This is a genomic window from Mycoplasma sp. AC157, assembly GCF_054343415.1.
Genome location: NZ_JBTGVE010000004.1, coordinates 1 through 56,347, shown reverse-complemented (window position 1 = coordinate 56,347; position 56,347 = coordinate 1). Strand labels below are relative to the sequence as shown.

The 56,347-nt window shown below is 24.6% G+C and carries 37 protein-coding genes; 10 read left to right on the top strand and 27 right to left on the bottom strand.

Annotated features, from left to right (window positions below):
- The 19 genes from ACXX84_RS01205 to ACXX84_RS01115 form a co-directional block, all read right to left on the bottom strand.
- Positions 1-406 (bottom strand): glycosyltransferase family 4 protein (locus tag ACXX84_RS01205; protein ID WP_458561190.1); only part of this gene is annotated, 406 nt, incomplete at its 3' end.
- Between the two features lie 8 nt (positions 407-414).
- Complete coding sequence (gene galE / locus ACXX84_RS01200) at positions 415-1,401, bottom strand: UDP-glucose 4-epimerase GalE (RefSeq protein ID WP_458561191.1); 987 nt, start codon at positions 1,399-1,401, stop codon at positions 415-417.
- A 1-nt stretch (position 1,402) separates the two neighbouring features.
- Positions 1,403-2,296 carry a UTP--glucose-1-phosphate uridylyltransferase gene (locus ACXX84_RS01195; RefSeq protein WP_458561192.1) on the bottom strand — a complete coding sequence of 298 codons (894 nt, stop codon included), beginning with the start codon at positions 2,294-2,296 and terminating at the stop codon, positions 1,403-1,405.
- Positions 2,297-2,363: 67 nt separating this feature from the next.
- Complete coding sequence (locus ACXX84_RS01190; RefSeq protein ID WP_458572754.1) at positions 2,364-10,001, bottom strand: hypothetical protein; 7,638 nt, start codon at positions 9,999-10,001, stop codon at positions 2,364-2,366.
- 95 nt (positions 10,002-10,096) lie between these two features.
- Positions 10,097-10,783: a winged helix-turn-helix domain-containing protein gene (locus tag ACXX84_RS01185; RefSeq protein WP_436358789.1), complete on the bottom strand. Its 687-nt coding sequence runs from the start codon at positions 10,781-10,783 to the stop codon at positions 10,097-10,099.
- A gap of 86 nt (positions 10,784-10,869) precedes the next feature.
- Positions 10,870-11,031 (bottom strand): hypothetical protein, encoded by a 162-nt coding sequence (locus tag ACXX84_RS01180; RefSeq protein WP_436358788.1) that lies wholly within the window; start codon positions 11,029-11,031, stop codon positions 10,870-10,872.
- 6 nt (positions 11,032-11,037) lie between these two features.
- Positions 11,038-11,991: a carbohydrate ABC transporter permease gene (locus tag ACXX84_RS01175; RefSeq protein ID WP_458559289.1), complete on the bottom strand. Its 954-nt coding sequence runs from the start codon at positions 11,989-11,991 to the stop codon at positions 11,038-11,040.
- The gene (locus ACXX84_RS01170) at positions 11,957-12,970 is read right to left on the bottom strand and encodes a carbohydrate ABC transporter permease (protein WP_436358786.1); all 1,014 of its coding nucleotides are present in this window, start codon (positions 12,968-12,970) and stop codon (positions 11,957-11,959) included. The genes ACXX84_RS01175 and ACXX84_RS01170 overlap by 35 nt, the downstream gene beginning before the upstream one ends.
- On the bottom strand, positions 12,970-14,703 hold the full coding sequence (locus ACXX84_RS01165) for an ATP-binding cassette domain-containing protein (protein ID WP_458572753.1): 1,734 nt from the start codon (positions 14,701-14,703) through the stop codon (positions 12,970-12,972). The genes ACXX84_RS01170 and ACXX84_RS01165 overlap by 1 nt, the downstream gene beginning before the upstream one ends.
- Positions 14,684-15,442, bottom strand: a complete 759-nt coding sequence (locus ACXX84_RS01160) for a thermonuclease family protein (RefSeq protein ID WP_458560412.1) — start codon at positions 15,440-15,442, stop codon at positions 14,684-14,686. Before ACXX84_RS01160 ends, ACXX84_RS01165 begins: the two co-directional genes overlap by 20 nt.
- Complete coding sequence (locus ACXX84_RS01155) at positions 15,442-17,652, bottom strand: P68 family surface lipoprotein (protein WP_458560413.1); 2,211 nt, start codon at positions 17,650-17,652, stop codon at positions 15,442-15,444. Before ACXX84_RS01155 ends, ACXX84_RS01160 begins: the two co-directional genes overlap by 1 nt.
- A 120-nt stretch (positions 17,653-17,772) precedes the next feature.
- Positions 17,773-19,593: an alpha-amylase family glycosyl hydrolase gene (locus tag ACXX84_RS01150; RefSeq protein ID WP_458561021.1), complete on the bottom strand. Its 1,821-nt coding sequence runs from the start codon at positions 19,591-19,593 to the stop codon at positions 17,773-17,775.
- A complete protein-coding gene (locus ACXX84_RS01145) occupies positions 19,559-20,098 on the bottom strand; it encodes a hypothetical protein (RefSeq protein ID WP_458561020.1) in 540 nt (179 codons plus the stop codon). The genes ACXX84_RS01150 and ACXX84_RS01145 overlap by 35 nt, the downstream gene beginning before the upstream one ends.
- 1 nt (position 20,099) lies before the next feature.
- Positions 20,100-21,302, bottom strand: coding sequence for an ABC transporter ATP-binding protein (locus ACXX84_RS01140; RefSeq protein WP_458572752.1), 1,203 nt, complete (start codon positions 21,300-21,302; stop codon positions 20,100-20,102).
- A gap of 1 nt (position 21,303) precedes the next feature.
- Complete coding sequence (locus ACXX84_RS01135) at positions 21,304-22,254, bottom strand: sugar ABC transporter permease (protein ID WP_458560596.1); 951 nt, start codon at positions 22,252-22,254, stop codon at positions 21,304-21,306.
- A 1-nt stretch (position 22,255) separates the two neighbouring features.
- Positions 22,256-25,390, bottom strand: a complete 3,135-nt coding sequence (locus ACXX84_RS01130; protein ID WP_458572751.1) for an ABC transporter permease subunit — start codon at positions 25,388-25,390, stop codon at positions 22,256-22,258.
- A complete protein-coding gene (locus tag ACXX84_RS01125; protein ID WP_458561017.1) occupies positions 25,390-25,878 on the bottom strand; it encodes a hypothetical protein in 489 nt (162 codons plus the stop codon). The genes ACXX84_RS01130 and ACXX84_RS01125 overlap by 1 nt, the downstream gene beginning before the upstream one ends.
- Before the next feature lie 2 nt (positions 25,879-25,880).
- The gene (locus ACXX84_RS01120) at positions 25,881-28,220 is read right to left on the bottom strand and encodes a hypothetical protein (RefSeq protein ID WP_458572750.1); all 2,340 of its coding nucleotides are present in this window, start codon (positions 28,218-28,220) and stop codon (positions 25,881-25,883) included.
- A 23-nt stretch (positions 28,221-28,243) separates the two neighbouring features.
- Complete coding sequence (locus ACXX84_RS01115; protein ID WP_458560592.1) at positions 28,244-28,639, bottom strand: hypothetical protein; 396 nt, start codon at positions 28,637-28,639, stop codon at positions 28,244-28,246.
- A 338-nt stretch (positions 28,640-28,977) separates the two neighbouring features.
- Between ACXX84_RS01115 and ACXX84_RS01110 the strand changes: the two genes are divergently transcribed.
- From ACXX84_RS01110 to ACXX84_RS01080, 7 genes are all read left to right on the top strand, one after another.
- A complete protein-coding gene (locus ACXX84_RS01110; RefSeq protein ID WP_436358774.1) occupies positions 28,978-29,967 on the top strand; it encodes a DHH family phosphoesterase in 990 nt (329 codons plus the stop codon).
- Positions 29,954-30,925 (top strand): DHH family phosphoesterase, encoded by a 972-nt coding sequence (locus ACXX84_RS01105; RefSeq protein WP_458572749.1) that lies wholly within the window; start codon positions 29,954-29,956, stop codon positions 30,923-30,925. The genes ACXX84_RS01110 and ACXX84_RS01105 overlap by 14 nt, the downstream gene beginning before the upstream one ends.
- Positions 30,926-30,970: 45 nt before the next feature.
- On the top strand, positions 30,971-31,375 hold the full coding sequence (locus tag ACXX84_RS01100; protein WP_436358772.1) for a hypothetical protein: 405 nt from the start codon (positions 30,971-30,973) through the stop codon (positions 31,373-31,375).
- A 1-nt stretch (position 31,376) separates the two neighbouring features.
- The gene (locus ACXX84_RS01095; RefSeq protein WP_436358771.1) at positions 31,377-31,988 is read left to right on the top strand and encodes a 3'-5' exonuclease; all 612 of its coding nucleotides are present in this window, start codon (positions 31,377-31,379) and stop codon (positions 31,986-31,988) included.
- A 254-nt stretch (positions 31,989-32,242) separates the two neighbouring features.
- Positions 32,243-33,622: an FAD-dependent oxidoreductase gene (locus tag ACXX84_RS01090; RefSeq protein WP_458560588.1), complete on the top strand. Its 1,380-nt coding sequence runs from the start codon at positions 32,243-32,245 to the stop codon at positions 33,620-33,622.
- 72 nt (positions 33,623-33,694) lie between these two features.
- A complete protein-coding gene (locus ACXX84_RS01085; RefSeq protein WP_436358769.1) occupies positions 33,695-34,015 on the top strand; it encodes a hypothetical protein in 321 nt (106 codons plus the stop codon).
- A gap of 5 nt (positions 34,016-34,020) precedes the next feature.
- Complete coding sequence (locus ACXX84_RS01080; protein ID WP_436358768.1) at positions 34,021-35,004, top strand: lipoate--protein ligase; 984 nt, start codon at positions 34,021-34,023, stop codon at positions 35,002-35,004.
- Positions 35,005-35,048: 44 nt separating this feature from the next.
- Here the strand turns inward: ACXX84_RS01080 and ACXX84_RS01075 are convergent, their stop codons facing one another.
- The 4 genes from ACXX84_RS01075 to ACXX84_RS01060 form a co-directional block, all read right to left on the bottom strand.
- On the bottom strand, positions 35,049-41,027 hold the full coding sequence (locus tag ACXX84_RS01075; protein ID WP_458572748.1) for a beta-N-acetylglucosaminidase domain-containing protein: 5,979 nt from the start codon (positions 41,025-41,027) through the stop codon (positions 35,049-35,051).
- A gap of 1 nt (position 41,028) precedes the next feature.
- The gene (locus tag ACXX84_RS01070; protein ID WP_458572747.1) at positions 41,029-45,801 is read right to left on the bottom strand and encodes an MGA_1079 family surface serine endopeptidase; all 4,773 of its coding nucleotides are present in this window, start codon (positions 45,799-45,801) and stop codon (positions 41,029-41,031) included.
- Between the two features lie 32 nt (positions 45,802-45,833).
- On the bottom strand, positions 45,834-46,253 hold the full coding sequence (locus tag ACXX84_RS01065) for a hypothetical protein (protein WP_458572746.1): 420 nt from the start codon (positions 46,251-46,253) through the stop codon (positions 45,834-45,836).
- Between the two features lie 142 nt (positions 46,254-46,395).
- Positions 46,396-47,001 (bottom strand): hypothetical protein, encoded by a 606-nt coding sequence (locus tag ACXX84_RS01060; protein ID WP_436358765.1) that lies wholly within the window; start codon positions 46,999-47,001, stop codon positions 46,396-46,398.
- Between the two features lie 139 nt (positions 47,002-47,140).
- On the opposite strand from ACXX84_RS01060, the gene ACXX84_RS01055 reads away from it, so the two are divergent.
- Entirely contained in the window at positions 47,141-47,965 is an 825-nt protein-coding gene (locus tag ACXX84_RS01055) for an alpha/beta fold hydrolase (RefSeq protein ID WP_436358764.1), read from the top strand.
- A gap of 29 nt (positions 47,966-47,994) precedes the next feature.
- Here the strand turns inward: ACXX84_RS01055 and leuS are convergent, their stop codons facing one another.
- From leuS to ACXX84_RS01040, 3 genes are read right to left on the bottom strand one after another with little or no spacing between them, the layout of a single operon-like run.
- Complete coding sequence (leuS, locus tag ACXX84_RS01050; RefSeq protein ID WP_458560535.1) at positions 47,995-50,373, bottom strand: leucine--tRNA ligase; 2,379 nt, start codon at positions 50,371-50,373, stop codon at positions 47,995-47,997.
- A gap of 39 nt (positions 50,374-50,412) precedes the next feature.
- Positions 50,413-51,558, bottom strand: coding sequence for a tRNA uracil 4-sulfurtransferase ThiI (gene thiI, locus ACXX84_RS01045; protein WP_436358762.1), 1,146 nt, complete (start codon positions 51,556-51,558; stop codon positions 50,413-50,415).
- Between the two features lies 1 nt (position 51,559).
- Complete coding sequence (locus ACXX84_RS01040; protein ID WP_458572745.1) at positions 51,560-53,164, bottom strand: hypothetical protein; 1,605 nt, start codon at positions 53,162-53,164, stop codon at positions 51,560-51,562.
- Positions 53,165-53,348: 184 nt separating this feature from the next.
- On the opposite strand from ACXX84_RS01040, the gene rpsD reads away from it, so the two are divergent.
- Together rpsD and ACXX84_RS01030 are read left to right on the top strand one after the other, a co-directional pair.
- Positions 53,349-53,948 carry a 30S ribosomal protein S4 gene (gene rpsD, locus ACXX84_RS01035; protein WP_436358760.1) on the top strand — a complete coding sequence of 200 codons (600 nt, stop codon included), beginning with the start codon at positions 53,349-53,351 and terminating at the stop codon, positions 53,946-53,948.
- A gap of 331 nt (positions 53,949-54,279) precedes the next feature.
- On the top strand, positions 54,280-55,314 hold the full coding sequence (locus tag ACXX84_RS01030; RefSeq protein ID WP_436358759.1) for an Mbov_0400 family ICE element protein: 1,035 nt from the start codon (positions 54,280-54,282) through the stop codon (positions 55,312-55,314).
- On the opposite strand, the gene ACXX84_RS01025 is transcribed toward ACXX84_RS01030, so the two are convergent.
- Entirely contained in the window at positions 55,311-56,102 is a 792-nt protein-coding gene (locus tag ACXX84_RS01025) for a hypothetical protein (protein ID WP_458560533.1), read from the bottom strand. The genes ACXX84_RS01030 and ACXX84_RS01025 overlap by 4 nt on opposite strands.
- Positions 56,103-56,347: the final 245 nt, after the last annotated feature.

Here is a 56,347-nt window from a genome sequence, read left to right as displayed (position 1 = left end):
ATAATTTACTTTTAAACATTTCATTATAAACTAATCTATTTTTTGTGTGCATAGTGGTTGTTAAAGGTTTATCTATAATTTGAGCCAATTTACTAGATAAAGAAAATGAAGTGCAGGAACCATGACAATTAATTATATCAGGATTAAATTTTTTTATTTCTTCTATAATTTCATCATAAACTTTTAATTTACTAAAAACAACATTTTTGGAAGGAAAAAATATTTTTTTAGTTTCTACTACTTCAAAAGGAAATTTAGAATAATCAACTTTTAAAAAATCAACTTTTGGAGTAAAAACTTTTACATTATGTCCTTTACTATGTAGGGCTAATGCTAAATTTTCAACAGCTTTTTCTGTACCACCTATAAAAGGTCAGAAATAACAAACAAATATTGCTATTTTCATAATTTCTCTTATTTTTTATTTTTTTTATTTTTTCTTCATTGAATTTCATGAGTAATCATATCTTCTAAATTATATTTTAGTTTAAATATTAATTTTTGCTGAATTTTATTTGAATCTGAAACTAGAAAATCAGGGTCACCATCTCTTCTTGGTGCGAATTTAAAATTAATTTTTTGATTTAAAATTTTAGAAAACATATCCACAACTTCTTTATTAGAATAACCTTTATTACTTCCTACATTAAAAGTTTCACTTTTATGTTTATCTAAATATTTATCTAATAATAAGTGTGCTTCTGCTAAATCTTTTACATGAATATAATCTCTTATACATGTGCCATCAGGTGTATTGTAATCATTACCAAAAATTTCAAATTCTTCTTCTTTTAAAACTTTATTTGCAATAACAGGTATTAATAAAGAATATTTGCTAGTTTTAGAAAAAAGACCTGTTCTCATTTGTGGATCTGCTCCAGCAACATTAAAATATCTTAAAATTCCATATTTAAATTTTTCATTGGTTTTAGAATAGTCTTTAATAATTTGTTCACAAAAAAGTTTAGAATTACCATAGGGATTTATAGGTTTCTTTGCATTATTTTCCTTGAAAGATAAACCTTTTCCCTTTCCATAAACAGCAGCAGTGGATGAAAATAGCAATTTGTTTATAGAAAATTTATTCATTAAAGTTAAAACATTAATAATACCATTTATATTATTTTTGTAATAATCAAGTGGTTTAGTAACTGATTCTCCAACTTTTATAAAAGCAGAAAACATAACCACTGTATCAATTTGATGATTGACAAAAACTTTTTCCATTTCATTAATATTGTTATGATCGATATTATAAAAAATCATATTTTTATCTAAAAATTCTTTATTTCCAGAACTTAAATTATCAATAATTATAACTTTGTGATTGTTGTCTAAAAGATGATAAGCAAATACTGAACCAATGTAACCTGCACCACCGATTAATAAAAAAGTTTTCATATTATTTTATCTCTTCTTTTTCTTTTATAAAGGATTTTATGCTATCTTTTAAACTATCTTCTCTTAAAGCATAATCAATATTAGCTTTAACAAAACCTTCTACTGAACCTAAATCATATCTAATTCCATCAAGTTCACAAGCATAAATTTTTTGAGTTTCCATTAATTTAGGAAAAGCATCCACCAGTTGAATTTCACCACCAAAACCAGGTTCCAAGTTTTTTAATATTGGCATAATTTCTGGTGTAAAAATATATCTTCCAATAATTGCCTTGTTACTTGGTGCTTCTGAACGCTTAGGTTTTTCTATTGCATCCATTATTTCAAAAACTTTTCCATGTCCTTGGTTAATATGTTTAGGTACCACAATACCATATTTATGTACTTCACTTCATTCAACAGCAGATACTCCTAAAATAGAACATTTATATTTTTCATATTGTTCCATAAGTTGCTTAATTGCTGGTTTTTTACTACTATAAATTAAATCGTCACCCAAAATAACAGCAAATGGTTCATTCTTAATTTTTTTGGCAGCAACTCAAATAGCATGACCTAGTCCCAGTTGTTCATCTTGATGTATTTGCTTAATTTTAATATTAGGTTTTTTAATAAAATTGGTTCTTTGTAAATCATTTAATAAATCAGTTTTATTTTTTTCTGCTAATTCTTCTTCTAAATCATAATTAACTCTAAAATAATCCATCATCCATTCTTTTCTTGCAGAAATGATAAATCAAATTTCTTCTATTCCAGATTCAATAGCTTCTTCTACTAAATAATCAATAGTTGGTCTATTTAAAACTGGCAATAACTCTTTATGAACTGTTTTAGTAAAAGGTAAAAATCTAGTTCCTCACCCAGCAGCTGGTATAATTAATTTTTTTATTTTCATATAAAAATTATATATATAATTTGCATTTTTTGATTAAAATTAAAAAAATAACCGACATAATTGTCAGTTATTTAATTCTATTCATTTTAATAACTTGCTGCACAAGTGCATCTCCTGGAAAATCCATAATTGTAATTCCAGAGATAAATCTATGATCTCTTTCATAGGTTTTTAGAAGATTTAAAACTTTTGGATTAGCCTGTTCAGCTAATCTAAAAATTGTGGTAGGTAAATTAGTGTGTGATGTAAAGTTTAAAAATAACACTCCTTGACCTTTGTACTTGGTACTAATGTCATATTGCCCTTTGATAGAATCATATTTATCATTTGGAGTAGCTTCAAAGTTATCTTGTGTGTAGAAAATATAAGGTTTTGCCGCTTGTCCACCTGAGTTATATTTTGGACCTCAAGAAGTATCGGTTGTAATTTTAGGATCTAGATCATTGAATATCATCATTTTTCCTCTTAAATCAGCAACTGTTGGTCATAAAGTTCCTTTGTATGATTCTCTTTGATATAAATAATCATAATGTTTTAAAAGAGCATTTTCAAATTTTTGTCTATATTGTTGTCTAAATTGTGCACTTTGACCTGGTTTATAATCTTCACTCTTTATTCTTAATAATAAGAATTCACTTGGGTGTCTTTGTAAGAAATAAGCAAAATCTCTTAGAGCATTACTTAAGTTTGTTGTAGCATAAGTTACACCATGTCTTAAATTCATATTCTCATCAATTCTTAAGTCAAAAAATCTAATTCCTTGTTTTAGTTGTGTATCATAGTCATTAGCTTGTGTTTTTGCATAATCCTTACCAAAAAAGTAATAGAAACCTGTTCCTGAAAACATCGCACTATCATGAGTTCCTGGAATACTTAAATCTGAAATTCTAGCAGAGTCATCTAAGGATTTCATTCAATCTAAATTGTTTAAACTTGTTCCACTATAGTATCTAGTGTGCTCACTTTGATTATGTGGTTGATCATAGTTATAGTTTGGTTTTGGTTTTGGAGCAGGAGTTGGTTCAGGATTTGGTGTTGATGGTTGATTGTTTGAAGGTTCTTCAGTTGTTGGTTCTGGATCATCTGGTTCAGGCGGTGTTCCGTCTGAAATTAAAGGTTTTGCCCGTTTAAATGGTTTAAAATCATCTACATTTGGAAACTTAATTGATACATTGTCAAATAAAACATCAGTTATTCTAAAAATTCCATTGTTAACTAAAGAATTAGTTGAAAGAGATATTTTATTATCAAAATCAAGAGCTATATCTTTGGATTTAGCATAAACCGTTCTTCTAGCCTCATTAACATCTTGAATTTTGATTTTGAGTTCTTTTTTGCCTGTAAATAAATCTTGATTTTTAAATCTTAAAACAAAATCAGCACTTACTCCATAATCAGATTCAAGGTTTTTAACTTGAATTGATGCAATTTCTAATTTTCTAGCTTCTGTTCTAAAGTTTTTAACTACTTCTGGTTTGATTTCCAAACTTCTGCCATCATAAACAATGTTTTGTAAGACATATTCTGTATTATCGTGTAAGTTGTCAAGACTTAAACTTATATTATTGTTAAGTAAAACGATATTTGTAAATCTTTTGGAATAGTTGTTATTAAAATTTAAAACCAATTCTTTTGTTTTGTCAAATTGAGAAGCATTTTCAAAAGAAATTATCATATTAGCGCTTGAAGTTGTAATATGTTCTGTAGAAATATTTGAAACTTTAATTCTTTGTGGATTGTCTTTAGTTATGAAAGAAATAAAACTAAAAGATGAATCTTTTTCCATTGACTGATTGTTGTATTTAATATTGTTTACTGTATAGTGTGTATTAAAATCTAAATTATTTAGCATTAAATCAATTGTTGTACTATCGACTATTGTAAAGTTATCGATATTTTTCTCGCGATTATTTAATACAACAGTTAATCTATCGCTAGTTGAAATATCTTTTGTAGATCTTAATTTTAAAGTTAATTTAGCAGAAGTAATTTGAACATCACTGTTTTGCATTGTTTTTAATAAAATATCCTTTTTAGTGCTAAATTCCCGTGTATTAGTGTTTATTTGAAGATCAATATTCTTGTGATTAATTCTGCTTATTCTATAAGTAGAATTGCTATCTAAATTATTTAAATTTAGTGTTATATTACTATTATTAGAACTTAAAGATACTTCTTTACGAATTTCTGTATTAGTATTATTTTTAATTAAATAAATAACTAAATTTTGATTCGGTTCTAGTCAATCAGTATTAGATAAATTTATGTTTAAGTTTGCTGAATTATGAGTTATATTACTAAAGTTTAATCCGCTAACTACTGTAACGCTTTTTGTTGTAGTAAAACTTGTATAAACTCCAGAATGATTTAAAATTCTATTACCTAATTTTATATTTTTAAGTGTGTAAGTTGTATTTTGATTTAATCCTGAAATGATTTGTGATAAAGAGTTGTTAGATATTAAATTGTGTGCAAAAGTTTTCACCAATCCGTTAGAAAACTCTAAAGTTATATTTTCGTTTGAATTTAAATATTTAGGATTATTAAATACAACATTTATACTTGCTGAATGTTCATTAACATTAGCCACTGAATAATTATTAATTGATACAAAATCATCTGTTCTAAAATTAATTGAGTTTTCAATTAAATTTTTATTTTCATGTTTAATTTGAGTTATAGAGTAATTTTGTGATTCAACTAAATTACTTAAATTTATTGTTACTATATTGTTGTTTATAGAATAATTAGAAATTGTTTTAGTTTCCCCGCCTTGAAATTCGATTATAAAGGAATTATGCGTATTAATGTCTTTAATAGTTCTAAAATTTAAATGTAAATTTGCTGAATTTAAAGTAATGTTATCTATTGAAGTGCTTATTATTTTAACATCTTTATTAGTTGTAAAATAATAAGAAGAGTTTTCTGGTAAAAGATTAATTTCTTGGTGTTTTACATTTTTAACTTTATATGTTGTATTGCTAATTAAATTGTCAAAAACAAAGGGAATTTGGTTATTTTCAACACTAAATGCATTAAAAGTTTTACTTATGATTTGATTGTTTGAAGTATTTTGTAACTCTATTACAAAAGGTTGGTGAACATCTATTCATTCTTTATTTGAAAAAGTAAAGTTTAATTTTAAACTATTATAACTAGTTAATAAATTATTGATACCTAATAAAGAAGAAATTCTTTGTTTTGTTTTAAAATTGATTGTTTCATAATTATTTAATAAACGAATATTTCCATAATTAATAGATGTTATTTGATAATCTGTAAATGCAAATAAATTATCTAATTGAAAAGAAACTTCATTATTATTTAAAACATAATGAGTAAAATTTTTGCTTGTGCCATTAGATAATACTACAGTTATAGGTTCCAAATTATTTAAATCTTTATTATTCTCAAATGTTAAATTTAAAGTTGCAGCATCTGTTGTAACATTATCAACTGACTTACTTAGTAAATGAATGTGTTTTGTAGTTGCAAAAACATAATGTGAATTACTATTTAAAATATTTTGTTGCTTATGTTCAACTTTTGTTATTTGATAATTTGAATTGCTTTCTAAATTTTGAAAACTAAATTTAGCTAAATTATTTTCAATATTAAAATGGGCAAATTCTTGTCTTACCACTTTATTATTAGATAAATTTTTTAATTCAAATCTTATTGGAGAACTTAAATTCATTCATTCTTTGTTTGAAAACTCAAATGCTAAGTTTAAAGAGTTATAACTTTTGTTTTCTTCTGTAACATTAACTACAGAAGAAGCGGTTTGTTCTGTTCTAAAAGAATTTACACTTAAGTTATTTAAAATGTTTTTTCTATTGTATTTTATGGCAAAAACAGAATAATTTGTATAAGGAACTAAATTATTTAAATGAAGCGAAATAAGATTTCCTTGTTTTTCATAGTTTGTGAATTCCAAAGTTGTACCATTTGAAAATTCAACAGCAATAGGAACTGTATTATCTATGTCTTTTAATGAGTTAAAAGTTAAATTTAAAACTGCAGAATTTGTTGTTACAAAGTGAATAATTGCATTTTCTAAATTAATATTTTTGATTGTTTGAAGCATAAAAGAATTTGTTGTAGTTAAAAGTTCTGTATTTTTATGCATTATGCTTTTTATTTTATAAATTGTATTACTTTCCAAATTATTAAATGTAAATTTAGAAGCTTTGTTTGCTAAATTAAAAGGATTAAAAGTTTTAGAAATTTCTTCTTTTGTGTCATTTCTCTCTAAAACTATGGTTATTGGTTTATTTGTTTCTATTCACTCTGGATTTCTAAAATTTAAAGTAAAGTCTATGGAATTATAAGTACTTGAATTTTGGGTTACATAAGAAAGAGAACTCGGAATTAATAATGTTCTAAAATCAATTTGCTCATTAATAATTAAATTTTGGTTATTATGTCTTATTGATAATATTTTATAAGCAGTGTTTGCTGATAAACTCTCTAAACTTAATGAAATACTATCATTTTCCTTTTGATAATCATTAAAAGTGTATGAATCGCCATTATTTAATTCTACAATTATAGGTTGTCTAGAATCTACATCATTTATATTTTCAAAAGTTAATACTAAAAGAGCAGAATTATGAGTAATGTTAGTTATTGTCTTATTACTTAAATTTAAATTAGCAAGAGTTTTGAATGAAAAATCTCTTTCTTTTTCTACATTATTATTATCTAGTGTTATTTGTTCTAAAGTATATAAAGAGTTTGAATGTAAATTATTTAAGTGTAAATTTAAACTATTATTTAAAATTTTAGAAGATAAAATTGAAATTGATTCTAAGTTTGAGAATTTTATATTGAATATAGAATTGGAATTGTAAATTAAATTTTCGAAATTTAAAGTTAAATCCACTGAATCAGAAGTTATAGAATTTACAGTAAAATCCCGTATTTTTGGATTTTTTAGAGTTTTAAATTGAGTATTTAAATTACTAATATTAATCTCTTCATTATCAATCATTATTGAATTAATAGAATAATTTCTATTAGGTTGTAAATTATCAAAACTAATTTCTAATTGATTAGAATCATTCAATATAAAAGAAGTTTGAAAATATCTCTCATTATTATCAAGTGTTATATTTAAATGTTTATTAACGTTTTTATCTATTACATTTGTAAAAGTTAAAATTACAGTTGCAGATTTTTGACTTATGTCTTTATATGAAATATTTTCAATTTGCAAACTGTTTTTTGTTTGAATTGTTGGAAAACTATGATCTAAAACCACCGTTTCTTCATCATATTTAAAATTAACAACGTTATAAGTTGTATTTTTGTTTAAATTATCAATTGTGAAATAAATATCATTTCCATTTACTTCATAGTTTTTTGCTTCTTTTTCTTCTTGCTGTCCTGAGTTGGATAAAATTAATTTTATTCTATTTCCTTTATCAAAAAGACTAATGTTATTTAAAGAAACTTTTATTTTAGCACTATTTTCTGTTGTATTAATAACTTCAAAATTCTCCATTCTTAAAGCTGAAGTATGAAAATTTCTATTTGTACTTTCAATAAATATCTCTTTGTTATTTTTGTAAATTTTATTTATGTAATAGCTAGTGTTGCTTTTTAAGTTGTTTAATATAATAGAACTATTTGAAGCTCTTCATTCTTGTGAAAATTGTTGAAATTGTCCTTGTTCATCTCTTGTTTCTATTACTAATAAATCTCCGTCTATAAAGGCATTTCCTTTGTTAAATGATAATTGAAGTAGTGCAAAGTGTGTATTTAAAGATAAAATTTGTATGTTAGTATTTTTTACTTCTTCCTCTTTTGTTTTAAAAGAAAAAACGTTAGTTGGATTATAAACTACATCATTTATTTTTAAATTTTCTATTTGATAAGTCGAATTTTCATTTAAATTACTTAAATGAATTTGTATTACATTATCTTCTTTTGTAAATTCAACATTTTTATAATCTTCTTCATTAACTAATTTAATTTTTATATTTTCAATATCATTATTATCTAAATTATCTGATAAGTTACTTAATTGAATAACGGCTGAATTTGTTGTTGAACTAATTTCAGACAAAGTAATATTTTTTTCATGTTCAATAACGATATCAGATGTTCTAAAAGAAAAATTAGAAACTTTACTTTTTAAAACATTCCCTTCAACTTCAACTTTTTTAACTTTATAAATAGTAGAAGGTAATAAATTATAAAAATTAAAATGTTCTGATAAAGAATTTTCATTATTATTGATGGTAAAATTAAATTCTTTTTCTTTTATTTCTTCCCCTTCTTTAAATTCTAAAGTTATTGTGATAATTTTTGAAGTAGAAAAATATTCTTTATTACTGAAAATAAAATCTAAGGTTGCTGTATTTGTATCCTTTTCAACTAAAGAAATATTATTTATAATAGGTGCTGAAAGTTGTGTTTTAAAATTAAAAATAGGAAATTGAATATTTTTATCATTGATTTTTATATATTCTATGAAATAGTTTTGATTATCCATTAAATCATTTAAAAGTAACTCTATATTTTTGTTTGTGTTGGAAAAAGTAAAAACAAAAGGTTCTATTTTTTTATCTAATTTTATTTCAACTTTTTGTAGCTCTATGTTTTCATTTAAATCTAAAACTAATCTTGCACTATTGGTTTCAATATCTTTAACTTTTATATTGGAAACAAAATAATTTTTTTCTAAAGTTTTAAAATTAAAATCACTATTATTTAGATTTCAAAAATCTTGATTATTTTTTATAGTATCTATTGTATAACTTGTGTCGCTTTGTAAATCATCTATAACAAAAGTGATTTTATTTTCAAACACGGAAAAATTATTGATTCTTTTTTCTTCGTTTCCATTTTTACTTCTTAAATTAATAAATATCTCTTGATCATTGGAAATTAAATTTGAATTATCAATAGATATTTCTAATTTGACTGAATTTTCTTTATTTTCTAGAACTTTAAAGTCTCTTAAAATTACTTTTTGTTTTTCTAAAGTTGTGAATTTAATATTTTTTTTCAATATGTTATGTTGATTATACATTATTTTAGTTATTGTATAATCAGTAGAAGCAATTAAACTTTCAAGTTTCAAATCAACTTTATGGTTATTTATATGAACATTAGAAAAATTTTGAGCTTTTCCATTTAAAAATTCAATGGATAAAGAATTAAAATGATTTATGTTTTCTTCAAAATCAAAATTTAAAGTTGCTTCTGTTTCTTTAATATTTATAATCTCTGTATTTTGGGCAAAAAATTGTTTATTTGTTTTAAAAGTTTTTTTAGCTAAACTATTTATTTGTAAAGGTTTGTTGTCTACTTCTATTCCATAAATAGTATAATTAGTATTTTCTTTTAGTTTATTTATTTCTAAAACAATGTTTTTATCATTAAATTTTCACTTTTCAGCAACTGCTTTTGTACCATTACTTAATTCTAAAGTAATTTTGGAACTTGGTGAAATTTCAAATTTATTTTCAGGTTGTAAAGAAACACTTACTGAATTTTCAGTAATGTTTGCAAATTCTATTTTATTTACCTTGTTAATTGATGCTTTTTGATCTCCAATAATAGGGTTTTTTTCTATTTGTTCCTTTTGTTTTTTAAAAAAAGCAAAAGGAAGAGTTGCAGCTGTAGCAATAAAACCAGGCACTAAAATTAATAATAATATTAATAATGATTTTTTCTTTTTATTTTTTATTTTCATCTCCGCCTCTTCTTACACTCATTTCTTTATTAAATGATACTACAAAAATCGTTTTAAAACAAAAGAAAAAAACATATTTTTTATATGTTTTTCCTTTATTTAAGATTTTTTTCAGTATGGAAGAATGTGAAGTATTCTGGATGAACTACATAACGCGATGCTACTGAAATACCGGCTTCATCATATCCCCATGCATAGATAACAACAAGATATTCAAAACCTCATTTATCAACTTTTTCATATTTTAATTTATAAGCCATTTTAGTAATTGCTAAAGGTGTTTTTACTAAGTGTTCTAGTATTGAAAATTGTTGATCCATTTTTTCTGGAAGTTCATATCTTCTTGATACATAATGTTCTGCAACCATTATTTCTTCTTTGTTTTTGTTAAAATATTGTTTTCTAAAAGCATTGAATCCAAGTAAGAAAATTATATTTTGACGATAGAATCATTGTGGTTCATCGCCTTCAATTCTTTCTATTTTTTGTGTTGTGGAATATTCGTATTTAATTAAAGATGAATAAGCTTTAGCAAGACCACTAAAATTTTCAGCTACATATCTTCCTAATTTGCTTCTTGTATAAATAGCACCTATTCCTTCTAGTTGTTGATAAGCATTAATTGCTGTTATTCTAGATACACCAAATTTTTCCATTAAAAAGTGCTCTGAAGGCATCAATTCATTTGGTTCTAAAACTCTATTTTTAATTAAATATAATAAATATTCTATTAATTCGCTTTTTTTAGTTTTAGATTTTTCTTTTTCAAATTTTTCTTTCATATTAATTTAATTATAATACAAATTATGTTATATGTAAATAAATTACTTATATATATGTTGAATATATCTAATGTTAGTTTATATATTTATATAAAATTACCACTTAGCAATTCTATAAAAACTTTAAAAAATCCTCAAGCAGAGAAAACTGTAAAAACTATTCCTAATGCAACGGTTAAAGAGATTAAAACTCATTTTGTAGAAACTGATACTCTTTTTTTAACTTTTTTTACTTTTTCTTTTGTCATAATTAATTATCCTTTAATTGTTGAACCTTGTCTAGATATTGCGTTAAGAATTTTTCTTCTAAATAAGAAGTAAGTTATGAACATTGGAAGAATAGCCAAAATTGCACCTGCAAGTTTTACATTTTTAAATAATTTTATTGGATCATCCGGATCTGGATTCACCCCAACATCTAATAGATAAATATTAATTAATTGTACTGGTGAATCTTTTCCTAAAATTAATAAAGGTCATAATAGTGAATTTCAAGCAGCAAATGCAGTTAAAATACCAACTGTTCATATGGTTGGTGTCACCATTGGAATTGCAACTTTGAAAAAGAAATTAATTCCTGTACATCCATCTACCATTGCAGCTTCTTTTATTCTATCAGGAATATCTTCAAAAGCATTTCTGAACATAAAACCAGAAAATACAGAAGCAGCATATGGCATAATTAAAGATATAGATAATCAAAAAGCATTTGTTTCTCATTTTAGTGTTATTATCGTTTTATATTGTCCAATAAAAAGGGCAACTTCTGGCAAAATTAGTATTGAGAGAAAAAACAATCAAGATAGTTTTTTAAATTTTCATTTTTTTAATGAAAAAGCATATCCAAATGTAGCAGAAAAGAAGAGTTTTACAATAACTGATACAAAAGTTACTAAAAGACTTCAACCCAAAGCTTCTCAATAACCATCATTTAAAGCTCTTGAAAAATTATCTCATTGAAATTTTTCTGGAAATAAAACAATTTCATTAACTCTTTCGTTTGCTTGATCATCTGGTGCCAGAGCAAAAACAAGCATAAAATAAAAAGGAAAAATAATTATTACACCAAAAACCAGTAAGATTAATAATTTAACTGACAAGGATAAAATGGATTTTCATAAAGAAACATTTCTAACTTCAGAAGAAATTTTTTCTATTTTTCTTTGTGAAATCTTATTTGAGATTCAGTTTTGTAACTTTAACAGCATTCAGAACATGTCTTTCTCCTAACTTATTTATTGTTAATAAAATTATTTTTATCCCTTGTTTTAAGAAAGTTGATAAAGCTAAACCAAGAAGAAAGAGAATAATTGTAGCTGCTCCAGCTAAATCATAATGTCCTTGTTTTACCATATCGTAGATAAAGAGAATTATGGTGGAACCACCATTAGTTTTTGCTGCATTTAAATCATTATTAAATATAGCAATAGGGAAAACTTTTATTCCACCTATAATTCCTATTGTAATTAAGAAATTTAAAGTTTTTGTTATTGATGGTAAGGTAATTTTGAAAAATTGTTTAGTTTTTGAAGCACCATCGATAGCAGCTGCTTTGTAAAGAGTTCTATCAACTCCAAGCATTGCAGTTGTAATGATTAAAATTTGAAAAGCTAAATTTTTTCATATTCCATATACTAAAATTACAAAAATAGCATTATATGACTGATAATGTCCGGAATTTAGTCATCTAGTTTCAATTCCAAAAATTTTGTTAACTATACCTATTTGTGTATCAAATATATAGGCAAAAGTTATGGAAATGGCAATTGCACTTGTTATATAAGGTAAAAAGAAAATTGTTTGTCAAAATCCTCTAGCTCATTTTTGAACAAGTGAAGAAATAACACTAGAAATTAATATCGAAATAACTAAAGTTATTGGTAAAGATAAAATGGAATAAATTAAGGAATTTCTAACACCAATTTTAAAGTTATTATCATTTAACACATCTACAAAGGCATTAAATCCATATTCAATTTGTTGAGCATCGTTTGGATCTGATTGATAACTAATTGATGAACCGATTGAAAAAATAAAAGGGAAAATTGTGAATAAAACTATGATGAATAGAGAAGGTAATAAAAGTAAAAAAGGTTTTCAATAAGCAACTTTTTTATCTAAAATCCCTAAATCTTTTTTAGTTTGTTTTTGTTTTCTTTGCAAAAGAAATGAATAAATTTTTCTCATTAGATATCAATTCTTTCTTTAGTTATTGAATCGAATAAATGAATTTTATTTGCAGGAATGTTGAATTTAACTTCTTCATTGATCTCATACATTTTTTTCAATTTTAAGAAAATGTTAAATGTAGCAACATTATCAACTTCTATTTTAGCGAAAATCTCTTTTCCTAAATATTCAATGGAAACTATTTTTCCTGTAAGTTTCCCGTTTAAGGATTCTTGAATATCTTCTGCTCTAATTCCTACTCTTACATTTTCTAAATTAGTTTCAAAGTGTTTTAATACTACATCATTTAAAAATACGTGATTTTCCTTTATATTTGCATCAAATATAGTCATTTCAGGTATTCCTAAAAACTTAGCAACAAACTCATTTTTTGGTTTATTATAAAGTTCCATAGGAGTTCCTATTTGCTGAATTTTTCCAAAAGACATACATACTATTTTATCTGAAATTGACATCGCTTCTTCTTGATCGTGAGTAACAAAAACAGTTGTTAATCCTAATTCAGACTGTATTTTTCTAATTCATTGTCTTGTTTGAACTCTTAATTTAGCATCTAAGTTAGATAAAGGTTCATCCATTAAAATAATTTTTGGTTCTCTTACTATACCCCTAGCAATGGCAACTCTTTGTTGTTGTCCTCCAGATAATTTAGTTGGTTTTTTATGTAAATTTTTTGTAATTTCTACTTTTTCAGCAACATTTAAAACAGCATTTTCTATTGCTTTTTTAATAGAAATATTTTTAGTTTGTAATTCTTTAAATCTATTAGTTTCATCAACATTTAATTTAGAAATATCAAGAGTATATTTTTTAATTAATTCTTTTTGATAGGAATAATAGTCATTTTTGGTTATTTGAACTACTGATTTATATATACCTTTAAGTTGTTTTAACTCCAAATATTCACTATTTTGTTTTAATAATTGTTTTTCTTTTTCAATTTCATTTTTCAATGATTTTCTTAAATCTGAATATTTAGTTTTTATTTCTTTAATTTTAAGAGAATGTTCATATCTTGTTAATTTTGCATCTAAGCTTTTGTCTTTTAATTTTTCAATAGTATCTAAATTTGCTTTTTTCTGTTCATTTTGTTTTTTGATTAAAGCTAATTCATAATTACTATTAAGTTCATTTAATTTTTTATAAACACTAGAATTTAAATTATTAATTTCTAAATTTAATTCTTTATAAACATCAAAGAAGTTAAAAAGCAATTTATTAAAATTATCAATTTCTTGTTTAGTTGCACCATTTTTTTCTAAAATAATTAAATTTGCTTCATGCTGTGCTTTGGTAGATTTTTCAATCATTCTAACTTTTCAAGTTTTATCATTGGTTAAAGGGAAAGAAATATTATCATAAACATTTAAATGTGGATATAAAGCATAATTTTGAAATACTAAACCAATTTTTCTGTCTTGAGGAGTAGTTTTAGTTATATCTACACCTTCAAATAAAATTTGTCCGCTTGTAGGTGTTAATAATCCAGCAATAGCATTTAAAGTAGTAGTTTTACCACAACCAGAAGGACCGAGTAAAGTTACCAATTCTCCCTTTTTTATCTGTATATTTGCATTATCAACTGCTACAGTTTCTCCATAGTCAATTACTAAATTTTTTATTTCAATAGCGTTTAACTCATCTTTATTTTTATATCTTTCATCAGCTGTTTTTTTGATTTTCCTTATAAATTCATATATCTCAGCTTTATTAATTTTTTTGATTTGCATTTTTCTCACTTTCTTCATTATCAACATTTGTTTTATGTCTTGATAAAACGTTATCTTCTGTAGATTTTAAAAATACTTGATATTGTGGAACACCTCTAGATTTATAAACTTTTTGTGCAAATTCATAAAGTTCACTTTCTGAATTAATATTTTGATAAAAATTTCTATGATTTTTCATAGCATCATAAAAAGCGTTTCACATTTTTATACCTTCATAATATTCTACATTTGTCTTAAAACTAACATCTCAAGCTTTTTTTAAATTTGGTAAGGTTAACCCTTCTCTGATTATTTCTACAGAATAATCTTTTCAAATATTGTTTTGTTTATAAAAAATTCAACCCACTACTCTTTCGTAAGATCTAGTAACTTTACTTCCATAAATAAAAGTTACTTCTGTTCCAGGAGGTAAAGTATTTTCTCCAAATTTGGATGCTTTTTCAGCTCAACTTTTTTCAAAATCATCTATTTTATGATCTTTACCTAAATTTTTTTCAGGTGTATCAATTCCAGCAACTCTAATAGATTGTTGTCCTTCTATTGTTTGGTTATCTCCAAAATCTAAAACAGGTGTATCTCCATCTTTTCATTTAACTATTTTTGCATTTAATTTTTCAAATGGAGGTAAATCAGTTGATTCTTTGAAATATTTAGCTTCGTTATTATTACAAGAAACAACAAAAGGTATCGCTATATATGGAAAAACAACCAATGAGGTTGCTTTTATAATTTTTTTCATTATTTAGTAAATGATGCTCCTAATAGGTTTTTAAGAGCTGCTAAGTATTCTTCAAATGTTTCAGCTTTACCTTTATTATTTGCTGCTCTATCTGCGTAATTAGTGAATGAAGTATCTATTCCATCTCTAAAAGTTGAAGATCTTGAATCTGTTGGGTCTTCATAAATAGCATATTGATCTTTGTCTGCACCTTCTGTTGCTTTTTTAAATAATCCAAATGCTTCTTTATTGAATTTATCATAACCTGCTGGTGCTTCTTTACTTAAAACTCCTTCAGAAGCCACAATGTATCCACTGTGTTGTCCAAAGAATTCAAGTGGAGTTAAGTTTGTGTAGTTTTTAGCTTTATCATCTTTACCGACTGTTCAATCTTGTTTTTCTGTTATATATCATTTTAAGAAATTTAAAGTTGCTAAATCTTCAACTTTATTTGAGTGAATACCAATTAAAGAAGGTCCTTGAGCAATAATTGTTTTTTTAGCATTATCAGTTTTAGTTGTATAGAAAGGATTAGAAACATATCCTAACTCATTTTCTTGAAGAGTTTCTGTGGAATCATGAGAAACTTTACGGAATCCGTCTGATTGATCTGTTTTTTCTCATTTAATATCAATTAAATAAGCATCGTAACCACCTGATTTTCCGGCTGGAATAATATATTTTTGTTCTATTTCTTCTTTTAAATCTTTAAAACTAGAATTTGTAGAAGAAATTCCTAATTTTTCTCCGGCAGCTGCATTTGAAAACTTAGATAATTTTTGCAATGCATCTTTTCATTCTTGTGTTGCTTCAATGTTTTTGTTTCCTTCTTTATTAAATTCTGAAGCCCCTGTTCCATTTTTATCATAAATATAAACATATTTGGTATTAGCATCTACAGTTTTACTTGCACTATATAATTTAGCAATTACACCTTTAGCAATTTCTTCTGCTGTTGGTTTATAAATGTAATTTGCATAGTCCGCTGTTACTTTATCTTCAATTTTCTTAGAACCAGAATTGATTGTTAAAATGTATTCTGAATATCCATTTTTTGAAAAATTATGTCTATATCCAGCTGTTGAAGCAATTGCAAAAGCAAGTTGATGTCCTTTTAGACGATTTGACGAATAATCGGAATTTTCCTTTATAAATAGAGATTTTTCATTAATTAATTTTGCTATTTTTTCAAAACTTTTCTTGAAAAGTTCGTTTCTTTCTGTTCCTTTTTTCAATGCATTTACATAATCAACGGAAGTCTGTTTATCATTTAATCCAAATAAGAATTTAGAGTAATCTCCATCAACATCTGAAAATGCCATTAAGTATAATAAACTTGAAATTGAGTCAACTCCAAAAACATTTTCTGCTCTTTTGTTAATATCTCCTTCTGGTGCTTTTGGGAAGGATTTTTTGATTCTTGAAACTAAGTCAAATAGTGAATCATAACTTTCAAATACATCTTTTCTAAACTCATATCCACCTAAACCACCTTCAGCTTTAGTTGATGCTACATAGTCTTTTCAAACAGTTTTAACAAATGTTTCATCATGGTTGGATTTTGTGATTTCATCGAAAAACGCTTTATCTTCTGCTTTAATTGTAGCTTTTTTATTCCCTAAAGTTTCTGCTGTTGCTTGTCTAATGATGTAACCAAAAACTTCTTTGTTAATAGTTATAACTTGAGATGATCTACTACTTGGAATTAATCATAATGAATCTTTATCCCCTTTTTTACTAATTCCTGCTATTTGAGTATTGCTTTGTAAAAATTTGTCTGAGAAAGTAGATCTAACAGCTTCAGCTAATTTAACTGCTTTTTCTTCTGGTGTAGAACCATTTAAATCTAGTTGCATATTGTATTTAGCTAAAGTACCTACTATTGCTGGATAGTTGAATGCAACATTATATAAACTATTTGCTGCTTTTGCTGTTAATTTTTGTTCTAAGTCTGATGTTAATCCGTTATATCCACCATTGATAGCAAATAATTCTAATTTTAAATAATTTTTGTTGTTTGTATCTTTAACTTCTGCTTTGTTGTTTCATTTTTCTACAATTGCTTGTAATGCTTCAGTTTGTGCACCTGTAGAACCAAATGTGTTAGCTATTTTAATTGTTTCATCGTTAGTTTGATCAAATCTTGTTTCTCTGGAACAAGATACTAAACCAGTTAATGATGCCCCTGCTAAGGTTAAACTTGATAATGTTAATAATGTTTTCTTTTTCATATTCCCCTCTTTTTTTGTTTAAAAAAATTAGAACAAATGAATTTTGTAAAATTTGTTTAATTTTGTTCTAATGTTTTTTCATAATTAAAAATATTATAATCTAATTTTTTGAAATTTCAATTATTTTATTTTTAAAATTATTAATCCCATATTTCCAATTGAAATTTGCTTATTATTTACCTTGGAATTATAAGAATAAATGGTTTCTACTTCTACACCATCTTTAAGTTTATAATTAATATTATCATTAATTCCAACAGTGTTTATAAATAGATATTTTTCTTGTTTATCTTTACTTTGTCTAATAATAGTTTGGTCTGAAGTGTTTTCAAGATAATTTGAAGCATCTCCGATTGTCTCTAAATCTTGAGAGTACATAAAAGGGTGCTTGCTTCTAAAGTCTAATAAAAATTTAATTATTGAATAAATAGAATTTTTATCTTTAACTTGATCTTCAACATATGGGGTATCTTTTGAAAAATTTAAATGAATATAGTCATTTAGACTTTTCTTTTCTTTGAATTCTACTCTTTTAGATGTATCTTTTCATTTAAAAGGTTCTCTTATACCAGGATCACCAAAAGTTTTATTTGCATGCATCATTAACTCATCACCATGGTAAATAATAGGGGTTGATGGTAATATTAAAAGGTAAAAGTAAGCATTTCTTATTGCGTCTTTTTCTCTTTGTGATAGTGGCGTATTTAATTCACTTGCCTTTAAAGGACTATCAAAGGTTTCTGGATCTTTGGTAGGTCTTGGCATATTTACTCTAAATGAATTAATTCATCTATCAGTATCATGATTAGTTAAAAAAGGTACTCAAGGATGTTCTTGGTGCGATCCTATTTTAGTTAATTGATTATTTAAATCATCTTTATTAATTGAAACGAATCAATTTTCTTTTCAATGTTTTCCATCATAAATGGTTCCAAGTGCTTTTTCATTATTATAATTAAAGTATACAGTAGCTTTTAAAGCATCATCTAGTCACTCACCCATCATAAAAATATCTTTATGAAGATTTTGGGATTGAAGAGCTTCTTGAGAACTTTTTCTAAGTTCACTAAAGATTTTTTGTTCATTATAGTTATTTTTTGTTTCTCCCATTGAAGAGAAAAACTCAGCAAAAGCATCATATCTAAATCCATCTACTCCTATTTTGGTTCAATAAGATTGAATGTGTTTTAATTCTTCAATAACTTCTGGATTATCTAAATTGAGATCAGGCATTCCTGCTCAAAATTTAGAAGTATAAAATTTATTAGTTGCGTGTTTATCTTTTAAATTAGGAAATAAAGAGCGTAACTCTGAACTATCTTGATTAGTATCTTGTATTTTTGTACTATAAAAGCGATAAAAATTCTTGTATTTCGAATCACCTTCCAGTGCCTTTTGAAATCAAGGGTGTTCAAAAGATGTGTGGTTAAACACTAAATCTAAATAAACTTTTATTCCTTTTTTATGTGCTTCTTTTAGAAAATCTAAAAATGCTTCTTTTCCACCTAATTCTGCTGCTACATCTGTATAATCGATCACATCATAACCGTGATATGAACTAGCTGGATGAATTGGGGAAAGATATAATTGATCAATACCTAAATTAGTAAAATAATCTAAATTGTTTTTTAAACCTATAAAATCTCCAATACCATCGTTGTTTCCATCAGCAAAGGAATAAACCAGTACTTGATAAATAACTGAAGAGTTTTTTTCATTTTTGACTAAAGGTGCTACTAACTTTGCATTTTCATCATCTTCTTTATATGATAGTTTATTAGTTTTATCTTTATAAAATTGTTTGTCTCCTCAAAAAGAAAAGTCTTTGTGAAAATTATCTGTGTTGGTGCATGATGTTAATAAACTATATGATAAAAGCGGAAATGCTCCGCTTTTTATCATAAACTTAACTAGCGATTTGTTTCAAGTTTTCTTTTTCATTTTTGATTAAATATCCATAATTTTTTAAAGAAAAGATTCCAAAAATAGCAACAACTACAGAAAAAGCAAATAATAATCAACCTGAAATATAGTTAGGTGGATAAATAATTTTTGTTTCATCTCTTTCGTCGATTGGGGGTTGGAAAGAAAGTAAAACAGATACTAAAATTATCACTAATACTAAAAGAATAATGTTTATTTTAATTAATAAACTTGTATTATTTTTTTGCTTAATTAATAAAATTAAAGAATATATTGCAATTATTATTATTGTTAATCATAAAACTGAACTTAATACTCAAAATGTTTTAAATATAGGAATTTGAGGATTAATAACAGAACTTTCGTTAAAAGCTGCTTCTGTTGTATAAATTTGCTTTTCTATTTCTAAATACTTATTTGCTGAATTGTAAAAAGCAAAAAATAAACCAAAACTAACTAATGAAACAACAATACATAAAATAAAGAAAATTTTTCTATATTTGTAAGTTTTAAAAAAATGCATATTAATTTAATCTTTCTTCTGTTTCTTTATCAAAAATATGAATTCTGCTTTCGTTGAAACTTACTCATACTTCTTGGTAAAGTTCAAAGTCTCTATTATTAAGAACTGTAGATACAACTTCAACATTATCGGAAATTTTTACAACAATTGATAACTCTTTTCCAAGAGATTCAATGTTGAAAATTTTTCCTTTAACTGAATTAGCAACTTCTTTTTCGTTGATTAAAACATCTTCTGTTCTAAATCCAACTATTAAGTCTTTGTATTTAGATAATTTTTCTTTATTTTCTTCTGGAAGATTTAAAGAAAAATTGATTCCATCTAATTTAAAAGTATTATTGTTGTTTATTCCATTTAGTAAGTTAATTGTTGGAGAACCAATAAATTTAGCAACAAAAACGTTTGCTGGTCTAAAATATAAATCTTTACTTGTTCCGTTTTGTTGAATTTTTCCTTCATTTAAAACAACAATTTGATCACCCATTGTCATCGCTTCCAATTGATCGTGTGTTACGTAAATTGATGTTGTGTTTAAAAGTCTATGAATAGAGACAATTTCTCTACGCATTGATTCTCTTAATTTAGCATCTAAGTTAGATAAAGGTTCATCCATTAAGAAAATAGAAGGTTTTCTAACAATAGCTCTACCGATAGCAACTCTTTGTCTTTGTCCTCCTGATAAATCACGAGGTTTGTTATATAGATAATTATCAATTTTTAAAATTTTTGCTGCATCTTTAACTCTTCGATCGATTATATCTTTTCTTTCTTTTGCAATTCTTAATCCAAAGCTCATATTATTATAAACATTCATATGTGGATAAAGAGCATAAGATTGGAAAACCATAGCAATGTTTCTTTCAGAAGGTGAAAGATTGTTAAATCTTTTGCCATTGAAAAGTAAATCACCTTTGGTAATTGAGTTTAAACCTGCAATCATTCTTAGTAAAGTTGTTTTACCACAACCAGATGGACCAAGGAAAATACAGAATTTTCCTGCCTCTATGGTTAAGTTAATATCTTTTAAAGTTCACTTGTCGTTTCCTTCATATTTTTTAGATAAGTTAACTAATTGAATTTTTCCACCAGTTGTTTTTTGTCCAACTTCTCCGATTTCATTTAAGAATTTATCGAATTCTAAATCGTATGAATTAATGTCATCTAGTTCATTATTTTCTAAAATCATTTCTGTTTTTTTTTTCATATTATCCTTTCACCGCTCCGTCAGAAAGTCCTCCAACGATATGTCTTTGTGAGAACATAAATAGTACAAATGGTGGTATAGAAGCAAGTAAAGCACCTGCTGAATAAGCACCAACGTTAATTTCTTTATCTTCTGCTGTAATAAAGCTGTCTAACCCAACAGCAAGTGTTGTTTGATCTCTGTTTGTAATTGCAAATTTTGGTAGAATTACATCTCCAAAAGGAATCAAGAATGATCATAAAGCAATAATTGCTATCATTGGTCTTGCAACTGGTAATAATATTTTAGTAAATAGTTTTCAGTTTCCACAACCATCAATTTTTGCTGAATCATCTAATTCTCTTGAGATGGAATCTAAATAACTTTTAAACACAAAAGTATTTCCTGCAATTGCTCCACCTGAATAAATTATTGTTAAGGTTATTCTGGGATCGATTCCAAGTGAGTCCCTACCAAGAGCAACAATAATATAAAGAGAAATTAGTGAAGCTGTTGATGGAATCATTTGTAAAAGCATAATTACAGAAAGAGAATGTTTTGAACCTGCAAATTTAAATCTTGAATATGCATAACCATTAAAGGCAACAAATACTACAGTTATAAGCATTGTGCTAACAGCTATTGCTAAAGTATTTATATATCAATTTACATATTTACTTCTTACATTAGTGAATAAATAAGTAAAGTTATCAAAACCAAATTTATATAATTCTGGTGATAATGATAAATATTTTTTGTTAAATGTATTAAATGATGCTAATATCATTGAAACTACTGGGAATAAAATTACAAAAGTTCAAGTAATTAATAGAATATAGTTAAAAAATAAGAATATTGCTTCTGCTATAGTTAAAGGTTTAGAATCTGAAGTATGAATTCTTGTTTTGTTGTTTTTAAATGAAGAAAACTTTATTTTGTTTTCATTAATTTTACTTTTTAAAGAAAATTTCATCTTATCTTCCTCCTTTTGCTGCGTTTTTAGCAAATCCGTAAGCTGCAATAGAAACTGAGAACACTGATGCTAAAATAACAAGAGCTGATGAGAAAGCAACGTTTCCATCAATTTGTACTGCAGTTGTTAGTTTATAAATTCATGAAATAATAATATCTGAACCTGATTCACTAAATGTTGTTTGGTCTGAATAAGCAGGACCACCATTAGAGAATAAAGAAATAATTGTGAAATTATTAAACATAAATGTAAATTGTCCAATTAATAATGGAGCTAATGAAGAAACTAAAATTGGTAATGTAATATGTCTAAATAATTTAGAACGTTTAGCACCATCAATTTCTCCAGCTTCATAAATATCTTTTGGAATTGCTTGTAAGTTTCCAGTAATTAATAAGAAAATGTAAGAGTGTCCTAATCAAGTTTGAATTACTATTAATAGGAATCTTACTCAAGTAATACTTCCAAAGAAGTTAATACTGTTTTCAATTAAACCTAATTTAAGTAATATGTAGTTAATATATGAATTAGAATCCCCTTGGAAAGCAGATTTTAAGAAAATAATTGTAACAAAGGCAGGAATAGCTCATGGAATAATGTAAATTAATCTAAAGAATTTTTTACCTTTGATTTTTTCCATATTAACTAATACAGCAAATAAAGTACCTACTACAATTACTGAAAATGCTGCTACAAATGTTCAAATTAATGTTCATGAAACAACTCTTAAAAGAGAAGTTAATAAACCATTATTTCTAAATAATCATCATTTTCCGTATTGTGTAAACCCAACTCAATCTACTGTTTGAGCAGGTGGAGTATGTTGGAATCCTGTGTTTGATAAAGAAATAAATAGTGAAGTTATTAAAGGAACTACAACTATAAAGGCAATCAAGAATCAACCAGGAATTGATATTAATCAAGGGAAACCTTGCTCTGAAAGTCATTTTTTAGTTTGAGTTCAGTTTTGCGGTCTCATTCCTTCTTCAAGGAATTTTCCTTGTCTATAAGCACCCACTGCACTTGCAACTACATAAGCAATAGTAATTCCAAGCAAGATAAACGATGCTGCTGCCCCAAACATTCAGAACCTTGCATCTGGTAAAATACCTAAATCAAAGTTATGTGAACTTTTTCCTAAATCAATAATTCCTTGAATTCCACCAATTTTATTTCAAGTAATACCTAATGAAAAAGGTACAAATACTAAGTATAAAAAGACACTTAATAAAGTTAAAAGGATTCCTTTTTTATACTCTTTAAATAATATTAATTGTGCTAAACCTGGAAATAGTAAATTAAGGAATAATCCTTTATATTTAGCACCTTTTTTATTTTCAGTTGGAATTTGTTTTATAGCTTCAACCACTTTAGATTCATAAATCTTTTTAGTAATTTTAAGCTGAGCAGATAATCTGCTATATTGTGTTTTAACTACAACTTTATTTTTTTCTTTTTCATTATGTAGTTTTAATGAAACTAATTTTTCTTTATAAAGGATTTTTTCTTCTTTTAATTTAAAAGCATAAGCTTTTTTAGTGATGTCTTTCTTTTTGAAACGATCTTTTAAAATAGAAAGTTTTTCTTTATATTCTTTTCTTAAATCAGAAATTTGTTTTTTGTATTTTTCTTTATCTTCTTTAGTTTCATTTAATAAGATTTTGTGTAATTTAAGTTTTGCATCTTTAATTTCAGATGCTGAAAAATTAAGTTGTTTATTTGAATCAGTTGCATATTCATATAAGGCTTCTGATTTTTTAAGAAGAAAATCACCATCATATGAATATTCTTGTTTTAATTTACCTAATTTTTTATAGTAATTAGATTTAACTAAAGCTTTAACATTTTTTATTTTTTTACCTTTTAGTAATAAAGGTAGATTTTTATTTAAAATGATGTTTAGTTTGTTTTTGTCATCTTTGTTTAACTCTTTAGTTTTTTCTTCAATTTGTTGTACTAAAGAATCAAAATGAGTTTGTATTTTAAGTTCAATATTTTGATTGTATTTATTTTTATTTAAAAATTTATTTATTAATTCTTTTTTATATAAAGAATAAATAGTTTTTAAATGTTTTTCTTCATTTAGTTTTAAAAATTTGCTAATAAGTAATGCTTTATTATACTTTTCATTAAGTTTAAATAATGCTTTAGCTAATTTTAATTCTGATTTATATTCTTGTTTTAAGATTTTAGCTTGTTCTTGTTTATTTTGAAGATAATCTTTATATTTTTCTTCTTTTTCTTTACTTAAAGAAGAAATTTCTTGTTTTTTATTTTCAATTTTAGCAATTTTCTCTTTTAATTCTGATTTGATTTTTGCTAATTGCTCATCGTATTCTTTATTATAAAAAAATTCTGCTGCTAAAATTCTTTCTTTGTATTCTTTTTTTATTTTAAGCACTTCGCTTTTATACTCTTGTTTAGTTTCATGTTTAATTAAAGGAATTTGTTTTTCAATTTCTACTTTTTTAAGTTGAAATTTTTCTTTTTTAGTTTTTAGAGTTTTAAATAATTGTTCAATTTTTGTTTTCTCTTCTAAAACTAATTTTTGTTCTAATTTACTGAATTTTCCTTTATTTTCTTCAACTAAAGACTCCAAATCAGAGTAAATAAAATCTTCTTTTTTAAGTAATAATAAATATTTATAAATAATTAGTAGCATTGCCTTATGTCTTAATAATTTATGCTCATCAGATTTAGCTTTTTCTAAAATAGAAGTCATATTTTTTTCTTTTACTTCTACTTCATCAGCTGTTTTTATAAGCATTTTGTAATAATTATTTACATAATCTGCTGATTCAAGATTTTGTTTATCTATCTTTTTAATTTCAAAAATTATAAAAGATTTTAAACTATTAGAAATTTTTAGTTGTTTTTTTGTTTCTTTAACAACTTGAAGTTTATTTCTACTTGAAATTTTTAATGTTTCTAATGCTCTTTTTTGTTCAAATTCTAAATTTCTTTTTGCTTTAATAAAAAGTTCTCTATTTATTTTTTTCTTTAAATCAATTTCTCGTTTTTGTCTATCAAAAACATTTTTTGCTTGATTTAAAAAGTTAGAATAAGAAATTTTAGAATCATTTACTTTTCTGTCAAAAGATTCACCATATCAATTTCACATCTTGACTTTTTCCATTATTTACCTCCTTTATGTATTTTTATTTTTTCATAGTAATAATTTTGTCTCTTTAGTCTCAATTGAAACATTAAATAAATATTAATTAGTATCAAAAATGGAAAAGTGATACTTCAAAAAATAACAATTGTTAATCTTATTCAATTTTCTGTAATAGGCCCGCTTGAAAAATAGGGGACAAGCATAACTCCAACAAAAAGAGTTATCCAAACAAAACCAAATAAGTATGCGATTCCATTTTTTTTAGAAACTAAAATATTTACCAAATAACCTATTAAGATAAGTGAATTACTAATATAACCTACATACCTAAAGGTTAAAAAATTATTTATACTTTCTTTTTGAGATTCCAAGTTTAAATTATCATAAGAATTTGTTCCTAATATCAATCCATCCAGTAATCATAAAAGTAACAATATATTAGAAATAGAAAGAAGAATAATTAATAAGTAAAAAATTCTTCTTTCTATTTGTATTTTGGGTTTCATTATTATTTAATGTAATCTAATGCTTTACTACTATCTAAAGCAGCAACTGATTCTTGGAATTTTTTACTAAATTGTTCTTTTAATTTAGTTTGGAATGCTTCTAGAGTTTTAACATTATTTTCCGCAAGAGATTTATAAAATTCTTGGTTTCCTAAAATATTGTCATTTCATGTTCCTCAGAATTTTCCAAATTGTGGGTTACCTCTATCTAATCTTTCTTGTTGTAGTTTAAGAATTCCGTATCCACCGTCTTTTAATTCTGATATTGAAGAAATAACGTCAACAACTTTTTTAGCAACTGATGTATTTGTAGCTTCTAAAATAACATCTTCCACTTCTTTAATTGTAGCATCTGTTTTTTCTCCATTTAGTTGTTGCCCTTCTTTAGGGAATTTTTCTGTTGCTTTTTTAGAATTAAATACTTCTTTATATTCATCTTGTCATTTTAATCAATCTGCTTCATTAAAGAAGTTATTCATATATAGTTCTGCAGCTTTATTGATAATTTCATCTGAAACAGTTGTTTTAGCATATTTATTAGAAAATTCTTTTGCACGTTTTTTAACTTCTTCTAAAGCTTTTGTTTGAGAATCTTTTTCTTTGAATTTAGAAGAAAATTCCATCATTAATTTTGCGTCTTCAGTTGAACCACCAAAAATGTATGTTTCAACTTTTCTAACGTGTGCATTCCCTGTTTGACCTACTAATCATTCTTTTTCAAACTCAGCACCAGATTTAACTAAAGAAGGTGCGATTTGTCATGGTTCAGTACCACCTTTTAATTCATCTACATTTTGAATTCCTAGTAGTGCAGAAATTGCATTTCTTATTCCTGTAGCTTCTTTTAATTCACCTAATTTATTTATTAATTCATCAGAAACAAAAGGATATTTATCTTTTTCTTTTACATAAGTTTCTTTATATTTGTTTTGGTCTCCTAAAGGATTTGTTTTATCGTGTTCTTGACTTCAAGATTTTTCAGTTCCATAAACTTTAGCTAAGTTTTTATTAACTTCTGATAATAAATCATTGTATGCTTTAAATAAAGCATCATTGCTTGAATAATGTGTTTTTGTAACCATTGCTGTTAATTTAGAACTTCCTGTTGCAGCATCTCCATCTGAAAGATCTCTTAATTCTTTTTGTGTATTTGTAAAGTAAGGAACTTTTGTATCACCTTTAAAGTATCCATAGTATGATTCTGTTTTGAAAATTAATTTTAATACTTCTGCAATAGCTGCTTGTCTATCAGCAACTGCACCATTGTTTCTTGAGTTAATTGCTCATGATCATGTTCCTGGTGCTTGTGTATATCTAAGATCATCTTTTAATTTTGGAGCATTAAAGAATGTAGTAATTCCTTGTTGTGAAACTGTACCAAAATCTCATGAACCAACAAATGCATAATCAAGTTTTTTATTATGTAACAACTCAACAACTTTATTTTGAACTTCACCTTGGTTATTTTGTAAAAGAACTTTTAAAGCACCTTGGTCGATTCCTCTTTGTCCTCATACTGTGCTTTTGTATTCGTCAGCATTTTTAACAAAAGCCGCTTCATAAACAGGGAACAATAATTCTCCAACAACATCTAATGCTTTTGAAAAATTAGCATTGTTTGGATCTCCTTTTATAAATCCAGATGATCATTTATTTTTTGTAGTATCTTTGTAAACGATTTTTCCCATTTCACTTGTGCTAAGAATTGATGCTAAAACACCATTACCATATCATCCATCTTGAATTCTAAAGAATGCTTTTCCTGCTTTAACTAATTCAACCATTTCATCGGTTGATGTGTTTGCTAATTCTGTTTTAACTTCAACAAGTGTTTTACTTGACATTACAACTATACCTTCTTTGTTGTGAGCAAAGTTGTAGAATTTTCCGTTGTCTTTGTTTCCTTCTCTACCTTTAAATGTACCAAATTCGTTTACAAAACTTTTTTCTGCATCAGTTGCGTGAACTTCTTCAAGAATATCATCTTTTAATTTTGGGTCTCAAGCAGCTAATGTTCTTTTACTTAATAAGTCTGTTATTCTATCGTTTGGTGCATAAATTAAATCAGGTGCATTTTTATCTGTGCTACCAACATTTGTAATAGTATCAATTGCTCCAAAAACATCTTTTTCAACAAATTTAATTCTAAATCCTTTTTTATATAAATCTGTTTTAGCAAATTCATCTTCAACTGCTTTTCAAAATCCTTCTTGCTTACCTTCTCTTGCAACAATAATGTCTTTTGAATTTGCAAACTCATTTTGTGCTCCGCAAGCTACAAAAGCAGCCATTGGAGTTGCAAACACTGCTAAACTTAAAAATTTAAATAATTTTTTCTTCATAATTTTTATATATTTCTCCTAAGTTATTCAAAAACAATTTCATTATATTTTAAACAAGCTATGGAAACCACGATATTAAAAGGTGAAAGTACAAAAAGCATTAAAAATGTAATTTCTATTCAAACTAAAGTATGTCCTACTTCAGTTTTCGGTAAAATCCTTATTAATCTAATAATATAAATAATATTTGCAAAGAAAACAAATACAAAAACTGCTACTACTAATCTAAATTCAGTTTTTAATGATAAATCAAAAAATTTTTCTGCAAATGTTTCTTTATTATTAAAAGTAAATAATAATACCAAACATAGTAAAGCAACACTAAAAATTATTGCTGTAAAAAAAGAATATAAATGTTCAATAACTTTTGGTAAATACTTTCTTTCTAATGGTGGTTTTCCTAAAAATAAATTTTTCATTGTTTTTTAATTTCTACATAAAATATTGAAAGTAAAATAACTTCCATTAAAATTATAATACAAATATGCCGAAATATTCATTTTTTTTCCTATTTTTTTGAACAAAACCACCAAATTTTTGAACTTTTTTCCCAAAAAATAGGGAAAAAGGTTTGATATATAATATTTTTATATCAAAAAAACATATATTTTATTTAATTTTATTTTTTGACTTTTGCTTTTGCTTGATATTAATAGAATTTTAATTTTTGGCATTTTTTTAATAATTTAAGCAACTCTAAAAATATAAAATTATAATTATTTTTCAAAAAACAAATTATTAAAATATAATTAGAATTATGAAAAAAGGAACATATAAAATAATAAAAGAAGCGATTGAAAAATTTGATAACATTTTTATTTTTCATCACATAAGACCAGATGGTGACTGCCTTGGTTCTCAATTTGGTCTTGGACAATTAATCAAAGATAATTATCCAAACAAAAAAGTTTTCTATATTGGAGATTCAACTGGCATTTTAAATTTTCTTGAATTTAATCATTTTGACGAAAATCAATTAAAAGAAGAAGATTTTGAAAATTCATTAGGAATTGTAGTTGATGCTTCCAGTTCAGATCGTTTAGAAAAAAAAGAAATTATACTATCTAACAAAATTACCAAGATGACAAGAATTGATCATCATCCAAATGGAGCAGATATTAACTATGAATTTAACTGAATAGATTCTTCTTATTCTGCAGCAGCTGAAATGGTTGCTTATTTAGCTAAAATGGCTAAATGAAACATTTCTTTAAAAGCTGCTCAATATATTTACACTGGAATTTATACTGATTCAGGCAGATTTTTTTATAGCAACACAAGTAAAAGAACTTTTAATGTAGTCGAACATTTAATAAAAAAATCTAATTTAGATATTCATTTTATCCACAAAGCTCTTTCAGGAAAAACCATGAAAGAAATTAAATTCCAAGGAAAAGTGCTCTCTAATTTTAAAAATCAAGATAAAGTGATTTGATTCCATGTTACTCAAAAATTACAAGATGAACTTAATTTAAGTTATGAAGAAGCAAACCAAGTAAATATTCTCTCTAATATTGAAGATAATAGAATTTGAATTTTCTTTATCGATCAACCAGATAAAACAATAAGAGTAAGACTAAGATCTAATGGTCCAAAAGTTAATATAATTGCAAGAGAATATAATGGTGGTGGTCACGATAATGCTTCTGGGGCAATGATTAAAAATAAATCCAAAATCCAAGAAATAGTTAATAAAGCAATTAATCTTGTTAAAGAATTTGAAAAGGAAGAAAATGAAAATAGGTAATTTAAAAAAAATTGTAAACGAAATTGAAAATCATAATTCAATTGTCATTTTCCATCACATTCGCCCAGATGGTGATTGTCTTGGTTCTCAATTTGGTTTAAAAACACTAATTGAAGAAAATTTTCCAAATAAGAAAGTTTTTGCAGTTGGTGATTCTAAAAATACTTTAAATTTCTTGGATTTTTCTTTTAATAATGATCTAAGTGATGACATTTTAAAAGAGTCTTTAGCGATAATTGTTGATGCAAATTTTAAAGAAAGAATTGAAAAAAGAGAGTTATTAGACAAAAATATTTTTAAAAGTGTAATTAGAATTGATCATCATCCAAACGAAGATGATTTAAATACAACAACTAGATGAGTTGATTCTTCTTATATCGCTGCAGCTGAAATGATTGCTGACTTAGCTTTTAGCAGTAACTGAAAGGTTTCAACAAAAGCAGCAAAATACATTTATACGGGAATTTACACAGATTCTGGACGTTTTTTATTCTCTAATACAACACCAAGAACCTTATCTCTAACTGCTAAACTTTGAGAAACAGGCTTAAATATTGATGAACTTCATACAAACTTAACAAAAAATAGTGAAAGTGATTTACGTTTTCAATCATTTATTTTTAGCACTTTTAAAACATTTAAAAATGTTATTTACTATTCAATAACTCTTGAAGAACAAAAACAATACAACAAAACTCCTGCTGAAGCAACTAGACCAAATACTTTAGCTAATATAGATAATTACAGAATTTGACTTTCTTTTACAGAAGAAGAAACAAACAAATGAAGAGTAGAATTTAGATCTAATGGCCCAGTTGTAAGAAATGTTGCACTCAAATGAAATGGCGGTGGTCATGAAAGAGCTTCAGGCGCTATTATAAACAATGCAAAAGACATAATAAAAATAGTTGAAGATTGTCAACAAGAATATGAAAGATGAATCAAATTAAATAATTAAAGTCTTTATTAATTAATAATTATTTAAAGATAGGAGAATAATTTTATGAGTAAGTATGATGAATTCATTAGATCATTAATAGATCAAAAAGAAAAGTTAGAAGACAATAGAACTTTTACAATTAAATTTCCAATAAGTTTACATGAGTTTTATCTAAATATGTTAGTAAATGATGACATTAATGGATATAGTATAAATTCTAAAATTGCTAAATGTTTGAAAATTTATATGTTAAAAGATCATTATGGTAAATATAATTCAACTAAATTAAAAAATTTATCAACTAAAATAATAAGAATTAATAAACCTATTATTGATTATAGTAAAAAACGAGAATTTATAAAACAATGAATAATTGAACAAAAGATTTATTTATCTTTACATAAAAATTTTACTATAAATGAATTTGAAGAACTTATGAGACAAGGAGAAATTTTAGTTAGTGAATAATATGATAAAAAGTTTAGAAGAATTTAATAATAAAACAGATGAGCAATATAAAAACAATTTTATGAAAAATTCTTTTGTTATTTTTGATTTAGAAACTTGTGATAATAATAAATCTATTATTGAAATCGGTGCTATCAAAATAAACAACGGAGAAATAGTTGAACAGTTTAACGAATTAGTAAAACCAAAGAATTTTGAAATTAATAAATGAGAGCGTTTTAACAACATTCCTACGAAGTTAGTCAAAGAAAAAGGTAGAGATACAAAAGCAGTTTTAGAAGAATTTAATGCTTTTATAGGTGATTTAGACTTATATGCACATAATGGAGAAACTTTTGATTTTGTTGCATTAAAAAGAGCTTATAACCAAGTAGAACTACCTTTTCCCACTAATAATTTTATTGACACTAAAGATTTTTTTCAAAACAGAAGTTTTTATTTATGACAGAGTGAAAAATGAAGTTTACAATTTCTTTCTTCAATGCTTGGAGTAGATTATTTAAAAGCACATAGAAGTGTTCAAGATTGTAAAATTTTATATGAAGTGTATTTAAAAATACAAGATAAAAAATATATTTTAAACTCTTTTAAAAAAAGAATAACCCCACTATAATAACAAAGAAAATAAGATAAAAGAATATAACACAAAAATAATTAGTGAAGCAGAATTTTTATTAATAATTAAAGAAAAATTAGAAAAAAGTAAGTAATTAAAGTCTTAGCAGACTTTTTTTATTTTTCCAAAAAGTTGATTTTTATAACAAATTTACCCCTATTTTCAATTTGTTCCACAAAAAATGAATTTTTATAAACATTTAGTATAAAAATATTATAATTATAATGTTAATTAAAAAACGGAGGACATTAATGAAAATTATATCAATAGGAGCAAATCACGCAGGAACTTCATTTTTAAGAACAATGAAAAAAGTTGCTCCAAACGCTAAATTAGTAGCATACGACAGAAATACCGATATTTCCTTTTTAGGTTGTGGTATTGCTTTATGAGTTGGAGGAGAATTCCAAAACCCAGATGGTTTATTTTATTCAAGCGTTGAAGAATTAAAAGGACTTGGAATCGATGTTAAAATCGCTCATGAAGTTATCGAAGTAAACAGAAAAGAAAAATATGTAGTTGTTAAAGACTTAAGTACAGGAAAAACTTTTAAAGACACATATGACAAATTAGTATATGCTGGTGGTACATGACCAATTATTCCACCATTTGAAAACATTAACTTAGAAAACATTTTAGTTTCAAAAATCTTTGCACATGCTAAAGAAATTAAAGCAAAAGCAGAAGACAAAAATGTTAGAAATGTAGTTGTTATTGGTGCTGGATACATTGGAATCGAATTAGTTGAAGCATTCCACAAATACGGAAAAAATGTAACACTAATCGATATGCAAGACAGAATTATTCCTAACTACTTTGATGAAGAATTTACTAAAAAAGTTGAATTCTCAATGGAACACCACGGAATTAAAATGCAACTTGGTGAAAAAGTTCAAAAATTTGAAACAAAAGATGGTAAAAAAGTATCAGCTGTTGTTACAGACAAAGGAACATATGAAGCTGATTTAGTAATTTTAGCTATCGGATTTAGACCAAATACAGAATTAATTCAAGGTGTTGAAAAAACAGCTAACGGTGCTATAAAAGTAGATAAATTCCAAAGATCATTAAGTGATGAAAACTTATATGCAATCGGTGACTCTGCTTCAATGATTAATAGTGCTACAAAAGAATATGCACATATTGCTCTTGCTACAAACGCAGTTAAAACAGGAATCGTTGCAGCATTCCACTTAGCAGGAAACGAAGGAATTCCTTTCCCAGGATACTCAGGAACAAATGCAATTAATGTATTTAATTTCAACTATGCATCAACAGGTTTAACAGAAGTTGTTGCTGCTAAAACAGAAGGAATTAAAGAAAACTTTGCAGTTGAATACTTTGAAGACAATGACAGACCAGAATTTATGAAACACCACTTTAAAGTTTGATTTAAAATTACATATGACAAAAAAACTTTAAGACTATTAGGGGCACAAATCGGTTCTGAAGGTAGAGCAGCAAATCACACTGAAGTAATTTACATGTTATCTCTTGCAATTCAACAAGGATTAACATTACCACAAATCGCTTTAATGGATTTCTACTTCTTACCACACTTCAACAAACCATTTAACTTTGTAATTCAAACAATTTTAAATGCATTAAACTTAAATTACAGCAAAAAATAATTAATTTTTAATTTTTTCCCGATTTTTTCGGGTTTTTTTATTTTCCAATTTTAAAATTGTTATAATTAAAAAATGGAAACAATTTTTCAAATTAAAACAAGTAAAGAGTTAGATTTATCTTTTGACTTTCAAATTTTAAATCATGAAAATAGAATATTAGATATCAAAGTAAATGGTCTTTTAAGAGATATTCAATATAATGATAATTTTTTTGATTGATTTATTGAAGATTTATTATTCCTATTAGATAATAATAGATATCAAAAAAGATGAGATTATGGACAAATAAACATTTTAGGTATTAAAAATTTAAATCTTAATGAAAAAGATTATCATTCTTTTATAAAACTTTTCAAAAGTGTTACAAACTTTGATTTAGTAGTTAAGGAGTAAAATATATGAAAATTTATATTAGTAAAAATTATTCACCTTTTTATAATTTAGTTCTTGAAGAAATAATGACAAAAGATGAATCAAACACAGAAGACATTATCTTTTTATATCAACACGAAAATGCTGTTATTATAGGTAGAAATCAAAACGCATATAAAGAAGTAAAGTTTGATGTTTTAGAAAAAGAAAACATTGAACTTTATAGAAGACTTTCTGGTGGTGGTGCTGTTTATCATGATTTAGGAAATTTAAATTTCTCTTTTATCACAACAAACAAAACAGAAAGAAGTTACACTAAATTTTTAGAACCTGTTTTAGAGTTTCTACATACTTTAAATTTAAATGCTGAATTTAAAGGAAGAAATGATCTTGTAGTAAATGGTTTTAAATTTTCAGGAAATGCACAATTTATTTATAAAAATAAAATCGTTCATCACGGAACTATGCTTTTTGATGCCAACTTAAGCAAACTTTCAAATGTATTAAATCCAAGCAAACTCAAAATGGAATCAAAGGGAATTAACAGTGCTAAACAACGTGTAACAAACTTATTAGAACAATTAGAAAATAAAATTTCTATTAATGAATTTATAGATAAATTCGCTTTATTTTTAAAAGAAAAATATAACGGAACAATAGAAGAAATTCCTTCTAAATATTTAGAACAAATGGAAAGTATAAAATCAATTCGTTCTTCTAATGATTGAGTGCTTGGAAAAAATCCTGAATTTTCTTTTTTTAGTGAAAAGAAAACCGAAGGAGGAATTTTACAAATAAGTGCAAACATAAAGGAAAATAAGATAAATTCAATCAAATTTGAAGGAGATTTTCTTGCCAAAGTTGGAATAGAAGAAGTTGAATCTAAATTAATAAATCAATCTTTTGAAAAAGAAACAATTATTAAGATTTTAAATTCTATTAGTAATCTTGAAGAATATTTTGGAAACATCTCAGTCAAAGAAATTATAGAAGTCTTATTTGGTACTTAATCTACATATAAAGAAAAACACAGAAATAAATCTGTGTTTTCATTTTATCTTTTGCTTTTCTTTTTCTTTAAAATCAGTAATATTGCTAAAATAATTAAACCAATTACAGAAATAGATGATATTATTGGAACTCCTATTTTTAAAAAAGGATTAGTTTTGTTTTCTTCTTTAATTTCATCATTAATTTTTAATTGAAGTTCTTTTAATTCTTGTTCTGATTTAGCTTCTTCTTTTTGATTTGAAAATTCTTGTTGTTTAATTGGATTTTTTAATTTAGAAATTAAATCTTCTGTTTTGTTGATTTCTTCTAATATATTTTGTTTTTTATCTTCAAGTTCTTTAACAAAAGAAAGAAGATTATCTTCATTTTTATCTAATGTTTTTAGTTTATCTTTATAAAAAGCAATTTCATTTATTAGTTTTAAATCATTAATTTTTTTATTAATAGATATAAAATCAAATTGTGATTTCAACTTTGTTAAATCTGCTTTTATGCCTGAAATTTCTTTATATTCTAAAGTTTTATTAGAAATTTTTTCATCAGTACTATTAATTATGTTATTAATGTTGTTAAAAACTTCTTCGCTATAAATAGGCTGATATTTTACATTAAAAATTAATTCGCTTTTTAATAATTTTAATTCTTTTGCTTTTTCTAAACTGAAAGAGTCAAATAAGTTTTTTAAGAAATTTAAATTAGTTTCTTTATCTCTTAAATTTATATTATCGCTCATTATAATTTCATCTTTTTTATTAAATTCACTTTGTAATTCTTTAGATAATTCTTCTCATTTAACTCATTCATTAGTTAAAATATTTTCAAAATTAGGTCTAATTTCATTTATGTATTTTTCATTAAATTCACCTAATTTGTTATATTCTAATTTATTGTAATTATCAATAAAATTTAAGTTTAGTTCTTTATATTTTTCTTCATCATTTAAATTAATAGTTAATTGATGTTTAATTGCTTCACTAGAAGTAGCTAATCTATCAACACTTTCTGTTGTGTAAACACTTTTGTAAAGAAAATGGAATTTTCTTACATTTATTCTCGCTTCTTCTAGTTGATAAATAGAAGCTTCTAAATCAATTTTTGCTTCATTATATAAAGAAACTAACTGTTCTAAAGTTTCTTGAGTGATATCTTGGTTTTCACTTATGATTTTATTTATATAAGAATAAATTCTATTGTATTCTTGATATGAAAGTGATGTATACTGATGATTACTATTATCAATTTTTTCTGAAATTAAATTAGATAATTGACTTAAATCTGCTTTTAATCTCGCGCTTGCTATAACACTGTTTATTTCTGCAACAATGCTATCAATGGTGCTTTGATTTATGTTTGCTGAATCTTTAGTTAATTGCCCTTTTGCAATAACTTTGTCGTACAATTCTTTATCTTCTTGAATTCAATTATTGTAGTTATTGTTTTTTTGCAATACTAAATTATCTAGTTCTATTTTATTTGTTTCTGAATTAGTGTGTGCATTATCTAAAAAGGTAATTTCCGCTATTTTTGGTTTTTTATTAGTTCACTTAATTGATAAAGAAATTATTTTATTTTGATCATCTATTGGCAGGTTAAAACCTGAGTTTAAAGTAACTAAATGTCCTAATACAACTTCTTTTGTTTGATGAGTCTCTTCACTATAAATAGTTGCAGACACTTCTGCTAAACTTGGTTCTTGTACACTAACAATGTTTAAATATTTGTTGTTATATTCATTTTTAGCAAATGAATATTTTAAAGTACCATTTTCATTTTTAGGTTCATAGTATGTTCTTAATTTTTCATCAATAAGATTTAATACAGAAGTTTCTGGATTTTTAGATTCAATATTAGTTCCGCTAAAACCTGCAATGTTATTATTTGTTTGATCGTTACCATCATTAATTAAAATTTCATTTATAAATAAACCTCTATTGTTAGGATAATTGTGATTAATGAAAATTTTTAAATATCTTGCTTTTTTATTTTCTAAATCACTAATTCCTCAATATCTATAATTTGGATATTTAGAGTCATAGAAACCAAAATTTGTATCAAAAAGTTTTTTGTAACTAAATTTTGAACCATAATCATCAACAGTATAAACAGTTTCTCAATTCGCGTTATCTTGTGATATTTGAATATCTGCACTTCTTAGTCAATTTATATTATTAATATCTGAAAAGATTTTAATTGAATTAATGTTCATTAGTGAACCTAAATCATAAGTTAAAAAGTCTCTAGGTCTTAAACTTTTACTTATTTTAGAAACTGTTGTAAAATCTCCATCAAAAGCAAAATTTTCTTTAAAATTATCGTTTTCTAAAGGTGTAATATTTGTATCTATTAATTTACCAAAAACTGTTTGTTTTTCTGTTTGTATAAACATCTTATTAAAAGTAATATCTAAAGCATTTACTGATTGATTTCTAAAAATAATATATCTTGCCTGAGTTGGCGAACTTGCAATTGAATCAACATTTAAATCATATCAATTAACTCCATCAATTGAACGGAAAATACTGATGTTTTCAGTTTTTTCTCAATCTAAATCAATACCATTTATAGTTTTAGTTTCTTTTAAATCAATACCAATAAATTCACCAGAATTCATATGATATTGATTTTTAGAATTTTCTTTATCTATACTAAACAATTTATAAAGATTATCAACATGAGAAGTGGTTAAATTTTCTTTATTTGCAATATTAGATAATAAAAATTCATTAGTGTTAATTCCATCGAATTTAAAATTCACACTTTTTACTTCTCAATAACTTGTAGTATCTTGATTAGAAAGAATTTTAATTCCAGTGAAAACTCCGCTGTTTTCAGGTAATTTAATTGTGGTTCAATCATCATTTAACTTAACATCGCTTAAAAGTTCAAATGTTTCGTCATTAACTAATTTTAAAATTTTTACAGAAGGTATTTTATGTTTATTAGATTGTAAAATACTGATTTCACGAATAGCTCTTGGGTATTTGAAATCTACTTTAAATCCAACATTATTTTTTACAAAACTATTATCACTTGATGCTATAACAGTTGATGTGTAATCTGTATTATCAACTACATAATTTATAGAATTATTATATTCTGAGGCCCTAATTTCTTCTCTACCAAGAATTCTTGCATTATCCAAACTTGCTGTATATTCTTGTTTTTTCTCATAATCATCATAACCAACTCTTAGTCCTGCTATTCTTCATCAAGAACTATTAACCGTTGCATTATTATAAAATCTAAATTTATCTGTAAAAGCATAACCATGAACAACATGATTAAATTGATTTCCTAAATTATTTTTAGAACCAAATAATTTTCAACTAGAACTTGTGTAATCATAATATTCAATTTTAAAATTATTAAGTCTATCTCTTCCGTTTTCTTGACCTTGATCTAATTCTATTCTTGTAATTAGTCTTTTAGATGGAAATTTAAAGGCTACAATTTTATCTTGTGAAATTTTAGAACTACCAGACCCTGTTGCACTATCTGAGAAAGTTCATTGCGTAGCATAATTGTTGTCTTTTACTGATTCAATACTTCCGGCACGTACTGCAATTCCTGCTGTTGAATCTTCCATATTTGCCTGTAAATCGGTGTAATTTAATTTATTTGTAGCAATTTCATTTTGATTAATTAAAAAATTAGTAATTCTTAATCAAGCTGCTTCTGGATTGCTTCTATTTGCAATCAATCTTACACCAGTTACATTTTTTATATTTAAATTATTTACAGTTATTGGTCGAATATTATCATGAAATCTTTCATAGATTTCTCCGTTTAAATCCTTTCAAACCTCATCATTTTGCTTATATTGAATACGTGAATAGAAAAAATGATCTCTTCCACCACCCATTTTTATATAAATAGAATTTAATTTTATTGGTTCTGAAAATTCAACACCAAAATAGTCATCTTTAACTATGGCATCTGGATTTGTAAATAATTTTTCTTCCCTATTATTAGCAAGGAAAATATTTCCTTTATCACTTTCTGGTGTATCTCTTCTATTGCTAATAAAGGTTAAATTAACTTTATTAATATCTACTTCTGAAAAATTTAATTTTTTAGTTTGTTCTTCTTCTAAAAAACCAATAACCTGTTCTATAAAAGGTTGAATATATTTTGTTCCTACTTCTGGTTTAACAAGAAAATTCTGAAAATCAATTGAATGATTTTCTTTTGAATTATTAACATTAAATTTTCCTAAGTATAAATTATCACCCAATTCTCCTACTTGATTATTTTGAAGATTATTTAAAGCATCCAGTAAGTAAATAACTCCTTGAGTTAAATCGTAAAAAGAATCAATTCAAGGGGAAAATTCCTTTACAAAAGAATTTTTAAAATAATAATTTTTAAGTTTTAATAACTTATTTTTTAATTCTATAAAGTCAGTTTTAAGCGAGTTAACTTGATCAATAGTATATGTTTTAGAATTAAGTATGCTTTGTAAATTTAATATTTTATCTTTAATGTTTAGTGATTCATCAATTTCATTTGGAACTGGAATGTTTTGATATAAAGAATGAGAACTAAAATTCTTAAATACCTCGATTAATTCTTTATATTCAATCTCACTGCCAATTAAATTTTTGAATGATTCATTATATAATCTTTCTCTTTCTTCGTCTGATTTAATGTTATTTCATAAATAAGAGCTTAAAACATAAAGTGGTATTTGTGAATGTTCAAAAAATAAAGAAGGATTGAGAAGAACTCCATCAATTTTAGTTTCATCAAAGTTGATATCTAAATTCTCTTTAACACCACCTAAAATTAAGTTATTTTGCTTGTTTGACAAATTAATTCAATTGCTTCATAAATTAACTTTATTTCTTCCTGTAACTTCAATAAAATCACTTAAAAACTGATTGTTAACTTTATTAAAAGTTTTCCCTGGGTTAGTAATGATTTCGAAAGTGTTTGGAATAGTGTTGATAAATTCTTTTAATTTATTAACACTTTCTGCTTGATTTTTATCAAAATTATTTATAATTTCAAAATTATTTAAAGCAATAAAGATTTCTTTGTTTTTTGCTGGTAAATTATCAAATCATTCTTTAAATTTAGTAAAAAACTTTTCTTGAATAGATAAATTAATATCACTATTTTCGTTGAATATGAATCCAAATTTAGAAATTTTTAAATTTATTAAATCTAAAACTTTTTGTTTAAAATTCTCTAAATCACTATCAAAAGACTCAACCCTAACTTTGTTTGTCTGAAAAATATTAAACATAAAAACAGGTTCAATATTATTTTCTAAACTTTTGTTTATAAAAGGAACAAGAAAGTCTTCTTTTTCTTTGTTAGAATATTTTAATTTTCAATCTGCGTTTGTTTTTTTATCAAATCAGTTTCAATAAAAATATTTATTTAATTTTTGTTTTTTAGCATAATCAAGATATTTAAATCTTTGCTCGTTGCTTCAATTTGTGTTTTGTGAACCTTCAATAATTCCTCTATTTTTTGTTAAAGAAAAGTCCTTAATAATAAATTCTTCTATTGTTCTGTTTTTAAGTTGATTAAAAATTTGTTTAAATGTTTCTGATGCATAAAATTCGGAATTTTCCTTTAATCCAAAAGCACCAATTACATTATTTTTGCTGGTTAAAATGTAAGAATCATTTTTTTGAACAATATCATTACTTCGATTTATTTCAGAAAGTAATAAATTATCCACTGTTGTATCATTATTCAGTTTATTTCCAATAAGAATATTGGTTTTACTTTCTATAATTTTCTTTTGAGAAGTAAAACTATAATTTTTGGCAGATAATATGTTTTTAATGTTATTTACTGTATTTTCAGAAATTCCATCTTCTATAACTAAATTGATTTCGGAACTCAAAACATAATTTTTATCCAAATAATTAATGTTTTTTACATAAGGATTTATATTGTAGTTTTCGTGATTTTGCGAAACACTATTTTCAAAAGAAGCTGATACAAAAAATGCAGGAGATAAGGTAATTAAAGGTATAAATTTCTTTATTTGTTTATTTTTTTTCATACTATTTCTCCTTTATTTCTTTCATAAATCATGGTAAGTCGTATTTATTTGGATTTACTGCATTTGCCCTTATTATTTGTGAAGCAAAAGAGTGTTTATTTTTAAGTTCAAAAGGGTGCTCTCCTTTTCAGTTAACACCAAAATAGTTATAATCTTGCCCATCATAGTTTCAACTTATAGAATATTGAAAACCAACTCCCGAATTTCATAATGATGCTAATGAATTATCGTCTATGAATCTCCCTGTTCCTGAAGCTCCCGCCCCAGAATAAAAAGGTGCATAATTAGTTTCATTTGCTATTATAAACCCTCATTTTCAACCACTTCAATAATTGCTTATTGGTCTATGATCAAGAATGGCAGTTTGATTTCCGCGTGGATAACCAATAGAAACAATGTCTTTTACTGTTGGTGAATTCATATCATTATATCTTCAAGTATAATCAATATTTGAATTACTTAATTTAAATCAGTTTTCTAAATAAAGTGCTAAATCAAATTTCCCTTCTTCTCTTGCTTTTGCAATTCCTGGATTAATATCAATAATTATTATTGATGAATCCAGTCTTTCTGGAGTTTTTCCTGTATTTTTTAAAGGATCTCCATTTAAATTGTATTGTTGAATCCCTATTCAAATAGTGGTTGATTCATTTCCCGATGTACTTGTATAATCTGTTCAACCATATCTACCTCTTGAAGCATAAGTTCTTGCTTGTAAAAAAGGTGCTGATATTGTTTTATCACTTGATTTAAAGAATAAATTATCGCCAGATATAAGGGAAAAATCGTGTATACTAGAAGATTCAGCATGGTGATTAGTCATTACATAAAATCTACCATCATTTGGATCATCATTTACTTTCCCTATCATAGAAGCGGTGGCAATTGCTCCACCTGGACTATAGGCAATTGCTCTTCCTATTACATTTCTAACAGATTGACTATATTTTCCATATTCTCTAAGTCTTAAAGGTTCTAGTCTCATTTTATAACCTTCATGGAATTTAAAAGCAACATTAGAATTAGGATTATAAATGCTATGATCAAAAAGATATTCCGGTTTATTAAAGAAAATGGTTGGTTGACTAAAGGTGTTAGGTTCCACTTTAGAATAATCAAAGAGATTAGTTTCTCAACCAAAATCTTCAGTTTGTTTAGTTGAATCATATTTAACTTTTAAAGTAGCGGCTCCAGCAGCAAATAAAAAGTTATAATTACTTAACTCATGAACTACTGATTTTGCTTCTTCTCTTGGATCAATAACTATTTTGATTTCAGGATTTTTAGGTCATACACTAAATTCAATATCTTCATTTTCCATTCATCTTGCTTGGATTTTAAAAGTAAAATCAGTATTATTTTTTGTTACTATTTTTTCTATATTAATTATTTTTTGATCTTTAATTTCATCATAATCTAATTCTATATCGAAAGCAGGATTTGGGGAAATTGTAATTTCTGTATCTCCGTGATTTATTGCTCCACCATTAAAACTTAGATTTAGTTTTCTGTTAGATGTATATGAGTTTTTAAAAAGAGGGTCTAAAATCTTGTGTTGTAGAGTTCAAGAAAGAATGTTTGCTTCTTTATCTACAGATCATAGTGCATCTTTTCAATATAATTCTAATGTTCTTTCTCTATGGATTTCATTTTCAGAATTATAAATGGTTCTTAACGAATTTGTATCTCTTCTTTCATCATATGAAGGAGCTGTTCGTTTATTTGTTATTGAAGATGGTTTAAAACCAGTGATTTTGTATCAACTATTTGCATTTTTATTTCAAGGTCTTACATATTCTGGGTCTTCTACTCCAAATTTTACTAAAGAAAATCTTATATAAGCTGATGTTTCATCAATTTGTTGAATTTCGTTTATTTTTATTTCACTAACAGCTAAATCATAGTTTTTATACGAAATAAAACCATCTTGATTTTTTATAGTAATTATTTGTCTAAGTTCGTTTTTGTGACTATTAAAATAACCAACTGTATTAGTTGCCAGTCTTTCTTTATCAATTTGCAAATCATCTAAAGTTAAATTGTTCAGCATAATTTCAGGATAGTGAAGTTGTTGATAATCATTTACAAAATTAACCATAGAAAATTTTTGTTTAGTAGAAAATCTTTTATTTTGATGTTCTTTTTCAATAAAACCAATTTTGAAATTTAATCCTCTTTTACCAACAAGTTCAAAATCATAATAGTAAATGAAATATTTATTTTTAATTCTACTTACATCACCACTACTAATAGAAAACGGTTGTACATCCTTTGAATAGTTTCCTGTTCCAAAAGGAATATAAGCTAAATTATCTTTGTTATCTGTTTTATTGTTTGTTCCGTTTGTAATTTGAAAGAGATAACTTGCTTTATAAAACTGTTGTTGCTGCACAAAATCTTTAGCATTTATAATACTAAAATAATTTGAAGGGTTACCATTATCTTGAATTTGCCCATTAACTCTTACTTGTTGAATATTGGATTCATTTAATTGTCTTAAAATATTTAAATCATTTTGATCAATTTGGTCAAAACCATCAAAGTCTGCCTCAGTTAAATTATTTCCTGTTTTAGGTTTTATATCTTCTAAATCAAATAACCTAAAATTTATCATTTTAATTGGGTGATTATATAAATCACCTAATGCTTGTATTGGTGCTTCTTCTCCGTTAATTTTATATCAAAGAATTAAGTCTGCTGATCCATTATAGTTATCAATATTATTAACATCTTTAACAAAAATTTGATATTTACCAAATTTAGGTAGGTCATAAATTTCTTCCATTGCTTTTTTAGCATCTGCTGCTAAAAACTCAGAGTGTGTATAAAATATTCCTGGTTTAAATTTTAGTAAACTTCAGAAATGCTCTTTAGTTCCTTTTAGTATATTTTCAATTTGAGCAAAATCTTTAGCATCTTTTTCACTTTGAGTTGCATCTGTGTTTAAAAAATCTACAGGATTTAATGTTGGTAGAATTTTAGACTTAATTATTTGTTTGTTAAATAGAACATTAAATTGGAAATATAAACGATTTTCTTTATATGTTTCAAAAGAAGTGATGTCAAAACTAAAAAAGTTTTCTATCCCTTTTGTTCTTGGTTTGAAGAAAATTTTCTTATTTTCTATTAAATTAAATTCACTATAAGATAGTTTAGATAGTGCTTCATAATCGACTTCATAAAATTGATCTAAATTATTTAAAACTACTTTATTTATAAAAGGCATTACATCCTTTTGAAAAGGAATTTCCTTTTTAATAGTAGATTTTAGTTTTCTATTACTTTTCAAAAATACATCTAGTGTTAATACTAAAATGTTTTTATTGTCTTCTTTTAACTCCGAATTAACTACATCAAAATCAAAAGTTTCATCATCTCCTTCATTTATAAATACTTTATAATTATTTAAATTTATAGAAGCAGAATGTAAATAACGTTCTACATCATAACCATTTGGATCTTTAGAAAGGGAAACGGTGTTGTGTTTTTGAACTTCTGACAATAAAGAAGACTTAAGCGATGTTTCATCATTTGTAGTTGTTGTAATATTTTGTTCATTAAATTCTTTTAACTTACTATAAAAATCATTAATTTTTGTCTTAATGGCAGGTAAATCTTTTATGTCAAAATCTAAAAGTTTATATTTTTCATTATCATAAATCTTGCTAAAATCCAATGCTTCTTGTTTTAAAAAGAAAGGAAGAACAGCATATGCATTTATTTTATTTTCATCAATTGCTAAATTAGTTTTTAAAAACTCTTCTTTAACTTTGTTTAGCAGTTCAAAAAAACTATTTATTTCATTTTTAAAAGAATTAAAATCTTCTAAATTTTCTTTTGTATATGTCTCTACTTTTAAATAATTTTTAAAACTTTGACTAATTGATGAATTCTCATTCACAATATCTAAAAAAGATTTAATTTCATTTAAAAATTCACTATTTTTTGACTTAAGTTCTTTTTCAAAAGAAGAAAGTTGATCTTCTGTTATAACTTTATTTACTCCAGAAATTAAATCGGTTTTTTGTTGTTGACTTAAATGTTGATTGCTATTTATTTTTTCAATTAAGTTATTAATTTGTGAAGATAACTCATTTGAACGATTATTGTTAGAAATTATATGATTAGTTATGTCTTCTATTAAATTTATAACCGTATTTTCTATATTGGTTAATGAATTTAAAGTAGAAAAATTATTATTTTTAATGCTTTCAAAATTATTAATTTTTTCTTTAATTTCAGTGCTTAATTGATCATTATAAATTTCTTTTATTTGGCTAATTTCCTTTATTTTTCCGTTTATTTGTTGAATTTGACTCAAGAAACCATTTTCATTTTCTATAGTATTAAAAACATTTTCTATATGGTTTTTTACAAAAGTAATTAAATTAACATCAAATTCTTGATTTTTTGATAATTGCTCAATTAAATTTTTGAAATCTTCTAAATCAAACACGAAGATTTTTTCTTTTTTTTCTAACACTTGTTTAAGTTGATTATTTAAAGTAGAGAATTCATTATTAAAGTTTTCAAAAGAATAATTTTCTTTATTTAAAAATTTTAATAATTGATTATTTATGTCAATAATATCAGAATCTTTTTCGTATGTATATTTACTCAATTCTTTTTCTTTATCTTTGTTTTTGTTAAATGACTTTAAGTTGTTTAATAATTCACTTTTAAAAACAGAAGAAGAAAATGTTTTATAGTTTGTTTCTGTTTTATTTAAAATAATTTCTTTAATGTTTGCAAAAGCAGAATTAATATTATTCAAAAAAATATTACTTATCTCTTTTTGTAGGTTTTCTACATTATTTTTATGCATTTTTTTGCAGAATCTATATATTTTTTTAATATAGTTATATAGTTATTTAAATTTGTTATTAACTCTGAAAAGTCAAAGTTTTCTGAATTTAAAAAAATTTTTAAATTCTTTAAGCCTTTGATTACAAAAATATCATTTTTTATTTCTTCTTTTTCTAAAGAGGGTTTTAAATCGGCATATAAATTTAAACTTTTAGATAAAGAATCTATAAAGTTTTTATCAGAAAACAAATTTTTATTGTTGCTAAAATTCTTATTAATTTTTTCTTTTAAATTTTTAAATTCTGGCAAGTTTAATGCTTCAATTTTAAAATCTTCTGTGGATTTATACTCATTAGAGCATGATGCTAAAAACATTATAGGAGTTGCTCCTAATATTATTGTTGGAAATCTTTTTTTCATATTTACTCCTCACAATTTATTTTGATATTATTTTCTTATATAGAATTATAGATTTATTTTTTTTTTTTTTTGTAAAAAAGGCAAAAATAACACAAAAAAAGAAAAAACTGCATTTTTTTATGCAGTAATTTTTTTGCTTTATTTATTTAAAATAAATTATTTGTTGCTTTGATGGTAATTTATTTTTGTAAGTTAAATATTTATTTCTTGTTCTTATTTCATTAATATTAATAGTTTTAATAACAGGAATTTTAGTTTTTTCTATAAAAATAATATATTGTCTTGGATAAACGGCTTTTGTATTGATATTGTAAGTTATAAAATTAATATCAAGATTTTCAGAAGTTACTTTAATTGTGTCTAATGATTCACCTGAAGAGTAGTTAGAGTAGTAAACAACATGATATTTTTTAAATGTTTCTGAATTAAATATTTTTGAATATGTTTTGATAAAATCATTTCACTCTGTATTTATTTTGTTTTTTACTTGTTCAATTTTTATTTGAGATAGTAATTCTTTTTTGAAGGAATCTCCATCTTTTATTTCAAATGCATTCTCTCTTTTTTCAAAGTCTGAAGGACTTCATATCTTGTTAGAATTTAGTAAAAATACATTTTCTTCTAATTCATTTTCATTATTAAATTCATTGATTTGTTTATTTTCAATAGTTTGACAAGAAACAATTGAAAACACAGGTATTCAAACACTAGAACTTAATAATAGATTATTTACTATTTTAAATTTCACTTTTTTTCCTTTCTAGAAAACCAATAAGTATTATTTTCTTGTATTATCTGTCCTTATTATAATATATTTTAAAAATAAAATCTATTAAAATCCGAAACATAAAATGTGATAAAATAATTTAATAAGATATAGGAGTTATATGCAAAAAAAAGAAATACTAATAAAAAATGAAAAAATATTTTATATAGAAGAAAATAGTGGAAAACCAAAGGTTCTTTTTCTTCATGGCTTTAATTCATCACATAGTTTTGCACAACAAGTTTACAAAATAACAGATAGAAATTATGATGTTGTTGCTTTTGATTTTCCTGGTTGTGGATTGAGTTCTAATAATGAAACTATAACCATTGAATATTATCAAGAAATTGCAGCGGAATTTGTTAAACAAACGGGAATTTCCTTTAATTTAGTAATTGGTCACTCTCTTGGTGGAGCAAGTGCTCTGCACTTATTAAATAATAATTTAATTCCTAAAGCATTACTTGCTGCTCCAATAAATTATAATATTTTAGGTACTATTGCTAAAGAAACTTTGAAACAATCAAAAGAAAGACTTAATAAATGACTTTTGCCAAAAAACTATGAAGAAGCATACGAAAGTTCAAATAACTTAGTTTATGAAAATAAAAATAACTACAAAAAGAATTTAGAAAAAATAGCAAATGTCTTTTTAACTGTGACTAAAAATAAATTCGCTGTTTTCAATAATTTAGTAAGAAAACAAATTATTAATCCTTCTTATTTACAAAAAGATATTAAAAATCTTTACTCTGTTAATAAAGATTATGAATTCATAGTAGGAACCAAAGATATGTTTGTTCCTTTTCTTTCTGTTGCTAAAATAGCTAGTGATTATAATAAAAATTTTATAGGATTAAAAAATTGTGGCCATGCTTTATTCTTTGAAAAACCTTATGAAATAAACAAGAGAATTGAAGAAATTATTAAAACACAGACTAATTAACTTTATGTCTGTGTTTTTTTATAAAAATACTATACATTAAAAATTATTATTTTATCTTTTATGTAGATTTTCTTTTTAATTTCTTTATTATCAATATTTTTTATTACATTAGGTTCGCTTAAAGCTTTAGTAAAAAGAGAATCTTCTGTATCGGTTTCTTCTTTTTCTATTACTGCTCTAACTTTTCCATTAATTTGAATCGGTAATTTAATTTTCTTATTTAAAATTAAATTCTCTTGCAAAATTGGTCATGATTGCTTGCTTATTTCATTTGCTTGTAATCTGCTTAACAATTCTTCTGAAAGATGTGGTGCTAAAACAGAAAGCATTATACAAAAATCAATTAACATTTGTTTGTTGGAAATTTTTTCAGTTTTATATAAACCATTTATGAAAACCATAAGTTTACTAATAGCAATATTGAATTTTAAATTTTCAATTGCGATTGTAACTTCTTTAATAGTTTCCTGTCATAAAGAAATCATCTCTGAATCATCAAAATTTGCATCAATTAAATCATTATTTGCGAATTTATCTAAAATAACTTCAACTCTATCTAATCATCTTCTTATACCTTGGATTGCATCTGTACTTCATTCTTTTGTATCAGTTAATGGTCCCATAAACATTTCATAAACTCTTAAAGTATCTGCACCATATTCGTTTACGATATCATCTGGGTTTATAACATTTCCTCTACTTTTAGACATTTTTTGCCCATCTGTACCTAAAATCATTCCTTGATTTACAACCTTAAAGAAAGGTTCATCATTAGGTAAAATCCCTATATCATAAAGGAATTTGTGTCAAAATCTAGAATAAATTAAATGTCCTACAGCATGTTCTTGACCACCAATGTATAAATCTACAGGAAGTCATTTTTTAAATCTTTTATATGCTTCTGGACTATCTATATTTAAATATGATCCATCTTCATTTTTAAGAATAAAAGCTAAAAAGTATCAAGAACTACCAGCTCACTGTGGCATTGTATTAGTTTCTCTTCTGTATTTTTTGCCATTTTTTTCAAAGTATAATCACTCTTTGTTATTTGCTAAAGGAGACTCTCCTGTTTTAGAAGGTTTAATATTTTGCATATATGGTAATTCTACAATTCCTTCATCTATGTAAATATTATCTTCTTCATCAAAATAAACTGGGAATGGTTCACCTCAATATCTTTGTCTTGAAAAAATTCAATCTCTTAGTTTGTAACTTATTTCTTTTTCAGAAATTCCCTTTTCATTTAATAATTTATAAATTTCTTCTTTTGCTTTTAAAATTTCTAAACCATTAAACTCTTCCGAATTAATTAATTTATTATCTTGCACAACTTTAATTATCTCTAAATCATATTTTTTAGCAAAATCATAGTCTCTTTCGTCTTCTCCAGGAACTCCCATAACAGCACCCGTTCCATAAGAATTTAAAACGTAGTCAGCAATTCAAATTGGAATTTTCTTATTATTTAAAGGATGGATAGCATATAAACCTGTAAAAATACCGTGTTTTTCTTTATTATTGGAAACTCTATCTCTTTCACTTAAAGTTTTAGTAAAGTCAATAAATTCTTTTATTTTTGGATTATTAATAATCACATCTACTAATTTGTTTTCTGGAGAAATAGCAATAAAAGTAACGCCAAATAATGTATCAATTCTTGTTGTAAACACTTCTATAATTTCACTATTATTTTCGATATGAAACTTAATTGTATGACCTTCAGATTTTCCTATTCAATTTTTTTGTAATTCTTTTAATGAATCCGAAAATTCTAAGTCATTTAATCCTTCTAACAATTTATCTGCATAATTAGTAATTTTTAAAACTCATTGTTTCATTGGTTTTCTAATAACTGGAAAACCACCTCTTTCACTAACTTTATTTCCTTCGTTATCAGTTATCACTTCTTCATTAGCAAGAACGGTCCCTAATTCTTCACACCAATTAACATCAACTTCTTTTATTTCTGCTAAATTATGTTCATATAATTTTTTAAATATTCATTGTGTTCATTTGTAAAATTTAGGATCAGTAGTATCCACCTCTTTAGATCAGTCATATGAAAAACCTAAACTTTTTAACTGTTTTTTAAAAGATTGAATATTACTTTGTGTAAAAGAAGCAGGGTGATTTCCTGTTTTTAGTGCATATTGCTCTGCTGGTAAACCAAAAGCATCTCATCCCATTGGATGAAGAACATCAAAATTATTTAGTCTTTTATATCTTGCTATTATATCTGTTGCTGTGTAACCTTCTGGATGTCCAACATGCAAACCTGAAGCGGATGGATATGGAAACATATCAAGAACATAAAATTTTTTTTCTTTATTTTCTGTTGTTTTAAATGAATTATTAATTTCTCAGTGTTTTTGTCATTTTTTTTCTATTTCTTTGTGATTATACATAATATTATTATTATATAAAAAAAACAATTTTGAAAAAATTTATTTTTGTGTTTTAAATCTTTTCAAAATCATTTCTTTTTCAATTGCACTTATTTCCATTTTTTTAATTTCAGATAACTCTTCTTCATATTTTTGTGCAAATTCTGAAGTTGGTTTTATAACTGGTTTTTTAGGAGCAAATAATTCACAAGCTTCATTTGCTTTTTCAATAGAAATTTCATAAGTACCTATTTTGTTAGCTAATTTAATAGTATCATTTTTGTTAAAAGTTAATAATGGTCTATATATTTGTAAACTTGTTTGACTACCAATAACATCCATTGATTCCATAGTTTGAGATGCAACTTGCCCTAAATTTTCTCCATTAGATATAGCTATGTAACCAAATTTTTTAGCTAAAATATCTGCTATTCTATAAAAACTTCTACGCATTAGATTTATTTTATAAGACTGGTCAGAAACTAAACCGATGTAATTCATTAAATCTGTATAGTTTATTTGAAATAATTTAGAACCACCTTGATAATTAGATAACAATTGAATAATTTTATCTACTTTTTGAACTGTTTTTTCATCAGTGTGTGGTGGTGTTATAAAAGACAAGAAATCAATATGCACACCTCTTTTCATCATTTCAAAAGCTGCAACTGGAGAATCAATTCCTCCAGAAATTAAATGTAAAACTTTACCAGAAATACCAACAGGTAAACCATCTAATCCTTTATAAAATTTAGAAAAAACATAAGAATATTTTTCTCTAACTTCAATATTGATTTGTTGATCAAAATTTTCCAAATCTACCTTTATTTCCTGTTTTTTTGCAAATAATTCGGTAGCAACTTCTTTTATAATTTCTTGTGAATTTAAAGGGAATTTTTTTCAGTTTCTATGACAATTTAATCTAAATTTTAAAAGATTATCATCAAATTGTCTTAAAACTTCTTCTTTTATGCTTTCTATATTAGTTTCTACTCTTTTTACAGGAGAAAAAGAAGAAATACCAAAAACTTTAGATAAATTTGCTAAAGTTTTTTCGCTATAAGGTAAATACATTCTATCAAAACTTACTTCTGGAATTTCCCCTGTAATTTTTATTATGTTTTGCTTCAAAGTGTTTATAAATTGTTTTCTATTACCACCTTTTAAAACTAATTCACCATATCTTATTAAAATTAAATCATACATATTATATTATTTCCTTTTCTAAAAATTTTACTATATTTTCTAATGCTTGTGGATAGTTTCCTTGTCTATGCATTTCTTCTGCTATTTTAAAACTGGCATCCAGTTTGTTTTTAGAACTCCTAAAAACATTCATATTTTTATATAAAAAATTTAATATTTCTTTGTATAAAAAATCAGTAAATATTTCTATATTATTTGTCAATAAATCATTTAACTTTTTAATATAAATTATTTTTTGGTCATTTTTTTCTTCATTTTCTATCAATAGAAACAAATTCAATATTTCTTTTTTGAAATTTTCATTTATATTTTCTTTATGTTTATTTACCAAAAAATCAGTAATTATTTCTTTTTGTAAAGAAAAATTGTTTAATAAATTCTTTTCTTTTAATTCAAAAAAATAAATATTTTTTAAAGCGATTAACTTAAAATCTATAATTATGAATTTTTCAAAAATACTTTTTATTTTTTCTATTTGTTCAAGATAAGTTTCTTTATTTAATAAAATATCTTCTAATAATAAATTTATATTATCTAATTCTTCTTTTGCTTGTATAAATGCTGTATTTTCTTTATTTTCTATGAAAAGAAGTAACTCATTTTTTTTCCTTGCTATTCTATTTTTTATAATCAAAATGTTTTCTATTACTATTTCTTTAGATCTTTTTTCTTTTTCTATTTTTTCTTTGTTTTCTAATGTTAATTTATAAATAAATTTTAAATTAATATTAACTTTTTCAATATCAATTTCTTTATGTGCTTTCTTGACATTATTAAAAAGAATTTCTACTTGCTTTTTGTATTCTTCAAAAGAAAAAACTCTTTCCAATTGAAATTCTTCTTTGTTTTCAAAATAAAAATTTTTTAATGATTCAAAAATATTTGTCAAATTGTTGTCTATTTCGTTAGTAAATTTAACTACATAATTTAAAATTTTAAATAAATGAATTATATTTTCTTTATTTTCAATTAGTTTTTTGATATTTTCTTCTTTTTTATAGTTTAAATAATAATTTTGAGAAATAAAAGCATTGTTGTTTGTTATTTTTTTAATTAGTTTATCAATTTTTGTATGAATATATTTTATTTTGTCTTCATTATTTTTAACAAATGTATTAGCTTTATGAAGATCCTGAGTCATTTTATTATAGTATCCTAAAAAAAACTTATTATTTTCAAAAATATAGTTATATTTTTCTTTTAGTTCTTCTAATATTTGAACTCTATCTGTAAAATAACTGTTAAGTTTTAACTCTATAACTTCATAAGAATGATTTATAATATTTGCTTTTTCAATTCTGCTTAAAAATTTAGTTTCTTCTTCGTTTTTATCTTTATGTTTTTTAATTATTTCTTTTAATTCAACTTCTTTTTGTTTTTCTTCTTCGTTTTTTAAATGCTCATGCTTAAAATAAATTTTTATTTGATTTATTAAAATATCAATTTCGTTTTTTATAGAATTGTTTTTTTCATTTTTTTTAACTTGTTCTTTTTTATTTCTTTCTTTTTCTTTTCTTCTTTTTTGTAAAACAAAAATAAGGATAATTAATCCAGTTATCAATAATAAAACTAAAAATCCCAATAAAAAAAATAAAAAATACTTCATTTGCTATTAAATTATACAAAAATGATGTAAAATATTAAAGCAATAAACACAGCTAAATAATATATATTAATATTTTTTAAATTTGTTTTAAATTTGGAAGTAAACTTTGCTGGATGTCGAAACCATTAAATTTAAAAAAATAATATGGAATTATTTCTTAACGTTTTTTGCAGAAAGAGGAAAAATGTCAAGATATACTGGTCCAATTTTCAAAAAATCAAGAAGATTAGGATTTTCAATTTTAGAAACTGGTAAAGAATTTGCAAAAGGTAAAAAAAGAACTTACGCTCCTGGACAACACGGACAAAAGAAAGTTAAATTATCTGATTATGGATTACACTTACACGAAAAACAAAAGGTTCGTTTTATGTATGGTTTAAATGAAAGACAATTCAAAAACACTTTCTTTAAATCTTCAAAACGTAAAGGTGTTGCTGGAACAAACTTCTTACAAATGTTAGAAACAAGGTTAGATAATATTGTTTACAGAGCAGGATTTGCTACAACAAGAAGACAAGCAAGACAATTAGTAAATCATGGTCACTTTACTTTAAATGGAAAAAAAGCAGATATTCCTTCAATGCAAGTTTCAATTAATGATGTAGTTGAACTAAAAGAAAAATCAAGAAAAAACGTTCAAATTACTGCAGCACTTGAATTAAAACAAAAAGCAGAATGAATTGAATATAAAGATTTTAAAGCTACTTTAAAAAGATTACCAGAAAGAAGAGAATTAAGTCAAGAAATCAATGATGCTTTAATTGTTGAGTTCTACAACAAATAATAATTTCAACACAGGAATTCTCCTGTGTTTTTTTGTCAAAAACTTGCTTTTTTTTTTTTTTTGTAAAATCTAATTGGTATCTAATAATTAAATTAGATAGAAATTAGATTTAATTAGTTAAGTGGCAAAATTAGCTAATTATAGTATTCTTTTATATATTTAAAATTATTAGATACAACTAAATGCTCCTAGTATTTATATTTGAATTGGAAAATAAGCACAATCTGTATGTGAGAAAAACAGGAACATAATTATTTAGTTCCTGTTTTAATATTTCTTTTTTTCACTTTTTACTATTAATAGCACTATAATTAAAATATAAGGAATTAAAATGAAAAAAGATAAAAATCACATTGACACAATGAAACCGTTTTTTCCGGAAGAATCAATAACATTTGATAGATTAGAAGATGATTTTCACAAACATCCAGTCATTATTTTTTATAACGAATGGGAAGAAATATATTATTACTTAAAATGTCGCAGTTCTATAAAACATAAAAATTTCAGACACGAACTTAATGGTGAATATCTAATTAAAAAGGCAAATAATGGATTATTAAATCACGATAGTTTTATAGATACTGCTCAAATTTATAAAATTTTTGAAAAAGATTTATTTAAAGTTTTTGATAAAAATAATTTACTTTATTTAGATACCAAATTTCTAGATTTAGATGATATTAAAAACATTTATTTTATGCTTTGAGATAATCTCAAACAAAATCCACCATATGTTTCTTTAAGTGAAATTTCTATAAAAAATGACCAAATTTATTCTAAAACACTTTATTGCCATAAAGATTTTTTAACTAGAGATTTTAATCACTTTAAAAATTCAAATAACAGTGAAGAGTCAATTTTAGAAAAGGAAAAATTGGTTTTAGATATCTTAAACAACAGAAACACATTAAAACAAACTTTATTAGAAATCAAAAATATTTATTTAGGTACAAATAGCGAATATAAAGAATTAATGGAAGAAATTGATTATTTTGAACAACACAAAAGTTCTATAATTAATAATCATAAGTCTTTCATTGAAACTAATAATTTTAATTGCCACCATTATTGTGCATCGCAACTAAAACAGATTTTTCTTGGTTTAGAATCAAAAATAGATGTATCTAAATATGCAACAAATAATTTTAATTGTTTTCAAATGGGACAAATTCGTTTAGGTTTAGAACAAAATTTAGATGTTTCTCTATATGCTAAACCAATTTACGATAATTGACAAATGAAAGAAATAAGAGAAGGATTATTATCTAATATAGATGTTCTAAAATATGCTGATCCAAAAATTTCATCTGAAGAAATGAAAAATATTCGCTTAACATTGCAAAAAAATAAAAATCAACATTAGTTGATTTTTTGTTTAGTGTTTTTGCTTAAAAATTTTACAAATTCATTATAACGTAAAAAAGTATTATTTATTTTTAAGGTTTGCAATTGCTCTGGATTAAATAATTTTCTTGGAACTTCAAAAGCAATGTAACTAAAAGATGGTTCTACATAATTTGCTGTTTCATCTGTTGGTTCGCTTTCATTATTTTCTTTTAATTTAGCGTTTAATTCTAGATTGGTAGAATAAAAATTTAAAGCATTATTTTCTTTTTGAATAATTGAATATAAAGGAAATTCCTTTTGTTTTGAATTTAAATCATTGTAATTATAATCATTAGATTTAAATAGTGATTTAAATAAAGTATCTAACGATTTTGTATGAACAAAGTTATTTAATACATAAAAATTTTCTTTTAAATTTATTTTGCTTAAATAAAAAGCTACTTTTTGATAATTAAGCAAATTATTCATATGTTCTATTTCTTTAACATTATCATTTTTTTCATAATTTATAACATAGTAAAATAAAGTTTGTTTAAGATTATCTATATCTTTTTCATCTTTTATTAGATAAAAATCCTTAAGTTTTGTTTCATTTGAACTAACACTTGAATTACTTAAAAAGGTAAAAGTTTCATTAGATTTAACAATTTCTTTATCACCTAAATTATTAAACTCAATTTTATAATTTTCATATTGATTTTTTTCTTTGTCTTTTTCTGTTGTTGCACAAGAAACCACTGAAGTAGCAAAAATAGGAATGCTAACTAGTGAAGAAACTGAAAATAATAATTTATTTTTTAGCATAAGATTTCACCTACAAAAATAGTGTTTATAATTAATAAATTGAAATATTTTTTCTTCATTTTTTCCGTCCTTTATTTTTGTATTTACATAATAATTATATAATAATAATAATAATCTAATATATTCATAAAATAATATAAATTTATTCAAATAAATTCAATAAATACTTTTATAAAATTAAAAAAGGAATAAAAAAAAGCAGCAACTCCCTATTTTCCCATCTCTGGTATCTTCGGCGTAAAAGG